Source organism: Acaryochloris thomasi RCC1774, assembly GCF_003231495.1.
In the GTDB taxonomy this organism is placed as follows: domain Bacteria; phylum Cyanobacteriota; class Cyanobacteriia; order Thermosynechococcales; family Thermosynechococcaceae; genus RCC1774.
Genome location: NZ_PQWO01000025.1, coordinates 1 through 54,319, shown reverse-complemented (window position 1 = coordinate 54,319; position 54,319 = coordinate 1). Strand labels below are relative to the sequence as shown.

The 54,319-nt window shown below is 49.8% G+C and carries 56 protein-coding genes and 1 pseudogene; 9 read left to right on the top strand and 48 right to left on the bottom strand.

Annotated elements, in window-relative coordinates:
* Positions 1 to 137: 137 nt before the first annotated feature.
* The 22 genes from C1752_RS29480 to C1752_RS23925 all read right to left on the bottom strand — a co-directional run bounded on the left by C1752_RS29480 (position 138) and on the right by C1752_RS23925 (position 19,293).
* Complete coding sequence (locus C1752_RS29480) at positions 138 to 1,040, bottom strand: hypothetical protein (protein WP_233501859.1); 903 nt, start codon at positions 1,038 to 1,040, stop codon at positions 138 to 140.
* Between the two features lie 78 nt (positions 1,041 to 1,118).
* Positions 1,119 to 1,295 carry a hypothetical protein gene (locus tag C1752_RS29090; RefSeq protein ID WP_199464506.1) on the bottom strand — a complete coding sequence of 59 codons (177 nt, stop codon included), beginning with the start codon at positions 1,293 to 1,295 and terminating at the stop codon, positions 1,119 to 1,121.
* A gap of 134 nt (positions 1,296 to 1,429) precedes the next feature.
* Positions 1,430 to 1,687 carry a hypothetical protein gene (locus C1752_RS24015; RefSeq protein ID WP_110988586.1) on the bottom strand — a complete coding sequence of 86 codons (258 nt, stop codon included), beginning with the start codon at positions 1,685 to 1,687 and terminating at the stop codon, positions 1,430 to 1,432.
* A 56-nt stretch (positions 1,688 to 1,743) separates the two neighbouring features.
* Positions 1,744 to 2,190: a hypothetical protein gene (locus C1752_RS24010; RefSeq protein ID WP_110988585.1), complete on the bottom strand. Its 447-nt coding sequence runs from the start codon at positions 2,188 to 2,190 to the stop codon at positions 1,744 to 1,746.
* A gap of 55 nt (positions 2,191 to 2,245) precedes the next feature.
* A complete protein-coding gene (locus C1752_RS24005; protein ID WP_110988584.1) occupies positions 2,246 to 2,629 on the bottom strand; it encodes a (2Fe-2S) ferredoxin domain-containing protein in 384 nt (127 codons plus the stop codon).
* A 56-nt stretch (positions 2,630 to 2,685) separates the two neighbouring features.
* Positions 2,686 to 2,976 carry a Nif11-like leader peptide family natural product precursor gene (locus C1752_RS24000; protein WP_110988583.1) on the bottom strand — a complete coding sequence of 97 codons (291 nt, stop codon included), beginning with the start codon at positions 2,974 to 2,976 and terminating at the stop codon, positions 2,686 to 2,688.
* Between the two features lie 86 nt (positions 2,977 to 3,062).
* Entirely contained in the window at positions 3,063 to 3,665 is a 603-nt protein-coding gene (hpf, locus tag C1752_RS23995) for a ribosome hibernation-promoting factor, HPF/YfiA family (RefSeq protein ID WP_110988582.1), read from the bottom strand.
* A gap of 62 nt (positions 3,666 to 3,727) precedes the next feature.
* Positions 3,728 to 4,177 carry a DUF6335 family protein gene (locus C1752_RS23990; protein ID WP_110988581.1) on the bottom strand — a complete coding sequence of 150 codons (450 nt, stop codon included), beginning with the start codon at positions 4,175 to 4,177 and terminating at the stop codon, positions 3,728 to 3,730.
* A 165-nt stretch (positions 4,178 to 4,342) separates the two neighbouring features.
* Positions 4,343 to 5,248, bottom strand: coding sequence for an amino acid ABC transporter substrate-binding protein (locus C1752_RS23985; RefSeq protein ID WP_110988591.1), 906 nt, complete (start codon positions 5,246 to 5,248; stop codon positions 4,343 to 4,345).
* Between the two features lie 169 nt (positions 5,249 to 5,417).
* Entirely contained in the window at positions 5,418 to 7,100 is a 1,683-nt protein-coding gene (gene nuoF / locus C1752_RS23980) for an NADH-quinone oxidoreductase subunit NuoF (protein ID WP_110988580.1), read from the bottom strand.
* Entirely contained in the window at positions 7,101 to 7,634 is a 534-nt protein-coding gene (gene hoxE / locus C1752_RS23975; RefSeq protein ID WP_110988590.1) for a bidirectional hydrogenase complex protein HoxE, read from the bottom strand.
* Positions 7,624 to 8,151 carry a universal stress protein gene (locus C1752_RS29475; RefSeq protein WP_233501857.1) on the bottom strand — a complete coding sequence of 176 codons (528 nt, stop codon included), beginning with the start codon at positions 8,149 to 8,151 and terminating at the stop codon, positions 7,624 to 7,626. Before C1752_RS29475 ends, hoxE begins: the two co-directional genes overlap by 11 nt.
* A 24-nt stretch (positions 8,152 to 8,175) precedes the next feature.
* A complete protein-coding gene (locus C1752_RS29470) occupies positions 8,176 to 8,709 on the bottom strand; it encodes a universal stress protein (RefSeq protein WP_233501856.1) in 534 nt (177 codons plus the stop codon).
* Positions 8,710 to 8,722: 13 nt separating this feature from the next.
* Entirely contained in the window at positions 8,723 to 9,220 is a 498-nt protein-coding gene (locus C1752_RS23965) for a universal stress protein (protein ID WP_110988579.1), read from the bottom strand.
* A 9-nt stretch (positions 9,221 to 9,229) separates the two neighbouring features.
* Positions 9,230 to 9,754 carry a universal stress protein gene (locus C1752_RS23960; protein WP_110988578.1) on the bottom strand — a complete coding sequence of 175 codons (525 nt, stop codon included), beginning with the start codon at positions 9,752 to 9,754 and terminating at the stop codon, positions 9,230 to 9,232.
* Complete coding sequence (locus tag C1752_RS23955) at positions 9,754 to 10,314, bottom strand: universal stress protein (protein ID WP_110988589.1); 561 nt, start codon at positions 10,312 to 10,314, stop codon at positions 9,754 to 9,756. The genes C1752_RS23960 and C1752_RS23955 overlap by 1 nt, the downstream gene beginning before the upstream one ends.
* A 58-nt stretch (positions 10,315 to 10,372) precedes the next feature.
* Positions 10,373 to 12,829, bottom strand: a complete 2,457-nt coding sequence (gene ppsA, locus C1752_RS23950; protein ID WP_110988577.1) for a phosphoenolpyruvate synthase — start codon at positions 12,827 to 12,829, stop codon at positions 10,373 to 10,375.
* Positions 12,830 to 13,100: 271 nt separating this feature from the next.
* A complete protein-coding gene (locus C1752_RS23945) occupies positions 13,101 to 13,349 on the bottom strand; it encodes a DUF1816 domain-containing protein (RefSeq protein ID WP_110988576.1) in 249 nt (82 codons plus the stop codon).
* 213 nt (positions 13,350 to 13,562) lie between these two features.
* Positions 13,563 to 13,790, bottom strand: a complete 228-nt coding sequence (locus C1752_RS23940; RefSeq protein WP_110988575.1) for a DUF1830 domain-containing protein — start codon at positions 13,788 to 13,790, stop codon at positions 13,563 to 13,565.
* Positions 13,791 to 14,011: 221 nt separating this feature from the next.
* Positions 14,012 to 14,392, bottom strand: coding sequence for a response regulator (locus tag C1752_RS23935; protein WP_110988574.1), 381 nt, complete (start codon positions 14,390 to 14,392; stop codon positions 14,012 to 14,014).
* Positions 14,393 to 14,396: 4 nt separating this feature from the next.
* Complete coding sequence (locus C1752_RS23930) at positions 14,397 to 16,940, bottom strand: PAS domain S-box protein (protein WP_110988573.1); 2,544 nt, start codon at positions 16,938 to 16,940, stop codon at positions 14,397 to 14,399.
* 4 nt (positions 16,941 to 16,944) lie between these two features.
* Positions 16,945 to 19,293, bottom strand: coding sequence for a response regulator (locus tag C1752_RS23925; protein WP_110988572.1), 2,349 nt, complete (start codon positions 19,291 to 19,293; stop codon positions 16,945 to 16,947).
* A 257-nt stretch (positions 19,294 to 19,550) separates the two neighbouring features.
* On the opposite strand from C1752_RS23925, the gene gifA reads away from it, so the two are divergent.
* Both gifA and C1752_RS23910 read left to right on the top strand, forming a co-directional pair.
* Positions 19,551 to 19,961 carry a glutamine synthetase inactivation factor IF7A gene (gene gifA, locus C1752_RS23920; protein WP_110988588.1) on the top strand — a complete coding sequence of 137 codons (411 nt, stop codon included), beginning with the start codon at positions 19,551 to 19,553 and terminating at the stop codon, positions 19,959 to 19,961.
* 284 nt (positions 19,962 to 20,245) lie between these two features.
* Positions 20,246 to 20,812, top strand: coding sequence for a DUF3122 domain-containing protein (locus C1752_RS23910; protein WP_110988570.1), 567 nt, complete (start codon positions 20,246 to 20,248; stop codon positions 20,810 to 20,812).
* A 26-nt stretch (positions 20,813 to 20,838) separates the two neighbouring features.
* Here the strand turns inward: C1752_RS23910 and C1752_RS23905 are convergent, their stop codons facing one another.
* The 16 genes from C1752_RS23905 to C1752_RS23830 all read right to left on the bottom strand — a co-directional run bounded on the left by C1752_RS23905 (position 20,839) and on the right by C1752_RS23830 (position 35,595).
* The gene (locus C1752_RS23905; protein ID WP_110988569.1) at positions 20,839 to 21,714 is read right to left on the bottom strand and encodes a F0F1 ATP synthase subunit gamma; all 876 of its coding nucleotides are present in this window, start codon (positions 21,712 to 21,714) and stop codon (positions 20,839 to 20,841) included.
* A 15-nt stretch (positions 21,715 to 21,729) separates the two neighbouring features.
* Entirely contained in the window at positions 21,730 to 23,262 is a 1,533-nt protein-coding gene (locus tag C1752_RS23900) for an alternate F1F0 ATPase, F1 subunit alpha (RefSeq protein ID WP_110988568.1), read from the bottom strand.
* A gap of 3 nt (positions 23,263 to 23,265) precedes the next feature.
* The gene (locus tag C1752_RS23895; RefSeq protein ID WP_110988567.1) at positions 23,266 to 24,054 is read right to left on the bottom strand and encodes a F0F1 ATP synthase subunit B family protein; all 789 of its coding nucleotides are present in this window, start codon (positions 24,052 to 24,054) and stop codon (positions 23,266 to 23,268) included.
* A 3-nt stretch (positions 24,055 to 24,057) separates the two neighbouring features.
* Positions 24,058 to 24,348, bottom strand: a complete 291-nt coding sequence (locus C1752_RS23890; RefSeq protein WP_110988566.1) for a F0F1 ATP synthase subunit C — start codon at positions 24,346 to 24,348, stop codon at positions 24,058 to 24,060.
* Positions 24,341 to 25,045 carry a F0F1 ATP synthase subunit A gene (locus C1752_RS23885; RefSeq protein WP_110988565.1) on the bottom strand — a complete coding sequence of 235 codons (705 nt, stop codon included), beginning with the start codon at positions 25,043 to 25,045 and terminating at the stop codon, positions 24,341 to 24,343. The genes C1752_RS23890 and C1752_RS23885 overlap by 8 nt, the downstream gene beginning before the upstream one ends.
* On the bottom strand, positions 25,029 to 25,343 hold the full coding sequence (locus tag C1752_RS23880) for an ATP synthase subunit I (RefSeq protein ID WP_110988564.1): 315 nt from the start codon (positions 25,341 to 25,343) through the stop codon (positions 25,029 to 25,031). Before C1752_RS23880 ends, C1752_RS23885 begins: the two co-directional genes overlap by 17 nt.
* A complete protein-coding gene (locus C1752_RS23875) occupies positions 25,340 to 26,569 on the bottom strand; it encodes a cation:proton antiporter (RefSeq protein ID WP_110988563.1) in 1,230 nt (409 codons plus the stop codon). The genes C1752_RS23880 and C1752_RS23875 overlap by 4 nt, the downstream gene beginning before the upstream one ends.
* Positions 26,566 to 26,877, bottom strand: coding sequence for an AtpZ/AtpI family protein (locus C1752_RS23870; RefSeq protein ID WP_110988562.1), 312 nt, complete (start codon positions 26,875 to 26,877; stop codon positions 26,566 to 26,568). Before C1752_RS23870 ends, C1752_RS23875 begins: the two co-directional genes overlap by 4 nt.
* Before the next feature lie 12 nt (positions 26,878 to 26,889).
* Complete coding sequence (locus tag C1752_RS23865; RefSeq protein WP_110988561.1) at positions 26,890 to 27,267, bottom strand: F0F1 ATP synthase subunit epsilon; 378 nt, start codon at positions 27,265 to 27,267, stop codon at positions 26,890 to 26,892.
* Positions 27,268 to 27,336: 69 nt separating this feature from the next.
* Positions 27,337 to 28,770 carry a F0F1 ATP synthase subunit beta gene (gene atpD / locus C1752_RS23860; protein WP_110988560.1) on the bottom strand — a complete coding sequence of 478 codons (1,434 nt, stop codon included), beginning with the start codon at positions 28,768 to 28,770 and terminating at the stop codon, positions 27,337 to 27,339.
* A 197-nt stretch (positions 28,771 to 28,967) separates the two neighbouring features.
* Positions 28,968 to 30,008, bottom strand: coding sequence for a hydrogenase expression/formation protein HypE (gene hypE / locus C1752_RS23855; protein ID WP_110988559.1), 1,041 nt, complete (start codon positions 30,006 to 30,008; stop codon positions 28,968 to 28,970).
* Between the two features lie 31 nt (positions 30,009 to 30,039).
* Entirely contained in the window at positions 30,040 to 30,471 is a 432-nt protein-coding gene (locus C1752_RS23850) for a hypothetical protein (protein WP_110988558.1), read from the bottom strand.
* A gap of 26 nt (positions 30,472 to 30,497) precedes the next feature.
* Entirely contained in the window at positions 30,498 to 30,917 is a 420-nt protein-coding gene (locus C1752_RS23845) for a hypothetical protein (RefSeq protein ID WP_110988557.1), read from the bottom strand.
* Between the two features lie 60 nt (positions 30,918 to 30,977).
* A complete protein-coding gene (locus C1752_RS23840) occupies positions 30,978 to 32,459 on the bottom strand; it encodes an efflux RND transporter periplasmic adaptor subunit (protein ID WP_110988556.1) in 1,482 nt (493 codons plus the stop codon).
* Between the two features lie 13 nt (positions 32,460 to 32,472).
* Positions 32,473 to 34,836, bottom strand: coding sequence for an ABC transporter permease (locus tag C1752_RS23835; RefSeq protein ID WP_110988555.1), 2,364 nt, complete (start codon positions 34,834 to 34,836; stop codon positions 32,473 to 32,475).
* The gene (locus C1752_RS23830) at positions 34,837 to 35,595 is read right to left on the bottom strand and encodes an ABC transporter ATP-binding protein (RefSeq protein WP_233501854.1); all 759 of its coding nucleotides are present in this window, start codon (positions 35,593 to 35,595) and stop codon (positions 34,837 to 34,839) included. It lies immediately after the preceding gene.
* A gap of 424 nt (positions 35,596 to 36,019) precedes the next feature.
* On the opposite strand from C1752_RS23830, the gene C1752_RS23825 reads away from it, so the two are divergent.
* From C1752_RS23825 to C1752_RS23795, 7 genes and pseudogenes are all read left to right on the top strand, one after another.
* Positions 36,020 to 38,044 (top strand): PAS domain-containing hybrid sensor histidine kinase/response regulator, encoded by a 2,025-nt coding sequence (locus C1752_RS23825; RefSeq protein ID WP_110988554.1) that lies wholly within the window; start codon positions 36,020 to 36,022, stop codon positions 38,042 to 38,044.
* A 42-nt stretch (positions 38,045 to 38,086) separates the two neighbouring features.
* Positions 38,087 to 39,229 carry a response regulator gene (locus C1752_RS23820; protein WP_353962725.1) on the top strand — a complete coding sequence of 381 codons (1,143 nt, stop codon included), beginning with the start codon at positions 38,087 to 38,089 and terminating at the stop codon, positions 39,227 to 39,229.
* A gap of 345 nt (positions 39,230 to 39,574) precedes the next feature.
* Positions 39,575 to 40,054 (top strand): Hsp20/alpha crystallin family protein, encoded by a 480-nt coding sequence (locus C1752_RS23815; RefSeq protein WP_110988553.1) that lies wholly within the window; start codon positions 39,575 to 39,577, stop codon positions 40,052 to 40,054.
* 268 nt (positions 40,055 to 40,322) lie between these two features.
* On the top strand, positions 40,323 to 42,752 hold the full coding sequence (locus C1752_RS23810) for a phosphoketolase family protein (protein WP_110988552.1): 2,430 nt from the start codon (positions 40,323 to 40,325) through the stop codon (positions 42,750 to 42,752).
* Positions 42,753 to 43,026: 274 nt separating this feature from the next.
* On the top strand, positions 43,027 to 44,259 hold the full coding sequence (locus tag C1752_RS23805; RefSeq protein WP_110988551.1) for an acetate kinase: 1,233 nt from the start codon (positions 43,027 to 43,029) through the stop codon (positions 44,257 to 44,259).
* Between the two features lie 30 nt (positions 44,260 to 44,289).
* Positions 44,290 to 44,466 (top strand): annotated as a pseudogene (locus C1752_RS28600) (Hsp20/alpha crystallin family protein); the annotation flags it as partial.
* Between the two features lie 92 nt (positions 44,467 to 44,558).
* Complete coding sequence (locus C1752_RS23795) at positions 44,559 to 45,575, top strand: class I SAM-dependent methyltransferase (protein ID WP_110988549.1); 1,017 nt, start codon at positions 44,559 to 44,561, stop codon at positions 45,573 to 45,575.
* A gap of 38 nt (positions 45,576 to 45,613) precedes the next feature.
* Here the strand turns inward: C1752_RS23795 and C1752_RS23790 are convergent, their stop codons facing one another.
* From C1752_RS23790 to psbU, 10 genes are all read right to left on the bottom strand, one after another.
* Complete coding sequence (locus C1752_RS23790; protein ID WP_110988548.1) at positions 45,614 to 47,128, bottom strand: phytoene desaturase family protein; 1,515 nt, start codon at positions 47,126 to 47,128, stop codon at positions 45,614 to 45,616.
* Between the two features lie 26 nt (positions 47,129 to 47,154).
* The gene (locus C1752_RS23785; protein WP_110988547.1) at positions 47,155 to 47,607 is read right to left on the bottom strand and encodes a hypothetical protein; all 453 of its coding nucleotides are present in this window, start codon (positions 47,605 to 47,607) and stop codon (positions 47,155 to 47,157) included.
* Between the two features lie 352 nt (positions 47,608 to 47,959).
* Positions 47,960 to 48,361, bottom strand: coding sequence for a type II toxin-antitoxin system VapC family toxin (locus C1752_RS23780; protein ID WP_110988546.1), 402 nt, complete (start codon positions 48,359 to 48,361; stop codon positions 47,960 to 47,962).
* A 10-nt stretch (positions 48,362 to 48,371) separates the two neighbouring features.
* Positions 48,372 to 48,665, bottom strand: a complete 294-nt coding sequence (locus C1752_RS23775; RefSeq protein ID WP_110988545.1) for a hypothetical protein — start codon at positions 48,663 to 48,665, stop codon at positions 48,372 to 48,374.
* Positions 48,666 to 48,883: 218 nt separating this feature from the next.
* Positions 48,884 to 49,540 carry a hypothetical protein gene (locus C1752_RS23770; protein ID WP_233501853.1) on the bottom strand — a complete coding sequence of 219 codons (657 nt, stop codon included), beginning with the start codon at positions 49,538 to 49,540 and terminating at the stop codon, positions 48,884 to 48,886.
* 101 nt (positions 49,541 to 49,641) lie between these two features.
* Positions 49,642 to 49,806 (bottom strand): hypothetical protein, encoded by a 165-nt coding sequence (locus C1752_RS29460; protein ID WP_233501852.1) that lies wholly within the window; start codon positions 49,804 to 49,806, stop codon positions 49,642 to 49,644.
* 258 nt (positions 49,807 to 50,064) lie between these two features.
* Positions 50,065 to 51,198 carry a hydrogenase formation protein HypD gene (hypD, locus tag C1752_RS23765; RefSeq protein ID WP_110988544.1) on the bottom strand — a complete coding sequence of 378 codons (1,134 nt, stop codon included), beginning with the start codon at positions 51,196 to 51,198 and terminating at the stop codon, positions 50,065 to 50,067.
* A 95-nt stretch (positions 51,199 to 51,293) separates the two neighbouring features.
* Positions 51,294 to 52,448 carry an ATP-dependent 6-phosphofructokinase gene (locus C1752_RS23760; RefSeq protein ID WP_110988543.1) on the bottom strand — a complete coding sequence of 385 codons (1,155 nt, stop codon included), beginning with the start codon at positions 52,446 to 52,448 and terminating at the stop codon, positions 51,294 to 51,296.
* A 42-nt stretch (positions 52,449 to 52,490) separates the two neighbouring features.
* Positions 52,491 to 53,513, bottom strand: coding sequence for a dihydroorotate dehydrogenase-like protein (locus C1752_RS23755; RefSeq protein WP_110988542.1), 1,023 nt, complete (start codon positions 53,511 to 53,513; stop codon positions 52,491 to 52,493).
* A gap of 139 nt (positions 53,514 to 53,652) precedes the next feature.
* Complete coding sequence (psbU, locus tag C1752_RS23750; protein ID WP_233501851.1) at positions 53,653 to 54,075, bottom strand: photosystem II complex extrinsic protein PsbU; 423 nt, start codon at positions 54,073 to 54,075, stop codon at positions 53,653 to 53,655.
* Positions 54,076 to 54,319: the final 244 nt, after the last annotated feature.

The following is a 54,319-nucleotide window of genomic DNA, read 5'->3' as shown; positions in this document are numbered from 1 at the left end:
GCTCGACAATACGGACTGCCTCTGCTTTTTGTTCATCAGTGAATAGTCTGCGTTTCTTCTGTGTCATGTGGACATTCTCCTAGATCATTTCTTCGAATGGAGTGTCCACTTTTTCAAGACAAGGTCAGTATGGTTGGTTAGCTGATGCTGGTCTTGCTCACCTGCCAGGCGGTTTGGGTGCCAATCTTCCCTGCTTTGTTAAAGACCCATTGGCCCCGTTGATAGATACCGTCTGCTTTGCAGTGGGGTTTGACGCCGATCAGTTGTTCCACTTCGGTGGTCGATAGCAGCCAATCAGAAGAGGCGGCTTTCTCTAGAGCGTCCATATACCACAGCGGATCTTGCTGCTGAACCTTTAGGTGTTCGTTGAGTTGGGCGAGGGAGGTTGCAATCTCACCTAGTTGATTGACAACCCCCTCTAGGCCCTGAGGTTGCTCAGTGTGGGCCACAGGGGGTTGGGGTTCCTCCGATTTAGACCGTGGGTTTGCAACAGTCGGCTTCACCTTGCGGTTATCCGGCTGATTATGATTATCTTTGTGGGTCGTACTATGCGGTTTAAAGGCATGAGCCTCAAGCCATGCTCGGTTCAGTTCTTCCGCCAGAGTCTTTAAGAACTGGGCCGTTTCCTGCTCTCCTTGCCCCATCATCTGAGCTGCCTCTTGCTTAAGCTGATGGACTAACTCCGGTCCAATCAGTTCATTGTGGGCAGCCAACAGATCGACCGCCTCATCAGGGCGATCGATGAGCGATTGAATCAGTTCTCGATAGACCTGAGAGGGGCCACCATTTGGGGGCGGCGGGGTCACCTCATTAACCAAAATATGATGTAGTTGGGCCGCTAAATTATGCAGGAACGTTCCAGATTGGGTGTGACCATCTGCCGCGATCTGAGTCGCAACTTGCTCCATCACCTGAATGAACTCTGCATTCACAAATTGCTCATTCTGCCTTAACAGAATCCACTCTTCACCCGAGGGGCAAGCTAGTAAAACTTGAATCAGCTCTAAATAGGCTTTAAGACGATCTTGAGCTATGGCCATAATACTTCCACCTTTGGAATGAGAAAGGTATGAGTGGTGAATTGATCAACTCACTCAAAACTCAAAACTCAAAATTTACTACGTCATGTCTTGATCGGCTGGGTCTCCTTCGTAGGGCTGTACGCCCACCTCAGGATAGTCGTCGTCGGTGGGACCGAAGATGCGAAGCGCGGGTTGGGCGACAAACTGCAGCAAACGTCGGGCCGCCTCGCCCACAGACTGAACAGAGAAATGTGTCGCTCTTTGGGTCGTCATGGCCGATCATCTTCAAAACAATAGGTGTCCGATAAGGGAGTGAGGAGTTTATTCCAGGTGAGTATGAAATCTAACCCCTCAATTCAACGTTATATCGACAATATGAGGATGTTGTGAGCCTTGAAACCCTCACTCTATAAGACTCGGGATAAAAATAAGGTCGCTTGCTGCCAGTCATCAAAATATTCAGGAATACAGGCTTGGCAGTCGATAAAAGTAACCGCCCAAAGGTCGTTGCTTCTCTCTTCAATGCGTCCAATGAATTGGCATTGACCCTCACGACTCTCTAACGACAGATCGTAGGTATGGCTGACCAGTCGAGTAAAAATAATCACCCCAAGATCGAGGCTGAGACGATGTGGTGGATATGCTGTTGCGGGAAGCTGCACCATGGTTATGTTCCTAAACCAGTCCCATCGTTCTGTTTAAACATTTGATTGAGCACCCTCTACCATCCGATTTTTGCTCCGATGGTTTCGTGGGCCTCAATGCACTCAAGCACAAAATCATCCCGTAAACCTGCTGAAACCTCGGAATTGACCTGAAGGGTGATTGTATGGGGACCAACGGCTGCAGCCGAATGCGGGACAGACAACTCATGAAATTCAGGCTGCTCTGGAATCAAATCCGTATCATCAACGTAACCAACGGGTGAGGGCAGCGCTGTACCCGGCTCCCAATCCCAAAAGACGGGATGCTTTTTGTCATTGAATATTTCAACGTCAGACGTTTTCAGCAGAAAGCGAACGGGTAAATCATTCTCTGGTATGAAAGATAGCGTGACTGGAATCTGTACTAGAAGGCCCGCAAATTGTGCGTTGTTGAACACACCAGGCGTATCTCCCAAGTTAATCGCGCCAGACCAAAGCAAATAAAACGGATGTTGTTGTGGCATAACTAATCCCAAAATAATTAGAGGGTGCTGAAATCAAATTGACTAACCTAAGCTCCTAATTCCTAGACAGCAGAGCAGCATGAGTCGTTAGCATCCAAATCAGTAAGAGAGAAAAACCTAGCAAGAAACTGCCAGCGGCTAGCCACATTCCAATGGGCCTGCGCGGAGGATGAAAAAGTGGATACAGCTTTTTAGTGACGATCCGTCCTGCGTTGAGGTGCTGCTCCGCAATCACAGCCGCGTCACGGGGCTGGACGTGGCTATACCATGTCTCTTCCGGCAAAATGAGTACCATCGGACCACTCCCACACTGCCCCAAGCAACCAGAAGACTCCACTGTAATGCCAGACGGAGCGCCGGATAGAAACTCAGTCAGCACGTTCGCAGAGCCTTGCTGGTAACAGGTCGTGTTCTGGCAAACTAAAACTGTTTTAGGCATCAAGACAAATCAAAGGCTCTAAGCAATATGAAGAATGATGGGGACTGTCCCGATATTCATGGCTTGGGGTTGGAATCACCGCCATAGGGCTGAACGCCAGTCGCCGGATAGTCATCGTGAACCGGACCAAATAGCTCAGCCACGGCCTCTGACAGCATCCCGAAAAATCCGGGTTTCTGCTTCAGCTCTGTGAGCATCTCGTCCACATGCTCTGTAGAGAACTCATACCCTGCCTGGTTGGCGACCCCCACCACCTCATCTTGGCTCGCAGTTGTCTCTAGTTTTGCCTTCAGATGCTCATCTTCAGCAGCCTTGGACAAAAAATTCAGCACATTATCTTTAGACATGGTTTACCCCTCAAAACAATAGACGTTACGGTTTGGCTCAATCCCCTCAGGCACAAAGACGACGGCCTGAAAGCGAATCAAGGATTTTAATGGGAGACTGACGACTGATCAGCTTTATTCTCTTCACGAGGCTGAATGATGCCATAGCCGCCATGATTGCGCTCATAGATTACGTTGATCTCTTCAGTTGATTCATTGCGGAACACATAAAAATCATGATCAACAAGCTGCAAGTTTTCTAATGCGTCCTGTGCTGTCATTGACGGCATCGCAAAGAACTTATTTCGGACCACTGTCTGAGGCAGTTCTGGAGCGCGTTCCTGAGTCAATTCTTCGGGCACAAGGGGGTGATCGTGACTTTCATCTACCTGCCGCTTTGATTTAGAGAATTGCGCTTTTTTACCTTTATACTTCTGTAGCTGACGAGAAAGCTTATCAGCGACTAAGTCAATACTGGCATAGAGGTTCTCATGGTTCTCTTCTGCCCGAATAACGGTGCCATTCGCAAAAACAGTTACCTCTGCATTTTGTCGAGGCTGCTTCCTAGATTGACTTGGAACAGATAGCTTGACATCTGTTTTAGTGGTTAGATGCTCAAAATGCATCATTGCCTTACCTATTTTTTGTTGCACATAATCATGGATGGCATCAGTGATGTCCAGATTTTTGCCTTGAATAACGAGTCTCATATAAAATTGACCTCCTCACTAATTATTGGTTTGCGATCGCATCTGCCCTATTGTTGAGGTATCTACTCAAGTCGCTCCCGATAATCTTCAGCAGACTCGGGATTCAATCCCCAGGGATGTCGATCTCGCCACTCTAACTTTGCTGCTGTGCGGACAGTCTCACCCTCAATAGAGGCAATCCCTACAGCCTTTTGCAACTCTTCGGTGACATTCTGATCGGGTGTAGGCGTCTGACCACCCACAGCTTCTTCGCCAACAACCGAGGCTTGATAGGCATCATCATCAGGATCACCGCCGGTAAGCTCAGTACTCGCCATTGTTTTCTGTAGCCGCTTCAAAGCTGGAGCAGCTCCCATTTCTTGATCGGCGAGGGCCTCAGTGGATGAGTCAGCATGGTCTAAGTTGCCTAAATCGGACCATAGGATCTCTTGACTCTCAGAGCCTTGCTGAGAAGCGGTACTCTGTTGTCTTGGAGAGACTCTACCTAAGTTGAAAAAGGTTGCGTCTGTCATAGTCCCTATACCTCAATAACGACTCCTTAACTTGAGGCTATCTAGACAATCTGAGGATGTTGTGAGCCTTAAGCCATAGGGAATTGATGAACTCATCTCTGAGCAAAGCTATCGTGTGAATACACCTGTGGAATCTTAGACCGTGATAGAGAGAGAAACCCGACCTTAAAGTTCACTTTCAGGAATTTCTTCTTTGAAGTCGATCACCAACTGCATCGTTTCTAAGACTAAAGCGCGCAGATCTTGAGTTAGAGGCACTTTAGCCTCAGGACCAAACCAGCGATCAAAGGTTGCGACGTAGGGTTCTTTACCTTTGAGGTACCCTTCCATGAAGCGCACCAGTGAGTAGTTCACCTGATCAGCAAATTTAGAATTGTTCTCGGGTACCATGCAGGCAATCCCTTCTCTGGAGAAGTATCCGACAACATTGAACTCTTCAGGATTTTCAGCCGTTTGCAGCCAGCCTTCGAGCAGAATACCATCAGCAGCAAAGGCATCCACGGTACCTTGCTTCAATGCCTCATAGCCCTCAGCGTGATCTTTGAGAACCACGATCTGGGCTTGAGGTTGAGCGCGGCGAATCGCAATTTCGTTCGTTGTTCCAGCAACGGCAGCAATTTTCTTATTTGCTAATGCCTCGGGTTCCCATGCTTGGACTCCTTTCTTGGTCAGTAGGCGAGTCCCTGTGAGACCGTAGCTTACAGAAAAATCAATTTTCTGCTCACGCTCCCAGGTGTAGCTGCTAGCATCACAGACAATATCGACTTCACCTGCAATCAGCTTTGGGATTCTATCTTCTGGGGCAAGGGCAATGAGTTTCAGTTCCACTTCTTTCCCAAGTTTTTTCGTCAACTGGGCCTGGATCTGCTTGAGCATATCGACGGAATACCCCTGCAACTGACTCTGTTCATCTGCAAAGGCAAAGGGCAGTGCGTTTTTATTCGTTCCGGCGGTTAGCGTGCCGGTACGCTCAACTTTTTCAAGAACTGTCTCGGCTGAGGCAATCTGCGGTGCGAGGATGCTGAAGAGGGTGGTTAGAGTTGCGATTACCGAAGGTAGGCCAAGGGCCATCGCAACCGTCTGAGGCAACCTAAATTGACGGAGGGTAAGATTTTGAATGCTCATATACTGGATTTTTTTGACTAGGTTCATGGAAAAGTTAAATCAGTTTTGAGTTTTGAATGTTGAGTTTTGAATGAGTAGATTAATTCAAAACTTAAAACTCAAAACTCTTCTCCCCCTACGGAGGCTTCTGACGGTCAGATACGACATCCTGCATGAGCGCTAAGTACTCATCTTTGAAAAATCGTAATGTACTCAAAACTGGATTAGGGGCTGACTGTCCCAGCCCGCAGAGGCTTGTGTGTTTCACTACATCGCAAAGATCTTCAAGCTGAGCTAGATCCCCCTGCTGCGCTTTACCTTCACTGATCTTGGTGAGCAACTGATAAAGCTGCACGGTTCCGGCTCGACAGGGAATGCACTTGCCACAGGACTCATCCATACAGAACTCCATAAAGAACCGGGCCACGTCCACCATGTTGGTGGATTGATCCATGACAATCATGCCGCCGGACCCCATAATCGACCCCAGAGCTTTTAAAGATTCATAGTCCACAAGCGTATCAAAGGCATCGGCGGGAATGCAGCCCCCAGAGGGACCACCCGTTTGTACGGCTTTTACCGCTCCATCGGGAACACCGCCCCCCATCTGTTCAACAATCTGGCGCAGAGGAGTGCCCATTGGGACTTCAATTAACCCAGTATTTTTGATCTTTCCGGCCAGGGAAAACACCTTAGTACCCTTACTGTTCTCAGTCCCAATCCCCGCAAACCAATCAGCACCTTTGCGAATGATGGGGGCAACGTTGGCAAAGGTTTCGACATTGTTTATTAGGGTTGGACATCCCCACAGACCTGACTCGGCTGGATAGGGAGGACGGGGGCGAGGTAGACCACGCTTGCCTTCAATTGAGGCCATCAGGGCCGTTTCTTCGCCACAGACAAAGGCTCCAGCACCGATGCGAATATCGACCCGAAAGTCAAAGGGAGACTCGAAGATTTGACTGCCCAATAGTCCCTTCTGCCGGGCCTGACGAATAGCAGTCTGGAGATGACTGATCGCAAGGGGATACTCGCCGCGCACGTAGATGTAGCCTTGGTTAGCTCCCACGGCATAGGCTGAGATCGCCATTCCTTCCAACACCCGATGCGGATCGCTTTCTAAGACACTGCGGTCCATAAAAGCACCTGGATCGCCTTCATCTCCATTACAGATAACGTATTTTTGCCCGGTTGGCATCTTGGCGACGGTGGACCACTTTAAGCCTGTGGGGTAGCCGCCTCCGCCTCGGCCCCGAAGGCCACTTTGGGTGATTTGATCGATCACCTCGCCGGGCGTCATCTCATAGAGGGCGCGGTAGAGAGCGAAGTATCCTCGATTGGCAATGTATTCCTTGATTTTTTCTGGGTTAATGCGACCACTGTTTTCGAGGACGATGGGGCGCTGGTGGGTGAAAAAGGGATGGTGTTGGGGTTGGTAGGGAGAGGGAGCTTTGGGTTTTGAGTTTTGTTCGCGAAGCGTCTTCGTAGGAGAAGTTTTGAGTTTTGAATGGGGAGGAGAGGTGGCGTGGAGGGCGGCCTGGATGAGTTGGGGGGCTTGGTCAGGGGTGACGTGATCGTAGAGGATGCCTTCGGGGTCTAGGCGGACGAGGGGACCTTGGCTGCAGAGGCCCATGCAGCCGACGCCTCGGATGCTGAGCTGGTCTTTGAGATTTTGGGTTGCGATTTCGCTTTCCAGTTGTTTCTTAACCTCAAGGGCATTGGTAGAGAGGCAGCCTCCCACGGTGCAGCAGCAAATGCAGGGTGTATCAAGGATCTTTTTTTCCTGCTTCGTCAAGGTCTGCAGCTCATTTAAATCCATTTATTGTGCCTCCTCCTCACCTGGGGACTGAACGTGGATAGTGAGTAGTGCGCCCAGGGTCTCTGGGGTTTGATACCCCATCACATCGCCATCGATTACGACAGCGGGGGCGCTCCCACAGGCCCCTAAGCAGCGGGCTGTGCTGAGAGAAAGCTGACCATCTGCGGTAGTTTCTCCAGCCTGAATTTGGGCCATCTGTTCTACGGTGCTCAGAAGAGATGCGGCTCCTTTGACATAGCAGGCAGTGCCCATACAAATAACGCAGGTATGTGCCCCAGCAGGCTTGAGCGCAAAGAAGTGATAAAAGGTCGCTACACCATAGACGTGGCTCGGGGGGAGCTTGAGGCTATGGGCAATGTGCAGCAGTAAATCTAGCTCTAGATAGCCAAAGAGTTCCTGCGCTTTATGGAGAACCTCAATTAGGGCGTCAGGTTGATACTGATGCCGCTTCATGGTGGCCTCTAGCACTTTAAAACGCTTATCACCACTAGGATGGTTTGACCTGCTTGTTTGAATCCTTTGCTCAAGCTTCATCAGCGACATGGGGCTTGGGTTGAGCACGAATGACCATAACGGAGCAGGGGGCATGGTCTGAAACATATCTGCTGACACTGCCGAGCAGAACTTCTTTGAGACCTGAACGACCTCGGTTCCCGATTAAAATCAGATCCGCTGGTAGAGCTTTCGCCAGATCACAGATCACAGGCCCCGGAACACCCGGTTGCTGCATAAATTCAGTGGTAACCCCTGCTTTGATGGCCTCTGCTGTATAGGACCGCAGTTGAGAAAGACAATCACTGTCATAGGCATTCCACTGTCGCTGGTGACTGAACAACAGATCCTCTCGCAGGCTGGGGTACGGGTCTAGATTGGGCTGCTGGAACGGACCAGGGACAGAGACATGAGCCGGGACTTTAACCAGATCAGGAGACAAAACGTGCAGGAGCACAAGCTTGACATCAGGTATTGTCTTCGCGAGTGCCAGCGCTGCATTAAAAATATTTTGGTTAATGGTGGCTTCATCAATCGCGACTAAAATTTTGTGATACATGATTTTCACCTTGACGATTCAGACTTAAGGCTTGGCGGTGTCAGCAGTCTCCTGTTGCACAGTCGATTCAGGACTGTCCTGGTTATGAACAATCAGTACGGAACAGGGTGCATGGTGGGTAACGTAGTTGCTGATGCTGCCTAGCAAAGCTTTTCTCAAGACGTTTTGGCTCCGCCGCCCCATAACAATCACGTCGGCATTCCAGGTTCGAGCAACATCACAGAGGCTACGAGCTGGATACCCTGAGGGTTGTTGAACTCCTGCTTGTAGCCCCTGCTCAGTGGCGATATTAGCGTGCGACTTTAACATCTCAAGCCCCTTCATCTCGAAAGCCTCAAGCTCTCTAATATAGGCATTTGCGATTTCGAAGCGGGAGGTTACCGGGTCATCTAACAGACTGGGCATGAGAGTAGAGATCGGATATGTTTCCTCTAGAGGGGTAACCACATGCACCAACATGAGCTGTGCATGCATCATCTTTGCTAAGGTCAAACCCTGCTCAAAGACTTGTTCACAGGATGCTGAGTAATCTAATGCCACTAGAATTTTGTTAAACATCAGAACCTCCTGATCACACAGATTCAGCTAAAGGTGCTTTGTCATCACTTGACTGAGAACGATCCTCCGTTAAGCGATGAACTAAGACGGAACAGGGGGCATGGTGCATCACGTAATTACTCTGGCTACCCAGCACAGCTTCCGAAAGACCAGAGCGACCACGATTCCCAATGATGATTAGGTCAACGTTCTGTTCTTGGGCAACAGCACAAATCACATGCCCTGGGCGACCAATTTCCTGAAGCATCTCGGCCTCAACGTCTTCGGTCTCAGCTTGCTCTTTGAACCGATTGAGGTGTAGCAATCCCTCCTTAACAAAGCTGCGCCAGCGCTCATAGTAGGCTTCATCAATGCCGAGAGGAGGCACATTAGGATAACCGACTTCATCGTTTGAAAGAGCATGCAGTAATACGAGTTTGGCTCCACTGAGTCTGGCAAGTTTAAGTGCCTCCTCAAAGACAGTTGTTCTTGAGTCAAAAACATCCATTGCAACAAGAATGCTCTTATACATAATGACCTCCTAATTACCTGTACTCTTAGTAAGATTCGCTGTAGCCACAAGTGGTTCAAGTTTAGGAACAGGAACCTTGACCACTTGCACTGAACAGGGAGCATGGTGCATCACATAGTTGCTCTGACTCCCTAGCAAGAGTTCTGACAGACCGGAGCGACCACGGTTGCCCATCATGATTAAATTCACTGCTCTGTCACGAGCCAGATCCCGAATGATTTGTCCTGGATTACCGGCCATCTGCAGGGTCTCTATCTTTATTCCCTCTTGCTGAGCATGATCTGCGAAGGTTTTCAAATGTTGCAGTCCCTTCTGCTCAAGCTGTCGCCAACTTTCGAGATAGCCTTCTGCTAAGGTTGGTTCGAAGTGATCATAAGGAAAGGTCGCCAGGATCGGAAAACCTTCTTCGTCACTGGACAAAACATGAAGCAGGATGAGCTTTGCGCCACAGAACTTAGTGAGCTGGAGCGCTTGCTTAAACACCGCCAAGCTCAATTCTGATAAGTCCACTGCGGCCAGAATAGTTTGATACATTATTGCCACCCCGCTAATCGAGATTCAGTCAGATGTACAGAGGTTTCAGGAGTATGATCTAACGGTGAAAAAGTATGAACGGGTGCCTTGACAACTACAACAGAGCAGGGGGCATGGTGCATCACGTAATTACTCACACTACCGAGGATGAGTTGACTTAATCCTGCCCGCCCACGACACCCCATCAGAATGAGATCGGCTCCCCAGTTTTGGGCTAAGTCGCAAATAGTTCGTCCAGGACTGCCAGAGGTTTGTGTATATTCTGTCGATACGCCATGCAGCTTGGCCTGCTTTTCACAGCTCTGAAGACGTCCTATCCCCTGGGCTTCCAGTTTCTCCCAAGTTTCTCGATAGGTCTGAAGGGGAAGATCTGAAAGTCCTGGATAGTAGTAGGGGCCAGGAAGAGCTAGCGGCATATCTGGGGCACCGACCTCGTCACTCGACAACACATGTAGCAACATTAGATCGGCTTTAAGAGGTTGGGCTAACGCTAGAGCATAGTCAAAGATCTCGTCGCCTGTTTTAGAGCTATCCATCGCAACTAAAATTTTGTGAAACATACCAACCTCCAATAGACCTGAGTCTGAATCATGATTTGAAAGAATTGTTTGATATCCATCACTGGTGTCCCTCTGCTTCTGCAACAGCAAGTAAGGTTTTGAGGACCGAATCAGCATTGAGACTGAGGGAGTCAATGCCCTGCTCCACTAAGAACTGAGCAAATTCTGGGTAGTCACTGGGCGCTTGGCCACAGATACCCACTTTGCGGCCCTTAGCTTTTGCCTTGGCAATCACCTGACGGATCATTTCTTTGACGGCCTCATTGCGTTCGTCAAAAAGACGGGCCACTAAACTCGAATCCCGATCAAGTCCCAGGGTGAGCTGGGTCAGGTCATTGGAGCCAATGGAGAAGCCATCAAAGATGTCGCTAAACTGGTCAGCCAAAATAACGTTAGTGGGCACCTCACACATCACATAAACCTGGAGGCCATCTTGACCTCGTTGGAGACCGTGCCGAGCCATTTCTTCGAGAACTTTTTGGCCTTCATCTGGGGTACGACAGAACGGAATCATTGGAATTACATTGGTGAGTCCCATGTCCTCTCGTACACGCCGGATGGCTCTGCACTCTAGCTCAAAGGCGTCCCGATACGATCCTTCGTAGTATCGAGAGGCCCCTCGCCAGCCCAGCATGGGATTCTCTTCGTGCGGCTCAAACGGCTGTCCGCCCAAAAGATTGGCGTACTCGTTGCTTTTGAAATCCGACATTCGCACGATCACGGGCTTCGGATAGAAGGCTGCCGCAATGGTGCCGATGCCGTGGGCCAGCTTATCCATGAAGAAGTCGGGTTTGTAGGGATAGTGGGTGGTTAGGGTTGCGATCTCATCCTTCACCAGCGGATCCTCTAGCTGATCAAAGTGAATCAATGCCAGCGGATGCACCTTAATCTGATTGGCAATAATGAATTCTAGACGGGCCAAACCCACGCCATCACAGGGAATAGACGCTAACCCAAAGGCAGTTTCCGGATTGGCTATATTCATCAAGATTTGAGTCCGGGTGCGGGGCAAATCGGCCAGCGGTGTTTCCTGCTTCTCAAAGGACAACTGCCCTGCATAGACATTGCCGCCTTCACCTTCAGCACAGGAGACCGTGACCACCTGCCCCGTAGACAGTTTTGTGGTCGCATGGTTACAGCCCACAATGGCTGGAATGCCCAGCTCACGGGCAATGATCGCAGCGTGGCAGGTACGGCCCCCCTGATCGGTAACAATGGCAGCGGCCTGCTTCATAATCGGCTCCCAATCTGGATCAGTTCGGGAAGTCACCAAAACTTCCCCGGGCTTGAATAAACCGATCTGGCTGGCATCGGCAATCACCCGCACTTTGCCTTCGCCGATTCTGGCTCCGACAGCTCGACCCTGGACCAATACCTCGTCAGAATCTAGCAAGCGATAGGTAGTTAAAAGATGCTCAGCCTTCTGAGACTGCACCGTTTCCGGTCGCGCTTGGACGATGAATAGTTCACCAGTGTGACCATCCTGTGCCCACTCAATATCCATTGGGGTATCGACGCCCCGGACAGCAGAGTAATGATCTTCAATGATGCAAGCCCATCGGGCTAGGGTGAGGATCTCATCGTTGGTGAGGGCAAAGTTTTGACGATCATGCTCGGGAACTAGCACGTTTTTAGTGAGCTTACTGCCCTCTAGGTCGTAGACCATCTTGATTTCTTTGCTACCCAATCGCTTATCAAGGATGGGCTGGCAGCCCTTCAGCAGCGTTGGCTTGAACACCAGATACTCATCAGGGTTGACGGATCCTTGAACGACGTTTTCCCCCAGACCATAGGCTGCAGTGATCAAAGCGGCATTCTTGAACCCTGTTTCGGTATCGATAGAGAACATCACACCAGCGGTGGCGAGGTCAGAGCGGACCATCTGCTGCACCCCTACCGAGAGCGCAATGCTGAAGTGGTCAAACCCTTTAGTAGTTCGGTATGAGATGGCACGATCAGTGAAGAGAGAAGCAAAACATTTATGGCAGGCTTCCAGGACGCCATGAATGCCATGCACGTTGAGATAGGTTTCCTGTTGACCGGCAAAACTAGCGTCGGGGAGATCTTCTGCCGTGGCGCTAGACCGCACCGCGACATCTAGCTCGTCGTTCAGATAAGGCCCTGTGGCACAGCGATCGCATAATGCTAAGTAAGCCTGAGTAATGACCCCTTTCAAATCCTCAGGGAAAGGCGTATTCAGAATGAGCGTTCGAGCCTGTTGCCCCGCTCTTCTCAGACTCCTAACATTTTCGACATCAAGATCGGCGAATATCTCACGCAGTTGAGGCTCTAGCCCTGCCAGCTGAATGAAGGACCGATAAGCAAAGGCTGTTGTGGCAAATCCTGCGGGAACTTTTATACCTTTCTGAGAAAGCTGCTGAATCATCTCACCGAGAGATGCATTCTTTCCTCCCACGAGAGGAACGTCATCAATTCCGACTTCATCAAACCACATCAATAGTTCATGGGTTTTAGAGCTTTGGGTCTGCTGGAATTGTTGAGTTGCTTGCGCCATGATCTAGGTTCCTCTATCAATTAGGTCCTGTCAGAGATGGAGAGTTCTACTTAACTCCATCTACTTTTGTTGTAGGCCACTAAATTGAGGAACTTGTGAGGGAGAACGGCTTGAATCGTTTGGCATCAAACCATTTCGGTAGTGCAAGAGCAGCATGAAATAATCAATCGGAAGTCTCTAAAAATTTATTCAAAAGTGCACATAGGAAAACCTAAAATCTGACAAGCAGACTTCCATTAAAATCTGGAATAGAATCAATGCATATCCCTTTCTATAGATGAGGTTTTAGCGTTAATTTCTCTTCATCAAAGATGGTCAATGTTTCGGTTTGCCATCTCTTGATTTTTGTCACGAGTCCTACAGCCTGTTCATTTCGTAAGTCATCGACGTACCCAGCTCTATGATGCCTAGCTTCCTTTGCACTGTCGAAGGGGCCGAAATAGTAAGTGCATTTGGGCGTTTGGGTTTCAATTTCCAGCCACCAGAGCGTATCTTTTTTGCTAGAGCGAAACAAAAACATTTAAGTCATCCTTGATAGCTCAGAATCTGTCTTTGAAAAGTGCAGAAAAGAAAGCTGCTCCATACTACTGATAGCTGCATTCAATCCAACAGAAGAATCCGTTACAAATTTCATGATGAAGAGTTATGCATCTATACTGAGCTTTTATCGATAGGGTTTCAGCATTTACACTAACGAGTGAGAGCAGCTATTGACTTACGGAAAGTGAGGGTTTTAGATCGACGCTAAGCGATCGCAACTAATTCTCGCCGTCAAAATAGCCGTTGCGATCTCATAGGTATGAACCTCTAGTTCAGCATCAAAGTCAGCTTCGAATACAACTTGATGTCCAGGCAAGACAGTCCGCTCAAAAAAGGTGTCAGAGACATTTGCAATTCGGACAATCTGAAACTGCCGTGTATGGTTGATATAGCGACACACTGTTTTCGTAGCTTGCTTCATTCCACCCGAATAACTTGCGGTCTTTGAAGTCAGTAGAGATATCACTGCGACTTGCTCCATTGGCGATTGAGCGCTTCTGCAGTCCTTCACATCTTGCCTGAAGCCAGCTCCTCACGGATACAGGAGAGACTAACCGATAAATCTGTGGAAGCTGTGAAGGAGAATGTATTCTTCGCCATCCACTCGGCAAAAAAATAGGAGAACGGTAAGCAGTCTCAACTCTATGCAGTCCAATCCAGCAGTGTAGATATCTGGTCCGGCAACTGCAGAGGGTCGAAGGGTTTAGAGATTGTGGCCTTCACTCCCAAGTCCTGATACCGCCCTTGATCGGCGGCCTGAACCTTTGCCGTCAGTAAAATAACAGGGATAGACTGTGTAGCTGGATTCGCCTGTAGCTTCTTAAATGTGGTTAACCCATCTATGTCAGGCATCATCACATCCAAAAGAATGGCGTCGGGCTGTTTTTGCTCAGCCATGTCTAACCCTTCTAAGCCAGAGTTGGCTGTCACCACTTGCCAGCCACTAATTGTTTCAAGAGCAATTTGGATGATCTCTTGGATATAGCGTTCGTCATCAATCACCAGGACTCGTTTGGTAGACATGGAATCACTCACTCACTGACGCTGAAGAAGACTCAGGAATCGTAAAGTAGAAGGTGCTGCCTTGCCCAAACTGACTCTCGACCCAGATTTGCCCGCAGTGTTGCTGCACAACACTGCGGCAGATTGCTAAACCTAAACCTGTCCCTTCGTAGTTACGGGTGTCTGAGGAATCGGCCTGCTGAAACCGTTCAAAAACTAGGTCTATTTTGTCTTCGGGAATCCCTCGGCCCTGATCTTTAACACTGAAGCGAACCCAAGATTGATCGCCCGCTCGTTGCGGTTCTATACGCTTGGCGTTTAGCCAAACGGTACTCCCCGCCTCTGAAAATTTGATGGCGTTACTCAGTAAGTTCGTGAAGGTTTGCAGAATGCGGTCTGGGTCGGCCCAAAGATCAACCGTCAGAGGAGTCACAGACAAGGAAATACCCATGCTGTCAGCCATCCCTTGCATAGTGTTGGCGGCTTGAGTCATCAACTCGGCAGCATTATAGATCTGGAAAGCCATTCTCACATGTCCTGACTCGATCCGTTCCACGTCAAGGATGTCGTTAATCAATCGCACCAAACGATTGGTGCTTTCTGCTGCAATCTTGAGCAACCGCTGACTCTTCTCCGGTTGAGTACTGAGCATCCCGCTCGCCATCATCTGCAGTGAACCGTGAATGGAGGTCAGGGGGGTACGCAGCTCGTGACTGACGATAGAGATAAACTCATCCTTCAATCGCTCCATCACCTGACGATCGCTAATATCTCTAAAGGTGATCACAGCGCCGACAATCTCTCCTCGTTCCTGAATGGGGGTCGCGAGGTACTCTACAGGGAAACAGGACTGATTTTTATGGCAAAAGGTTGCGTTCTGGATGGTCTCAATGGTTCCCGTTTTCATTGAGGCATAAACCGAAGCTAAAGCATCCGGTACATGGGTGTCGGGTAACAACCGCTCAATGGGCTGATCAATCAAGTTAGCAGCAGCGTATCCTAGGTAGCGTTCTGCGGCGGCATTGACGAAGGTGAACTGGCCCTGCCGGTTCAAGCCGCAAAGTCCTTCATCAATGGCATTAAGAATGAGTTCATTTTGATGACTCAACTGCTCTAGATTTTCCTGGTCCTGCTTCCGCTGCGAAATATCGCGCAGGATAACGGTGTAAATCGTTTCTGATTCCAGTTCAAGTTTAGAAATTGAGGCTTCAGCAGGGAACTCGCTACCGTCCTGGCGACGACCATAGACTTCCCGTCGCTCCCCCATTTCTCGGGATGGCTGGGAAGACAGACTATACTTCTCAACCTGCTGACGATGGTTCTGAGCCGACTGGAAGGGCAGCAGCAGATCGAGGGACTGACCGAGGATATCGATTGCGGCATAGCCAAACGTTCGCTCAGCGCCTTGGTTGAAAAGGGTAATATTTTGCTCAGCATCAATGGAAATGATGGCATCATCAGCAATTTCGAGAATGCCTGCAAAGCGGTCTTGGGAGACCTGCAGCGCTTTTTCGGCTTCGCGACGCTCTATGAGTTCTAGGTTGAGCTGCTGATTGACGCTGATCAGTTCGGTGGTGCGTTCTGTGACTTTGCTTTCGAGATTTTTACGAGCTTCCTGAAGAACGACTTCCACTTGCTCACGTTCGGTCAGCTCAGTCTGCAGTTGTTGGTAGAGTTCAGACTGCTGGATTGCGATCGCAAGTTGAGTCGCCAGTCGAGTGAGCAGGTTAATATCTTGCTGCTGCCACTGTCGGGGAGAAGAACAATGGTGAGCAACCAACAGCCCCCAGAGCTGATCCCCTTGCAGAATCGGAACGACAAGGTTGGCCTGGACTTGAAACTGATCGAGTAGCTCCACCAGGCAGGGAGACAAACCAGCCTGATGAATGTCTTCAATACTGAAAATTCGTCCCTTTCGATAGGGTTCAACGTAGGTTTTGGCAAAGCAAGGATCATGAATTTGCATCCCTAGCGCTGACATCCAAGTCTGCGACCCCAGGGACTCAACGAGAACCTTGCCGTTCCAATTAGGCTCAAACCGAAAAATCAAGACGCGATCTGTGTCTAAGACCCGCTGCACCTCAGTGACGGTCGTGTTGAGAACTTCATTCAAGTCCAGGGACTGACGGATATGTGCTGCAATCTCACTTAAAAGTTGTTCATACCTGACCTGCTGTTGAAGGGCGATTTCACTTTGACGACGTTCGGTAATATCAATGCCGGTCCCAATGATATATTCCACATCGTTTTGCGTGTCAAGCAACATCGTATTTGACCAGGCAATCAAATGCCGCTGCCCCGTTTTACTCACCCAATAATTCTCATTTCGGCTAGCATATTTCTTGTTTTCCAGCTCTGTAAAGACGGCTTTGACCGACTCACGTTCTTCAGGAACTAACAGCACATCCCAAACGGCTTTACCTTCCACCTCAACAAAGGAATAGCCCGTTGTTTTCTCGCAGGCCCGATTGAATTGAACAATCCGTCCTTGCCGATCTAAAACCACAAGCAAGGCATCCATGGTTTCCAAGACCGCTTCCTGGAGGTTAAGTGAAATAGAAGCAGCCATCTCATTAACCTCCCTTTGTTGTAGTCAGGGGCTGAACAGAATGTACTTGCCCCCAGCCTCTCGCCTTTGCGGTCTCTGCGATGCAAAAGAGACGCTGCAGCTCAGTCCCCTGATCAGGATACTGGGCATGATCAGGATACTGGGCAATACCAGCACTACAGGTAATCTGCAGCGGGGTGTGATCAGGCGCATTAAAAGTCCTGTGGTCAATGAGGGTCATGAGAGCATGAAACCACTGGCGACCCTCTGTTTTTGTCAGACCCCGCAGTCCCACAACAAAATGTGTTCCGCTTTTGCGAACCACTACATCTCCAGCAGCCTTAGACTGCAGGATGCATTGAGTCACATGTTTTAGAATCTGATCACCCGTCTCGAAACCAAAGCAATCATTGATCTGTTGAATTCGCTCAACCTCTAGCATAATCAGACATAGCGGTTGATGCTTCACTTCGTTCAATAGATTTTCTAGGGTTTGTATAGACTCTTTTCGATTCAGCACTTGAGTCACAGGGTCAGTCTCAGAGATCTGTTGCTGCAGTCTAGAGCGCTCTAGACGATTGAGAATGCGGACCACCAGCTCTGGCCCCACAATGGGCTTACTGACAAAATCATCGGCTCCCACAACATAAACCTGGTTAACCGTCTCAGGCTCAGTGTGAGCGGTCAAAAAGATGATGGGTAACTGCTCCCACTGCGGATCGTTTCGTACCACTTTGCACAGGTCTACCCCGCTAATTTGAGGCATTTCAACGTCTAGAACTAAAAGATCTGGGGAGCAAGCGGTCAGGGTCTCCCAAAATTGACTAGGATCTTTCAGCGTCGTTACAGCAAGCCCCCAAGGTTTGAGGAGCGCAGCCACAGCCTCCAGAATTTTAGGATCATCATCTACAATCATGACTTGAGCTTCAATCAGCCCCGCTGACTGGAGTGTATGTTCGACCCGATCCCACACTTGCTCTGTGGGAAGCGATTTTGATAGGTAGGCCTGCCCTCCCAGACGGGCGGCTGTAATGCGATCAGAGAAGCTCTCTTCTGAAGTGAAAATCAAGACGGGCACCGGGGGGCTTTGTTGAGAGAGCGTTAGGAGAAAGGCTGAGCTTTGTGCTTCGCTTTCAGCCGCCGCAGGTTCATAGAGGACTAGACTCGGATGCTGCCGCTGAATTTGATCTCTCGCTAATGTGATACTCGTAGCGGTCTGACAGCGAATTTGCCGCTGTTGGGCTTCATTGGTTAAGGACTTAAGGGAGATGAGATCGCAATCGACAATCAAAACAACGGACTGCTCATCGCTCTTCATCGGAGCAACCTGCGGGTGATGATCTGCACAGTCAACTTCCTGGCGGAGCGCAGCAACATCTTGCTGCAACTGAAGCACTTGAGTCTTAGTAAGAGCTGTATCAGCCTTCAATAGACGCTCAATATTGCGAGCAACCCGAGATCCTTCTGGAAGACCAAAGGTTCCCAACCCTCCCGCAAGTGTGTGAGCTTCCTGCCGAGCTTTTTGGTGTAGCTGGGGATTAAGGGAGCCGTGATCTAGAGCAGTAGCAGCCTCTTCTAGAACCCCCACCTGCTTGCTGACGCGGGGCTGAAACTTAACCCAGATGTCGGCAATGGCGTTTAAGGTCTGCTGGTGAACTGGAGTTTCGGCAACAGGTACCGTTTGGGATTTTGCCAAATCTGCTAGGGGCTTCAAACGATACCCAATCCCGTAAACGGTCTCAATCAAATCAGTGGGCGCACCGGCTGCTTTCAACTTTTGCCGCAGCCCCTTGATGTGGGTTCTCACTGCATCTTCGCCAGGGATATCTTCGTAGGCCCATAGATGTTCTAGGACCATACCGCAGCTAAAGACCCGGCGATTATTCCGCATTAACAGTTCTAAAAGTCCATATTCCTTGGGCGTCAACTGCAGAAGAGAGTCGTTATAGCGGACTTCACAAGCTTTAGGATCCAGCCTCACCGCTTCCCATTCCAGGATAGGAAGAATTGTTTGTTCCCCTCGACGCAGGAGCGCACGCACGCGAGCTGCAAGTTCTTCAGGATCGAAGGGCTTGACGACGTAATCGTCGGCTCCGGCATCGAGACCCACCGCTTTGTCGTGGCCGTTGTCTTTGCCAGTGAGGAGCAGGATGGGGGTTCTGTGACCTTGCGATCTCAACTGACGACATAGACTCACACCATCTAACCCCGGCAGCATCACATCTGACAGAATCAGGTCATACTCAAACGCCTCCACCAGATCGGCAGCCGTATGACCATCGGCGGTCAGTTCAACCGCATAGTTCTGATCTGTAAACAAGGTTTTCAGAGCTTCAGCGGTTAACGCATCATCCTCGACAATTAGAATTCTCACAGGAGGTCTCCATCGCTGCTGGGGTAATAGATTCAAGCTTGATCTTTCAGATTACCCATAAAACGTTTTACCAACAGTCCAGAGATCCTTAAATCTTGGTCTTTCATGGCTTGGTCATCAGGTAGATTTCAAAATAAGCCAGGAAGTTGAGGATCTTGTGAGGAGCATCAAGCCTGAATAGCCTTCATAAAGTCCTCAGATGATCAGCCTACAGTCAAGGTAGAGACTCAATGTACTCTGCGAAAGGAGATGAGACAATGCAACTCAAATATCGAGGTGTCACCTACGACTACACACCTCCAGACGTCAACTATGGCAAGCAAAAGGAAGCAGGTAAATATCGAGGCGTAGCATTCCCACGCCATATCCTCCATGAGTTCCCAGTAACCAAACCTGAGGCTGACCTAACCTATCGGGGTGTTGAGTATCGCACGGCAGGTCAAAAGCAGCCCGCAGCGGCTGGATGTAAGTCCGCCACCGATGAAGCCCGCTGGTTGATGATGAACCATCATCGAGCCATTAAGCAGCGCCAGCAAAGCATGTTAGGTCGTTTGACGGCTGACATTCACATGGTGGCTGACCCCACCCAATACTGGAATCACATTCAAGGGAAAGTCCATCCCAGCTTTCGAGCCACCTACGATCGCAGCGCTGCAGCCATGAGCTAGCCTGCGCGAAGTCACAGATAGAAGAGTTAACAAATAGGAGGTCTTAGTCATGGGAAATCCAGTTCTGAGGCTGATGAAGACGGTATGGGTGTATCTGAATCAGCCTCTTTTTCAAGATGAAACCGTCATGAATCCATTCAAATTCTCTAAAACTTATAGCAAACAGCTATTAGAGCGTTGTTTTACGAAAGAGCACGAGGCAGAGAAACAGCGAATCTTCTTAGAGCGCTGCTGGAGTCGGTCGTGCAAGACTTTGTGATGTTTAGAATGCTAAAACAAACAAAATGAGAAATTGGACCCGCACAGGTGCTTTCTGGTTTTTGCTGACAAGTGCTTTAGCATTGCTGCTAGTCTTGAGCATAGGAACACTCACGCCTGCCGTTGCTGCCGTCACTCTGACCCGAGAAAGTCAAGGCCAGATGCTTTATCAGTCACAGCAAACACTGCGGGATCAGCAAGGGTATTCTTGGGAGGTCGTTGTCTCAAAACACACAGGTTTTGCCAGTCCACCTACAATATCTTTGCAGCTTGCAGGACCCACTGATAGAGTGAGTGTCGATCATGAACAACCACTCACCCTCATCCCGTCTCATGGAAACACTCTAGAGGCAGTCAGCGTTCCAGAATCACTGTACATAGATCGCCCTCTAGCCCCAAATATTAATCAGTATGACCTCAAGCCAATTGTGTCTGAGTTGAATGGGCCTCTAGAGCTTTCGATAGCTGCCGAATGGCCTTCGGCAATCTCAACTGAAGATGAGAAGACAGTCAAGCTGACGATTCCGGCTCTGGTCATTCAAGAATGGCAGACAGTGGCCACCTGTGCCGATATTCTTTGTACAGGAAGTTGAGTCAGTTATGAACTTTAAGTTCGCGGTTAATGTGGTCGGTTCAGAGCTTCAAAACCGGACACAATATCGAGCAATTCTTCAGTAATCTTGGTCTGACGTTGTTGCTGAAAGATGGCCTGCAGCTCAGTGAGATGCTCTGTAATATTGTTCTGAGCTAACTGCATTGATGTGAGGCGACTAGCATTTTCGCTGGCAAGCGATTCAGCACAGGCACGGTAAAGGGTGACAAAGAAGTGCTGCCGAAATAACGCCGAGAAAAGCTGCTCTCGACTTTGAGACACCATTGGACGACAGCGAGAGGACCAGGGACGCTGCGATCCTCGAATCGAGAGTGGAAAAATCTGCCGTTGGCGAGGGGTAGAGGTTGCGCCTTTCGCGGCTCGGTTATGGAACACCCAAATTTGATCTACCTGTTGTGCGGTTCGCCACTGTTCGAGCTGCAGAACAATGGTTTGTATCTTAGCCGTAATCCCCTCTACGGAAGCGGGGACAGATAGACATCGTTCGATAGGGAAGCCTTGTTCTTGGATGCGATCGCAAACCCGTGATCCCATCCCCAACAAAAGCGGCTCCTTCATCTGTGAAGAAATTCGATTCAACTCATGAATGACATATTGAGCTAACTGTTCATTGAAGCGACCACACATCCCCTGATCTGAGCCAAAAATGACCGCCCCTAGACGACGGTGAACCGATGGCCGTAACTCAGCTAAGGCTTCAGGGTAGTTAATCAGAAAAATCTGCCGTCCCATTCTGAGCGTATGGCTATATTGCTTCAGGGCGATAGCTGCCTGTTCATACTGGCGAATATTGACAGCAGCAAGCGCTTTCATGGTCTTAGCAACAGTTTGCAACTCTTGGGTGCTGGCGATTTGACGCTTCAGGGCTTCGGCGGTTTTCATAGTTCCTACTCCCCTTTATTCCGACCAATTTGATAAGTTCGCTGCGATGCACTGCAGAAGAGAATTGCGATCGTCTTCACTCAGCTTAGTCCCACTCTGAATCCGATCGCAGATCTCCGGTAACTCTCGCTGCACAGCCTGACCGACCTGATCCTCTACCTCAGATACTTGATCGAGGGGGACTGTATCAAATAACCCTTGAGTCACCGCCAACAGCACGGCAATTTGCCCCTCAACCGACAGAGGCTGATACTGTCGCTGCTGCAAAACTTCTCGAACCCGACGACCGCGATCTAAAGACTGGAGGGTTGACGCTTCCAGACGAGTCCCAAACCGAGCAAAGGATTCTAACTCTTCAAACTGTGAATAGGAGAGGCGTAAATCACCCGCAACGCTTCGATAAGCCGGGAGCTGAGCTTTTCCTCCTACACGGGAAACAGATTTCCCCACATCCACGGCGGGGAATATCCCCTTTTGAAACAGATCGGGCGTCAGATAGATTTGCCCGTCGGTAATTGAGACCAGGTTCGTCGGAATATAGGCCGATAGATTTTGGGCCTCCGTTTCGATAATGGGTAGGGCGGTTAAAGAGCCACCGCCTAAATCAGGGTGCAGATGAGTGGCCCGCTCTAATAACCGAGCATGAATATAGAAAATATCGCCAGGGAAGGCTTCACGACCAGGCGGGCGGCGCAGCAGCAGCGACAGTTCACGATAGGCACGGGCATGTTGAATCAGATCGTCGTAGATGATCAACACGTCTCGCCCCTGTTCCATGAAGTACTCTGCCATTGTGGTGGCGGCGTAGGGGGTAATGTATTGCAGGCCGGGTGTCGCTTCGCCTCCAGCCACTACTACGATGCAGTAGTCCATTGCATTGCGATCTCGTAATTCCGCAATTAACTTAGCTACGGCAGAACTGCGCTGGCCGATGGCGCAATAGATACAGATGATGTCCTTGCCCTTCTGGTTGAGGATCGTATCGATGGCAATGGCTGTTTTACCCGTTTGGCGATCGCCTAAAATCAGTTCCCGCTGTCCCCGACCAATGGGAATCAGCGCATCAATCACCTTAATCCCCGTCTGCAGCGGTACCGTCACCGGAGCACGATCCATAATTGCTGGAGCTTCCCGTTCAACGGCGCGACGCTCAAACGTCCTCACTATCCCTCGGTGATCGAGGGGGCGTCCGGTCGCATCCACTACGCGACCTAAAAACGCTTCTCCCACTGGTACGTCTAAGACCCGCCCAGTGCGCTGAACTTCGCATCCCGCCTTCAAAGAACGGCTATCATCGAGCAAAATTAGGCCCACTTCCTCTGGATCGAGGTTGAAGGCAATGCCCATGCGATCTCCAGGAAATTTCACCAGCTCCTCGGATTGAACATGGGTCAGCCCCGTCGCCCGCGCAATACCGTGGCCCAAACTGGTTACCGTCCCTACTTCCTGACTTCGCAATTCAAAGGGATACTGACCTTCAACCTGCTCAAAGGCTGCAAAAACGTCCTCCAAAACCGGCTTCAAAATATCAAGCTCGGGCGTCGCCATTATTTATCCGTCCTCCGCTAATGCGGTACTATCCAAAACCCGTGCTAAATTCTCTTCTAGGCGCTCAAGGTAGTGCGCTAGGTTCCAAGCCAGCTTGTATCCCGGAATCTTCAGTTCAATCCCACACATCAGATCGGGAACGATTACAAACTGGCCCATGCCAAGACCTACCAGAGTCGTGGTCTGCACATACAATGCTTCCAGTACCCTGGCTTGGTCTACAGCCGAAATCGGGAATGTACTCTGAATAACCAGTTCTTGAGCATTTGAGGTTGATAAGGCCGCCTCTAGCGTCTCTTGTTCCTGCACGGTGAGGTGACTCAAATGAACGATAAAAGCTTCGACTATCTGCAGCTCTAAATTCGTGTTCGCCAAGTCTCGAAGCACGCCGCGCACCGTTGTCGCCACCTGCTGCCCCGCCCGCTGCCTGAGTGCCCCCAAAAACACCTGCTTCTCGCACTCGACCGCCGCAGTCCATGTAGCATGGATGCTATCCACATCTTCCCGTGCGTTCTGCAGCAACATTTGTCGATGCTCATCCGCATCCAGTTGGGCCTGCGCTAGGAATTGAGCCTGCTGAGCCTCTAGATCACGCTGCATTTGGCGATATCGTTCCGCTTCTTGTTGAGCCATTTCCTCTTTGGCTGCAGCCTCCTGTAGCTGCATTGCAATGCGGTGCTCTCGCTGTTTCATCACGCGGGTAATCGGAACATAGAGGAACCGCTTCAGCAATGCCACCAAAATCAGAAAATTGATGATTTGGGCAAAGGTGGTTAAGGGATCGATTAGCATTTCCTACCCTCCCCCCGCCGTAATGGCCTGCTCTACGACGTAGGCCCAAAAGGGATTGGCAAAAATCAAAATTAGCGTAATTACAAAGCAGTAAATGGCTGTTGATTCCACCAGCGCCATGCCGACAAACAGCACCCGCGTGATGGTATTAGCTTCATCGGGCTGTTGAGCAATGGCGCTGAGCGCTTGGGATAACGCTCGCCCCTCTCCCAAGGCAGGACCAATGGAACCAATGGCTATAGTGAATCCTGACATCACAATCGAAGCCATCCCGATTAAGGCAATATTATCCATGGGTTTCCTCACTGATAGTCGGATGTTGTTTCTTGTCTACCTGGCTCGCTGCCGCGATAAACACCATTGCCAGAATGGCGAAAATATAGGCTTGAATCAATCCGGTTAATAACCCCAGCATTTGCATGACCACGGGGAATAGCAACGGAGCCACGGACAGCAGAATAGCGACAATCATGGTGCCACTCATGACATTGCCGAACAGGCGAACCGCAAGGGCTACAATTCGCGAGAAGTCTCCAATGATATTAAAGGGCAGCATTACCGGACTCGGCTGTAGATATTGCTGCAGATAGCCCCAAACTCCTTTTTTCTTGATCCCATAGAGGGGGACGGCACAGAAAACACAGAGCGCCAATGCCGTTGTGGTCGAGAGAGACCCTGTCGGAGGCTGATAGCCCGGAACCACGCTGAACAGATTTGAAAACGCAATAAAAATAAAGAGCGTCCCTACAAAGGGTAGATAAGGTCCAGGCGGTTGCTCGCTAATTTCCTGGATCTGGTTGCTAATCCCCAGAACGATAACCTCTAGAAGGTTCTGCCCTCGTGATATCTGCGTCGAGTTTGAGAGCTGACGAGTGATGAGCCAAGAACCCATCACCAGCAGTCCCATGACCAGCCAAGTGAAAAGCAGCGTGGCATTGAGAGAGAATGCTCCCCATTGCCAGATGATAATTTGATCAGGGGTGAGATTCATTTTTTAGCCTCCTCTTGGGTATAACGCTGCTAATCAAAAGATTCCGAGCCAGGAGGAATCCTAGAAAGCAAAGCAGCAATAACGCAAGCAATTGATCGGTCGCGCCGTGCTGAAGAATGAGATGAAAGAAGCCGAGCACAGCTCCCAGACGCAGTAAGAAGCTGGTCCACATTAGTACCACAGGTTTCTTTGTGTGGGTTAGCTGTTGAATGGTGAACCACAAACCGCCGAAGTAGAGTATCCCTAAGCCTCCCCCTAACAAGAGTGCAGTGATTAATGTAGGTGAGATTTCGGTCATGCTTTAACCTCTTGTTTTTGAGGCCACTGCTTGAGTAAGGGGTATAGCAGTACTGGAGAGATGATGCAGGTTGCGATCGCAACCAAGGCCATACCAGCAAAAATTTGAGACGATACTGCCCAATCTCCTAAATCACGCCCTCTCTGCATAATCACCATCGTAATTTCTGCACGAGGAATCATACTAATTCCCAACAATGTCGCACTTGCAGCCTCGCTTCGAGTGATCAACATCAGTCCCCCAATGCCAATGAGCTTACCGAGCAGTGCTACGATCAGGAGCAGTACACTCAATCCCAGCGCAGTTTCCAGAGCCTGCAACTTAATCTGCAAGCCAATATTGACAAAGAAAAAGGGAACAAAGAATTCGTACAGCGCTCCAAAAGAGGCATCCAGTTTGACGGCTTCTGGATCACGGCTAAATGCCAGTCCGGCAAAGAATGCCCCTACAGCAACGGAAAAACCCAATAGTCCAGCTAGAGCAGCAATCATAAAACCAGTCCCCGCAACCATCAACATCGGATCGGGGGCTGGCTCAATCTTGCTGAAAAAATGAGTGAGTGGGTGCTCAATATAGCGGAAAAAGATCAAGCAGAACGTACCAAAAATCAGAACTTTTAATAGGAACGGTCCAAGCACTTCCCCGAGAAGGGGAATGAAACTTATTTCTTGACCACCATTCCAAAACGGAGCAATTGCGAACAATAAGGACATGAGAATAATCGCCGCAATGTCATCCATCTCAGCGATATCGAGGAGTAACTCTCCGTTTTTTGAGTTGAGCGCCTGGGATTCTTGCCATACGCTGAGCGAAATACCCACGCTCGTTGCCACCAGCGCAATGCTAATAAACAGACTGGGAATCAGTGATAATTTCAACAGGAAATAGGCTGTGACAAAACCAAAAGACCCGCTCAGCAGCACATCCCCCGTAAGCAGGAAGCAAGCGTGGGGTAACTGACGTAATAATCCACTGAGGTTGCTCTCTAGGCCAACTCGGAACAGTAACGAGATAATGCCTAGCTCTGCCAGAAAACCATAGACTTCTAAGACGGTGTTGGAGGTTAGAAAACCACGACTATCTAAAAGTTGTAAAACAAAGCCAAGCAACACATACCCCACTAACGGAGCTACACCGATCCGTTCCAGCCCTGCCTTGATCAAAATAGACACCACAACGGTTGTCCCAACCAGCAAGACAAGATAAAGAAGAACCGTCTCATTCATCGACCGCTCTCCTTGCTGATCCAGTACCAGGCATTGAAGCAGCCTAAACCCATCCCAATCACCAACATCATCAGAGTCCAGGAATAGCGACTAGAAATATGCCTGTCGAGCCACACACCCAGCGCAATGCCCAGCAGCGTTGGAATCGCCACCGACCACCCCACTAACCCAAACATCCCTAACCCAAACCAGACGCTCTTCTTCTGTTGACGCGCTTTGATTTTGCGGTCAACCTTACCCTCGACCTGTCTTTGAAACGCATCCTTTCTAGTTGGATTCAAATCCTCTGGGTGTTGTGGTTTGCCCATCAATGCCACTCCCTACAGCGCAGTAAAGTAACGTGCCAAACTTGCTTCTAACTGAGCGAGGGCAGACCGGGTTAATCGTTCTTGTTCATCGATTGCACGGAACTGTTGCTCAACCTGCTGTTTCAAGCAATTTAACTCTGTCCCCTGCGCTGCATTGCGAGTCGAGATCCGAACCTCTGATCCAGACTTCACTAAAATCCCTTCATCTACTGCGACAAAGGTTTCCTCGCCCTGGTCAGCAACCAGCGTCACAATGCCAGGAACCAGAATTGCTAAACAATCAATGTGGTGCGGCAACAGACAAAATGTGCCATGCTCAGCCTCTGCCGTGACTTTACTCACAGACTGGTCAATCAAAATTTCATTCGGCAGAAAGATCTGGATTTGCATGATTTCACAAAAATTTCAGAGATGAAGATAGTCCTAACTCGAAACTCATCCTTCAAAACTCATAACTCGCTACCTCCTCCATCTCGCTACCTCACCACGTTGTCTCACCTCACCAACCGTGCCAATCATGTACAACGCCTGCTCTGGTAACTCTGAAAACTCATCACTCAAGATCGCCTCACAGCCTTCTAGAGTCTCGTCAAGACTCACAAGCTTGCCCGGTATACCCGTAAATTGTTCCGTGGTGAAAAAAGGTTGGGTCAGAAATCGCTCTAATCGACGAGCACGATAAACGGTTTGGCGTTCGTTCTGGGCCAATTCCTCTAGACCCAGCATGGCGATAATGTCTTTGAGGTCTTCGTAGTCAGCTAGGTTCTTGCGGACGGCTTGGGCCACTTGATAATGGCGCTGCCCTACAACAGTGGGCGTCAACATTTTGGACCCTGACTGTAGCGGATCTACGGCAGGGTAAAGCCCCTCACTCGTGCGTCTACGAGAGAGGACAATCGAAGCTGATAGATGAGAAAAGGTATGGACAGCCGCCGGATCGGTGAGATCATCGGCAGGTACATAGACAGCCTGTACGGAAGTGATCGCTCCCCGAACTGTGCTGCAAATTCGCTCCTCTAGCTCAGCTAACTCTGTTGCCAGTGTGGGCTGATATCCAACGCGAGAAGGCAACTGTCCCATCAAGCCAGAGACCTCTGAGCCTGCTTGGATAAAACGGAAGATGTTGTCAATCATGAGCAAGACATCTTGATGAGCCTGGTCACGAAAATACTCGGCCATGGTTAGGGCTGCGTGACCCACGCGAAAGCGCGAACCTGGCGGCTCGTTCATTTGACCGAAGACCATCACGGTATTGTCGATCACCCCAGCCGCCTTCATCTCTCGGTAGAGTTCTTCCCCTTCTCGGGAGCGTTCGCCAACGCCGCAGAAAATACTGACACCGTTGTACCGGCTGACGATGTTGTGGATCATTTCGGTGATCAAAACCGTTTTCCCCACTCCAGCACCACCAAACAGTCCGGCTTTGCTGCCTCGCTCTAGGGGAGCCAAAAGATCAATGGCTTTAATCCCTGTCACTAAAATGTCGGTGCCCGTGGCCCGCTGGTCGAGGGGAATGGGGCTGGCATGGAGCGATCGCCGCTCCCCCTTTACAGGACCGTTGCCATCAATCGGTTCACCAAACACGTTAAAGACTCGACCTAAGAGATGTTCGCCCACGGGCACCTGTAGGGGTTGCCCGGTGTCGGTGACCTGCGCTCCTCTTGCCAGACCTTGGGTGGGCGTGAGGGCGATGCCTCGGATCACGTTGGCGCTGAGATAGGTGACGACTTCAATCGCAATCTGATGTTGAGTTCCTGTACGCAATAGATTGCAGAGTTCAGGTAAGGAGTCCTGAAAATAAACATCAACGACGCTGCCTCGGATCGCAATCACCTGGCCTTGGGAAGGAACCAATGGCCTCCCCTCCTTCGATACAAATTGAGTTTGGATCATTGAATTGCCGCACCTAGAGAGCAAATCGCAGGGCTTTATCCGAGAAATCTCTACTTAGGATTTATAAACCGATAACTTGAGGAACTTGTGAAGTATCTACACCTATAACCTCATAAGACTGCAGTAAGCGACATCAAAAGCTGGGAAGAACCCAAAAAGTTTGTTATCGAGACAATTACATAACTGACATTAGCCGCTTAGCAAATTCGGGGAAGCTGTTCACCACTTAGCATGTCAACAATGCGCTGAGTTCCAATTCTGCTCTTGATAGTGACACGAGCCGCTGAACTCTCTGTCACTTGACCAATAACCTGGGCCAAGGGATGATTTTGGCTGTGCAAAATGGAAAGGGCTAGATCAACAGATTTTTGCGGGATAAATGCTACAAATCGTCCTTCGTTAGCAACATATAACGGATCAAATCCAAGAATCTCACAGGCTCCCTGCACATCTTTTCGGACGGGAATGCTTGTTTCTTGGAGTGCGATTGTAACCCCTGCGGCTTCTGCAATCTCGTTCAACGCACTCGCAAGCCCCCCCCGAGTCAAATCTCGTAAACAGTGCAGCTCAACCCCAGCCTCTAATAGCTTTAGCACTACATCATTGAGCAAAGCAGAATCGCTCTCAATATTGCTTTCAAACTCTAGCCCTTCCCTAACTGCGATTACGGCAATGCCGTGGCGTCCAACGTCACCGTTGAGCAACACGACATCTCCGGGGCGTACAGACTGCGGATGGATCACTTGCTCGTGCTCAATCACACCAACGCCCGCTGTATTAATAAACAGACCGTCGCCCTTGCCTCGTTCTACAACCTTTGTGTCTCCTGTTACCACCCGTACATTAGCCTGCTGAGCGGCCTGATGCATTGATTGCACAACTTGCCAGAGCGTATCCATCGCTAGCCCCTCTTCTAGAATGAAGCTGGCGCTGAGATATAGGGGACGAGCACCCGCCATTGCTAGATCGTTGATGGTCCCGTGAACGGCCAAAGAACCAATATCACCCCCAGGGAAAAATAGGGGATGTACCACATAGGAATCGGTCGTAAAGGCGAGGCGTCCTGACGGCATCTCCAACACTGCCGAATCGTGCTGACAACGCACCTCTGGCTGGAACAATCTCATAAACATCTGCTCAATGAGCTGATGCATTAATTTGCCACCGCCCCCATGGGCCAGAAGAACATGCGGGTATTGCTCAATGGGAATCGGACAAGACAGCGAACCCGTTTGCATCAGCTACATCGATTAAGAACTGCATCGACATTTAAGCATGGCTCATTACACCATCATTCCCCAACCAAAAGAGGAGTGCTAACGCATTCTGAATTTGAGTTCTCAGCGTTCCTTTACGGCAGACTTTGAGCTTCAACTCGTCTTCAATGAGCATCTGAGACAACCGGAGGACAGAGGCTTGCCACATCAAAAGCGCCAGAGCATCTCTCCATTCCGCAACATGGAGACTCTTCGGAGAGAGCTTCAATCCCCAATGCATTAGAGACTGCACGGTTGGACTCCCTGCCAGAGAAATTACACAGGGCATTGGGACACCTGCGGGGCTGAGAAAGGGGGGAGATGAGATCGGTGATGGATGATCCGTCGGCTGAGACCCCGATAGCGGTTCTGTAAGAGGAGCATCCCAAGAACCGAACTCAGTCTGAGTCTGTTCGGAATGTTGGCTTGAATTAGTATTAATCATCGCAAAATCCTCCCATTCAGCAACAACTATTTGAGACTTTTTGGGCAGATAGATGCCCCTTGGACGAACTCTTGCTGAAAGACTTCGATGTTTTTCCGATCTGGTTTTCCGTGAGCAATGACTGAAATTAGATGTCGATGCAAGATTTCTTCCGTTGTCTGGCCTGTATCTATACCCTCCAAAGCTATAACCATCGGCATAGAAGCCTCGTAGGGATGGCCAAATTCATTCATTACCGCCAGGAAATCGGCCTCCAACTTAGGCTCGATGCATCCGTCAAATTTCATCCGAATCAACCATCCCTCAGGTGAATGGACAACAGTAACGTAATCCAAGGGAAGGTGATCGCGTTTAATCAAATAGTCGATCGCTTCAAGTGTGAGGCTAGCATTCGCAAAAAAGTAGAGGTACTCCATAGTAAAAGTTAGCTCCTCAAATTCATACATGGTTTAGATTGCCACACACCAACTCTAAAAAATTACTTTGAGGTTTCTATGAGGGAGAAATTATGATCTGTTACTAATCCACTGCCCTGCTTTGATCTGCTCACTGGGATGCAAAATCACCTGATCACCTGCTTTCAATCCTTCATCAACCGCAGCCTCTAAACTACTTCGCTGACCAATCACCACCTGACGCCGCTGGGCTTTCCCCTGCTCAGCCACAAACGTACACCAGTCCTGATCGCCACAACGAAACAGGGCACTCAAAGGAACTTTCAAGGCGTCTTCATCTTCCCAAACCACGATTTGAGCTTCGACCCGATAGCCATCCCCCAAAGACCGAGGTGGATTGGCAAAATTGGCAATCACATTCACACGCTGCTCATCGACCCCCAAGGCGGAAACCTCTGTGAAGGCTGACGGTTCTAAGTAGCGGACTTGGGCCTGCAGAGGTTGCTCTCCACCCCAGTGTTCAATGTTGATTGAGGCACCTGGTTTGACTTTAACTGCATCGGTGGAGAGAACATCGATTGCCAATTCCAGTTGGGTAGCATTGCCTAACTCAAGGAGCGGATCGCCTGCCTGAACAAAGCGAGCACTTTCTTCCATCACTCGGAGTACATTCCCCCCCACCGGAGCGCGAACAGCAGTGCGACGGGCTTCATCGGCAAGATTGGTCAACGTGGATTCTGTACTGGCAATTTGAGCGCGATAGACATCCTGGAGGTAGTCAGGATCTTTCTGCTCGGCCTGGAGGACAGATAGCGCTTTTCGGGCTGCGGCTACATTTGCTGCGGCAACTTCCACCTGATTCCGGGCGGCCTTTACTTCTTGTTGCCGTTGAGTCTCAGCTAGCTCTGCATCTTCTCTAACCTTACGAGATTGGGCACCGGATTTCTCAAGGTCTTGGGCGCGTTTGCGATCGCGACTTGTCTGAGCGAGGTCGGCCTGGGCTTCTTGATATTTAGCTTCGGCTTGTTGTTGGGTTGCGATCGCACCTTGAATCTGGGCTTGGGCTTGGGCCAATGCCGCCGACTTAGGGCGTTGGGTCTCTACTCCAGCCAACTGAGCGCGTAGCTCCCGCAGTCGAGCCTGCGACTCTCGCACCTTGATATTGAGGGGCAGCGGATCAATTCGAGCGATCACGGTGCCGCCTTTAATTGGGTCACCCGGATCTAGGTCAATGCGGGCTAGACGACCGGAGACAGAGGCCGCGACGGTGAAGCGATCTCGCACTCTAGTTTTACCCTCTGCATCTACTGTGACCTGGAGGGGACCGCGTTTGACTTCGCCTAAATCTACGGGGATGGGAGAGGGGCGGAAGGCCAAGGCGATGAGCGTGACGACGCCTAGACCGGCTAGCCAGTAGGGGAGGCGTTTGGGAATTTTGAATTTTGAGTTTTGAGTTGAGGAATGGTGAGATGGAGGGGGGGCGGACTGTGGGGGATCGCCATCAGAAACGGTTGGAGATGGAGGCGGCTCCGATGGGGGTGGTTGGGGGTGTCGCACTCTAGGGAGTGGAGACCGATGTTGTTGTTGAGTCATCAGTGTTTTCTCCTCATTCGCGTGTTTTGAGGACTGCAATTAAATCAAGGTGATTGAGCTGGCGGCGGATCAGCCATCCTGAACCAAGGGCCGCGATCGTAATCACGAAAAAGGCGAAGGCGTAGCTGGCGGGAGTGACGATTAACGGGAAGCGAAATAGCTCCCAGTCGTAGGCTTGGGTAATCAGGGCGGCGAGGCCGAATCCGATGCCACATCCCAGAGGGATTGCAAGGGCGGTGACGATGGCCTGTTCGCCCAGCAAGATCACAGCGATTTCTGCCTTGGTGAACCCTATGATCCGTAGGGTTGCCAGTTCACGTCCTCGTTCTGAAAGGGCAATTCGGGCCACGTTGTAGACCACGCCAAAGGCAATTACGCTGGCAAAGATAACCAGGACCGTCGTGAAGATGGTGAAGCTCTCGGCAATCGTTTTGTCGAACTCCTCAATGACTCGCTCGCGGAGAGCGACACTTGCGACGGCAGGTGTTTCTTTAAGCTCAGCATAGAGCTTGCTCAAGTGGTAAGAGTCCACCGAGAGGTAGGCTCCTGAGACGGTTTGGCCTTCTCGCATTAAGGTGTTGATCGCATGGATATCCATATAGGCTCCTAAACCGATCAGTTCGTCCACCAACCCCACCACCGGAACGGTGCGAATGGGGCGTTCTCCTTCTAAAACCTCTACCGTGAGCGGATCACCCACGTTGACGCCCAGAATTTCGGCTAACTTTGTGGTCAAGACCACGCCATTGCTCGGTAAGGGAACTGGATGCAGGTCTTGATCTAATAGACGACGCAACTCACCCTGAGGTTCGAGGCCCGTCAACCCAGTGAGATGGGTTTGATGCTGAAAGCGTAGACGCGCCGGTATGGCTCGGAAGGACTCGGCCTGCAGTACTCCTGGCAACTGCTTCAGTTCATAACGGGCGCGACCGGACAGTGGCTCATTAAAGACCAGGGTGACATCATCGCGCTGCACCTGGCGAAACTGAACTTCAACGATGTAGTTCGTGGCATCCTCAAAGTAGCGACCGATAACGAGAATAGCGACGGCTGCGGCAATGCCGATGATGGCTAAAGCAGCCTGAATCCACCGCCGTTCTAGATTGCGGACAATAATTTGACCGACGGGGGACAAGAACCGCTGCAGTCCCACTCGTTCTAGAATCGTGGCTCGATATACTGCGGGAGGCTCAGGTCGCATCGCTTCTGCGGGGGGAAGGGAGACGGCCTGTTTGACTGCTGTTAATGTCCCGAGGACCGCTGCGCCGACGCTGACTTGAATTGCGATCGCAACTACATTAAACCCCGCCCGGTACTCCAAAACTGGAAAGTGGTAGAAACGGGCATAGTTCTCAGTAATCGCAGCTCCGAACCAGACGCCTAGAGCGGTCCCTAATCCTGCCCCTAGAATCGTAATCGCCAGCACCAGCTTCACGTAGTGCAGACCTACGGCAAGATTGCTATAGCCAAAGGCTTTGAGCACAGCAATCTGATCGCGTTGAGTACTCACCAGTCGTGCCAGCACCAAGTTCAGTAAAAACGCTGCAATCCCAAGAAAGATGATGGGAAGCATCACCGCTGACGCCGCTAAACTCTCAATCTCACTGTTAATAAACTGATGCGAGATTTGGTCCTCTCGCGGGTAAGCCCCCAGGCCTCCATAGGGTTCCAAGAGTTGATCGAGCCGAAAAATCACCTCTGATTGATTGGTCCCTGGCATCAACGACAGCGCCACATCATTGAAAGCGCCATCAAGATCAAAGGCGGTCCCCAGAGCTTCGCGCCCCATCCACATCACACCAAAACGCTGATTATCAGGAAAAAGCTCCGTTCCTCGAATTTCGTAAACGTATTCGGGGGATAGGGCAACGCCCACAATACGCAACTGCTGCCATCGTTCATTGATCACTGCACCCAGTGTGTCGCCAATCTCTAGATTATTTGCTTGGGCAAATACTTCACTGACTAAGACTTGCTCCCGCTGTCCCGGCTCGATATATTGGCCTTTGCGAATAAATAAATCGTTCAAAATCGGCATCTGCTGCTCAGGGATAGCAATAAGCCGTCCCGTTGCGGGTTCCGCCAACTTTGGCACATCTAAGTTCACATCCACAACGACCCGTGTCTGCACCTGCTGTACACCGGGAATTTCTGCAATCCGAGCTGCAAGGGAATCTGGTGCTCGTTTGAGCTGCACAAACACGTCTGCAAACCGATAGCGATCGTAGTAAGTTTGCTGAGAAAGCTGTAGGGAATCATAGGCACTGAGCATGGAGACCAGACAGGCTATGCCGCAGGCTACGATCAGTGAGATCGCAACTAATTGCCCCTTCAGATGAAGAAGATCACGCAGGAGCTTTTGGTCCAGAGATGTCATTTACCACTCCAGCTCCCCTGGCGACTCCTTCTGTTCATTTCGCTGCACCGTTACGATCTCCCCACTCCGCATTGTGATTACCCTGTCAGCCATCGCTGCGATGCCAGCATTGTGTGTAATGACCGCTGTTGTGGTGCCTAAATCTTGATTGACTTGGGCGAGGGCTTCGAGGACCAGTTTGCCAGTCTGAAAGTCTAAGGCTCCCGTGGGTTCGTCACAAAGGAGGACTTGAGGGCGTTTGGCAATGGCTCTTGCGATCGCAACTCTCTGCTGCTCTCCCCCCGAAAGCTGAGCTGGGAAATGATTGATGCGATCGCCCAAATGAACCCGCTCCAGCGCCTCCCGAGGGTGCATTGGGTGGGGAGCGATATCGGTGACCAAAGCAACATTCTCGCGGGCCGTCAGGCTAGGAATCAGATTGTAGAACTGGAACACGAAGCCCACGCTCTCACGACGGAATCGGGTGAGAGTCCGATCATTTGCAGCGGTTAAATCTTGGCCGTGAAAGGTGACTTGACCACTGGAGGGAATATCAAGCCCCCCAAGGATATTCAGCAGGGTTGATTTACCACTTCCGGATGGGCCTAATAGAACAACAAATTCACCTTCATAGAGGTCCAAATCTACTGCTCTGAGAGCCTCAACCGTCACTTCGCCCATCACATAGGTCTTCGTTACACCTCTGACCTGGAAAAGACTATCGCGAGGAGCTGTGATCGTTAATTGGGTTGGGTCGCTGGGCGATTCTAAAGAGAACATGGTAGACAAAGAGCACAACGACATTGAGTTAATAGAAGAGAGCAATCGCCTCACATCTCAGCCTAAAGAAGCGAATTGAGGAACTTGTGTGGATGCTCATTAGCGATCGTGCTCCACCTCTCTAAGAGATATGCTGAGACAGCAGGAGTTAAGATCGCATCATTACAAGCATCACGGCCTGCTAAATATCCGGTCAAGACTGCATTGTTATGCCTCATACAACTTCATCTGACAATCGAGAACAGTCACCGTCCCCTTCATCCCAAGAATTTGCCAAACGGCTTTCCCTGATCGAACAGCCAAGCCTGCACGCGCTACTCTCTCAATCACCTCTGAGTAGATTAGAATTCGAGTCAGCCAGCATCCAGGCTCCTGTTCGGGATGTTGATGTTGGATGATGATATTTTGAGGCTCCTATACAGGTATGACATCCTCAGACCCTTTTCATAATCATGTCCTGACCGCATTGACGGGGCATCCACTCTTAGCAGCTCTGGGGATATTAGGAACCTTCACCCTGGCTGTATTGATTAGCCGTGCGACAGGTCGAACAAAACAGCTCACTGAGGCACTGCAAAAGGCACATGAACAGTTGCAACAAGATTCCCAAAACCGAGAGATAGAATCAGCTCTGCGGGGTTCAGAAGCAATGCTGTCGGGAATTCTTGATATTGCCAACGATGCCATTATCTCGGTGGACAAACATCAAAAGATTGCCCGCTTCAATAAAGGAGCAGAAGGCATATTTGGGTACACCGCCGATGAAGTGCTGGGTGAATCCCTCGATATCCTGATGCCGCAACGCGCCGTCTCCATCCATCGCCAGCACTTGAAAGAATTTGGAACGTCTTCTACCACTGCAAGAGCAATGGGCGATCGCAGTGAGGTCTTTGGTCGCCGCAAGGATGGCACAGAGTTTCCTGCCGAAGCTTCGATTTCTCAACTGCACCTCGGAGACCAAAAAGTCTTTACAGCGATTTTGCGCGATATTAGCGATCGCAAACGGGTAGAGACCGAACTCCAGCAGGCCAAAGAAGCGGCAGAGGTTGCCAACCGCGCCAAAAGTGGGTTCCTTGCCAACATGAGCCATGAACTGCGGACCCCCCTCAATGCCATTTTGGGCTTCTCTCAGCTCATGAATCGTGACTCTGCCCTGACTGCTGCTCAAAAAGAAAATCTCAGCATCATCAATCGCAGTGGCGGACATCTGCTGGAATTGATTAACGACATTCTAGAAATGTCCAAGATTGAAGCCGGTCGAGTGACCCTCAATGAACATAGCTTTGACTTGCATGGTCTTCTTGATAACCTAACCCAGATGCTGAGCCTGCGTGCTCAAACGAAGGGGCTGAAACTGGTTTGCGATCGCAAACCCAACGTTCCTCAATATGTGCGGACAGAGGAAGGAAAGCTGCGCCAGGTTTTGATTAACCTATTGGGGAATGCGATCAAATTTACAGAAACGGGGCAAGTCACCCTCCGGGTGCGAGTGGAGCCGCAGGAATCTGAAAACGAATCTGAAAACGGTAGCCTTCAGCCTGACCTCCATTTTGAAGTTGAAGATACAGGGCCAGGAATTGATCCTGAAGAAGTCGATCAACTGTTCGCCGCGTTCGCCCAAACCGAAACGGGCCGCCAGTCGCAACAAGGGAGCGGTCTCGGTTTACCCATTAGTCGGCACTTTGTACAGTTGATGGGGGGCAGTCTGACCTTAAAAAGCACAGTGAAGCAAGGGACCACGTTTCAATTCAACGTCCGAGTTCATCTGGCGGGTGCAGCAGAGAGCCAACCCCAACCCACCCCTCGGCGAGTCATTAAGCTAGCCCCAGACCAACCCGTCTACCGAATCTTAATCGTTGAAGATCGACTAGAGAACCGAAAGCTGATGGTTAGGCTTATAAAGCCACTTGGATTTGAGGTAAAGGAAGCCGAAAATGGACATATCGCCATCGACCTATGGAATAGTTGGCAGCCGCATCTGATTTGGATGGATATGCGAATGCCCGTGATGGATGGTTACGAAGCCACTCAACAGATCAAGGCTCAGATGAAAGAGCAAGATACCGTGATTATTGCCCTCACGGCCAGCGCCCTAGACCAAGACAGAGAACAAATCCTGGCGGCAGGGTGTGACGACCTTGTCCACAAACCCTTTCTAGAAAGCACCATCTTCGAGAAAATGGCAGAGTACCTCGGGGTCCGTTACGTCTATAAAGACAGTCCTCAACCCTCAACACCTAGTCCTTCTGAGGTGACAGCCACCGATATCAGGGTGATGTCAACCGACTGGATCGCAGAACTCCAGCAAGCAGCAGTCAGTGCGAGAGCCAAGAAAATGGAGTCACTGATTGAGCAAATTCCTGCAGAACACGCCATACTAGCCAAGGGACTAACGGATCTCGTCAATTGCTTTGATTTTGAAAAGATCCTAACGCTCACCCAGCAGTAACGCTCAACGCTTTCCGAAACTTACGTTTAGTAAGTTGTATATATGACGCCCCCTAATATCGACGAAAACAAAGGCGACATTCTGATCGTAGATGACACCCCAGAGAACCTGCGGCTGTTGTCTAAAACCCTCACAGAGCAGGGCTATGAAGTCCGAGCTGTGAAGAACGGTGCGATGGCTCTATCGGCAGTCCAAATGGACCCGCCGGATTTGGTATTGCTCGATATTAGAATGCCAGAGATGAATGGCTACGAAGTCTGTCAGCAGCTCAAGGCTAATGTCAAAACCTACGATATTCCAGTTATCTTCCTCAGCGCCCTGGACGATACTCTCGATAAGGTCACAGCGTTTGAAGTAGGAGGTGTGGACTACATCACCAAGCCCTTCCAAACCGAGGAAGTTATCGTTCGGGTTGAGAATCAACTGACCATCACTCGACTCCGTGAAAAGTTGGTTGCCCAAAACGAAGAGCTGCTGCATTCTAATCGACAGCTCGAACAATTTGCCTATGTGGTTTCTCATGATTTGCAGCAACCCTTACAGGTCATCCTTGGCTTTGCCAAGCTACTGGGATTCAAGTTTGAGCAGAATCTAGGTAACGAAGGACTAGAGTTTGTAGCTCGAATCACCACTGCATCAACGCAGATGAAAGACCTCATTGAAGATCTGCTCACCTACAGTCGCATTGGAGCCGAACCCAAGCCATTAGAACCGACAGACTGCGAGACGTTATTGGCCCAAGTGTTGGCAAATATGCAGATCGCCATCGACCAACAGGGGGCAACCATCACCCATGATCCGCTGCCTACGGTGATGGCAGATGCAGTCCTGCTTGCAGTACTGTTCCAAAACTTGATCGACAATGCCATCAAGTTTCACCGTCCAGAAGAACCGATCCAGGTCAGAATTTCGGCGGAGTATCGTCCAGATGAATGGCTGTTTGGCGTTCACGATAACGGGATTGGGATCGATTCAACTCAATCCGAGCAAATTTTCAAAGCCTTTCAACGAATTCATTCTCAACAGGAATACCCTGGCACAGGGATTGGCCTCGAACCTGCAAAAAGGTCGTTGAGCATCATGGGGGACAAATTTGGGTTGTGTCTGAACCCAGTGTGGGCACAGCGTTTTACTTTACTCTACCAGACAGAAATAACAAAGGGGAAAGCTGATCGAGGCGGGTGAACGTTCCCAGAACGATTCAGTTATTGACGAAAATACTGCTCACACAAAAAGCTGAACACTCTTTCGGTCGCGCTGAATCCCACTCGATTTATCCGTGGGAGTACGTCAAAAAATTCAATCACCTTCACCCCCTATCTCCCCAACTCGAAACTCATCTTTCAAGACTCAAAATCCCCCCTCTATCTCCCTAATTCTCCACCAGCCACATCCTCACAAGTTCATCAAAGTCTTTCTCTACGATCAAAGTAGAGCGAGGGTAATCCCTACAGTTGCAACGTAGTAGTGTTTGCTCAAACTGCAGTTGGGATATCCCCGTGATGTCGTTGAACACTAGGAGAGGAGATTATGTCTATTGTTCGTCGTGATCCGTTCCGTGGTCTTGAACGCTGGCAGCCCTTTGGCTGGGAACCTTTCCATGAGATGGAAACCCTACGGCGCGAGATGGATCGGATGTTTGAGCGGTGGATGCCAGATGCTGCAGGGGAAGATGGCCTCGCCTTTATCCCCTCAGTAGAGATGGATGAAACCGACACAGAAGTTCATCTTAAGCTCGAAGTCCCTGGTCTAGATGCCAAAGACCTCAATGTCGAAGTTACAGAAAATGCCGTTTCAGTAAAGGGAGAACGGAAGACTGAATCTGAGACTGAGTCTGAAGGTACCGTTCGCTCTGAGTTCCACTATGGCAAGTTTGAGCGGGTGATTCCTATGCCCAGCCGCATTCAGCCCGATCACGTTGAAGCTGAATACAACAACGGCGTTCTCAATCTCACCTTGCCCAAGTCTGAGAAGGAGGAAAGAAAGTCCGTCAAGGTGAAAGTAAGTTAGCGGTTTATGCCGTATGAAATCGCCTAACGGCATTCTGGTTATTGCGTTATTGACTTGTAGTTGCGATCTCATCTCCGATCTGTGGGATGCGATCGCGTTACTTATTGCAGCCACAACAGAAGCCTGAGATCGACAGAACAAGAGCCAACGATTTGAACTGTTGTCCAGGCAACTGTGCCCCAACCATCAATTTGATAGGCTTTGAGCAATATTAATAGCCTCAGTGCCCTCAAATGCCGAACTTGCAGCAATTTCAATAGAGAGACTCATGGTTCAAACACCTATTCAACCCACAGATTCCCAGTCAGAATCCTTAACTGAAAGCGAGTTGAAGCAGATTAATGCTTATTGGCGAGCCTGCAACTATCTCGCCGTTGGGATGATTTACTTACGAGAAAACCCCCTGCTCAAGGAGCCACTAAAGGCTGAGCAGGTGAAGCATCGACTACTGGGACATTGGGGAGCCTCTCCCGCATTGAGTTTTACCTATATTCACTGCAATCGGCTGATCAAAAAATACGACCTCGACATGATCTTCATGGCTGGTCCAGGTCATGGAGCACCCGGTGTTTTGGGGCCGGTGTATTTGGAAGGAACCTATTCTGAAATCTATCCCGACAAAAGCGAAGACGCCGAAGGAATGCAGCGGTTCTTCAAGCAGTTCTCCTTCCCTGGCTTTATCGGGAGTCACGTAACGCCTGAAACACCAGGGTCCATTCATGAGGGCGGAGAGCTGGGCTATAGCGTTTCCCACGCCTACGGTGCAGTTTTAGACAACCCGGATTTGATTGTGACCTGTGTGGTGGGTGATGGTGAATCAGAGACAGGGCCGCTGGCGACCTCTTGGCACTCTAATAAGTTCATCAACCCGGTTCGTGATGGTGCCGTGCTCCCGGTTCTGAATCTGAACGGCTACAAGATTGCGAACCCCACGATTCTGGCCCGGATCTCCCATGAAGAGCTGGAGTGTCTGTTCAAGGGCTATGGCTACACGCCCTATTTTGTTGAGGGCAAGAATCCGGCAGAGATGCATCATAAAATGGCGGCGGTCATGGAGGAGTGCATTCTCAAGATTCGGGAAGTGCAGCAAGAAGCCCGCACCACGGGCAAGATTGAGCGCCCTCGTTGGCCGATGATTGTGCTGCGGACTCCGAAGGGCTGGACGGGACCACAAGAAGTAGACGGAAAGAAGGTCGAAGATTTTTGGAGATCGCATCAAGTCCCGATGGGTGGGATGCACGACAACCCTGATCACCTGCTTAAGCTCGAAGAATGGATGCGCGGCTACAAGCCGGAAGAGCTATTTGATGAATCTGGGGCACTGATCCCAGAGCTGAAGGCACTGGCACCGGAAGGAAATCGTCGTATGGGGTCCAACCCCCACGCCAATGGCGGCCTATTGCGGAAGGCGCTGAAGCTGCCCGACTTCAATGATCTTGCCATCGATATCGGCGACCAGCGCGGCAACGTGGAGTTTGAGAATACGAAGGCACTGGGTCTATTCATGCGGGAGATCATGCGGGACAATCCTGACAACTTCCGGTTGATGGGACCGGATGAAACCGCCTCGAATCGCCTCCAGGATGTCTATCAAGTCACCAAGAAAGTTTGGATGGCGGATATATATCCCGAAGATGAAGACGGGACCGAACTCGCCCGTGATGGCCGCGTAATGGAGATGCTCAGCGAGCATACGCTGCAGGGCTGGCTGGAAACCTACCTGCTCACCGGACGCCACGGCCTCTTTCACACCTACGAAGCCTTTGCTCACGTGGTCGATTCGATGTTTAACCAACATGCCAAATGGTTAGATATCTGCCGGAATCATGTCCCTTGGCGACGGTCAGTTTCCTCGTTAAATATTCTGCTCTCTTCGCTAGTGTGGCGACAAGACCATAATGGCTTTAGCCACCAAGATCCGGGCTATGTGGATTTGGTAACGAACAAGAGTCCAGACGTAGTGCGGGTCTACTTCCCACCGGATGCTAATTGTTTGCTGTCGGTGGCAGATCATTGCTTCCGCAGTGTGGATTACATCAATGTGATCATCTCTGACAAGCAGAATCACCTGCAGTATCTATCGATGGATGAGGCAGTTGCCCACTGCACGAAGGGAATCGGCATTTGGGACTGGGCCAGCAATGATGACTGCGGTACTGAGCCGGATGAACCGGATGTGGTGATGGCCTGTTGTGGCGATATTCCGACGATGGAGTCGCTAGCAGCAACGGCGATTTTACGAGATGAATTTCCTTGGCTCAAAGTGCGGTTTGTAAATGTGGTGGATCTATTCAAGCTGGTGTCGGAAGGGGAGCATCCCCACGGGTTATCGAATCGGGACTTTGATTCTCTATTTACAACCGACAAGCCGATTATCTTTAACTTTCATGGCTATCCCTGGCTGATTCACAAGCTTGTCTACCGTCGCTCCAACCAAGAGCGCATTCATGTGCGCGGCTACAAGGAACAGGGCAACATCAATACGCCGCTGGAGCTGGCGATTAAGAATGAGGTAGATCGTTTTAATTTGGTGATTGATGTGATCGATCGGGTGCCCAAGCTGGGTTCAGCGGCAGGTCATGCCAAGGAAAGAATGCGCAACAAGATTATCGAATGTCTGGCCTATGCCCATGAGCATGGTAAAGACCAAGATGAGATTGTAGATTGGAAGTGGCCTTACTCTGAGGGTTGTGAATAAGGCGCTCAGCTCTTTCCTCTACTGTCGATCCAAGATGTTCTAGGTGGCCTGAAGCGTTTCACTGGCCCCCCCAGCCCCCACGCTACTGGCTATGTCCTGTGGAGTCAGGGAACCCGCCCCGTCGCGAAGCGTTCCGCCAGGAATACGCAGTGGCTCCACTTCTAGGGGGAGAGTCCAAAAAAGAATGGGTTTGGTGTCCTGAGACCGGTGAGGAAAGGATTAAGTTAGAGCCACGCGATTTAAGTCTGAAGACGATACAGGGGCATGAGCGGCAATGAAGATTTTAGTCCTCAATGCAGGGTCCAGTAGCCATAAGTGTTGCCTGTACAAGATTGAAGAGTTGTTCCCAGATGCTCCACCAGCACCACTTTGGGAGGCTCAACTGGATTGGCATCGTCCAGATAATGCGGCCTTGCTTGTCAGAACTGCGGCGGGGGAGAAGCTAGAAGAGGAATTATTGTCGGTCTCTCGAGCTGACGCTCTTCTGCATCTATTAATGACACTTTGGCAGGGACGGACTCAAGTGATTCAAAACCTGCAAGAGATTGATGTTGTGGGGCATCGGGTTGTGCATGGAGGACAGAAGTACCAAGCGAGTGTGGTGACGGATGAGGTCAAGGATGAGATCGCATCCCTAATCCCCCTAGCGCCAACCCACAATGAGGCCAACCTAGAAGGCATCGAAATCATAGAGGAGCTTCTTGGCAATGTGCCTCAAATCGCTGTTTTCGATACCGCCTTTCACAGTCGCATCCCCGATATTGCCGCCACCTATCCCGGCCCCTATAACTGGATTGAGCAGGACATTCGTCGCTATGGCTTCCACGGCATTAGTCATCAGTACTGCACTCAGCGGACTGCTCAGATCCTGGGGCGAGAGGTGGAGCGATTGATCGTTTGTCACCTAGGGAATGGGGCTTCTCTGACGGCGGTAAAGAGTGGTAGGAGCATCAACACCACGATGGGATATACACCGTTAGACGGATTGATGATGGGTACGCGGTCGGGAGCGGTTGATCCTGGCATTTTGATTCACTTGATGCGCCAGGGCTATTCTGCCGATCAGCTTGATCAGATGCTCAATAAAGAATCTGGCCTCAAGGGCATTTCGGGGATCTCCCATGATATGCGCGAGATTGATGATGCGATCGCACAGGGCAACAAGCAGGCCAAACTAGCACGGGATCTCTATCTCCATCGCTTACAATCCTGCCTGGGTTCAATGTTAATGAGCTTGGGCGGTATCGATGTCATTGTCTTCACTGCAGGAATTGGAGAACATTCAGCAGGAGTACGCGCAGAAATCTGTAACGCTTTAGCGTTTTTGGGATTGAAGATTGACGCAGCTAAGAACAACAGCGACCCAGTGGATCAGGATATTGCCACTACTGAATCTAGCGTTCGCGTGCTGGTGATTCATACCCAGGAAGACTGGGCGATCGCCCAAGATTGTTGGCGCTGCCTAACTTCATATCCCTCACAAGTTCATCAAGTTCTTTCTCTATGATCGAAACGGAAGTCAGAATCAAAAAGTGAGCCTGAAGGCACAGCTCACTCTGAGTTCTACGATGGCAAGTTTGAGCGAGTCATCTCGATGCCCAGTCCCATTCAGCCTGATCATGTTGAAGCCGAATACGACAAAGGTGTTTTCAATCTCACCTTGCCGGAGGCTGACCAGGAGGAGAAGAAGTCCGTCAAGGGAGCGGTAAGTTAGCGGTTCGTGCGTAATGAACGAGCCTAGAGGCGTTCAGAGTTTCAGGATGATGTCGATCATGAGATTCATACTCATCAGTAGAGGTAGCCAGAATGAACTATCCAAAAAGAGTATCCGACTTTACCTCTGATTTTATGAATTACGGTCTGCTTTATGCGATCGCAAACAAGAGGATTCATTCACCAACCCCCTTACCCGCAGAAGAGAACTGGAGTTTCTGGAGCAAGCCTAGATCCGCTGGGCTTGAGTTTTTTGCTAGAGCTTATCCCCCAGAGTCAAAGCGGAAGGCCTATTTAGACTCCATGCTGAAGCAAGACCATGCAATCGGTATTGAATCTCATTACGATGTATCGAACGAGTTCTATGCGTTATTCCTTGATACTCAATACAAGTTCTATACTTGTGCTGAATTTAAGAGTAATCAGGATACGTTAGAAACCGCGCAAGAACACAAAGCTCGACACCTGCTTTCTCTCTTGGAATTAAACGGTAATGAGAAGCTATTAGATCTTGGGTGTGGCTGGGGTTCAATGCTGAGGTTTATTCAAGATGCGGGGCATCGTGGTGAATTATCTGGATTTACCCTATCAAAGGAACAGCTCATTTACGATCAACACAAACTAGATTTGAATGTATCCCTCACCAATTTTGTCACGGCTCTGTTCAAAGATGGCCCCTACGATCGCATCCTCTCGATCGGATCACTGGAGCATGTCAAACCCAAGGAGCTAAAAGCGGTCTATCAAAAAATCTATGATGCGCTTGTGCCAAAGGGGTTAGCCGTTCATCAGTTTTTCTCTTTTGAACGTGAACCCTACCCAGTATCTGGAATATTGATGCAGTTATTCTTCCCCGGTTCTCTATTGGTCATGCATCACCGTCATATTGAGGCTGCAGAGAGTGCGGGTTTTATGATTACCCACGACTCAGTTCATGACTACAAGCCAACTCTTAAAGCATGGTATGACCGCTTAGCTGCCAACCAAGAAAAGGCAATAGGTTTGGTCGGTCTAGAAGTCTTCAATCGGTATATGACTTTTTTCCCGATTGCCTGGTTATTCTTTCAACAGAAAGAGGCCGAGTTGCATCGAGTCGTGATGAAAAAGTAGATGGATTGCAGCTTAAGCAATTCAGGTTAGAGCAGAGATCAGGGACTTGTTGTTGCAAATATCCTGCGGTCCTCATGGCAGATCTGCTGAATAATATTGCGCCCCGACATCGCCACAATGGGGACACTCCCCCCCGGTTCAACCCACTGACCAATTTGATAAAAGTGAGCCAGTCCTGGAAGTGTCTTGGGTAGACCACCAATCATCAACGGCATCGTTCGCTTGGTGAGCAGCCATCCGCAACTTGAGCCTTGCCAGTTGCCGGTATACCGCTCATAGCTGAGCGGCGTTGCCACATCAACGCATTCAATATCTGCTTTGATACCGGGATAAATGCGCTCCAGTTGATCAATGAGAATGCTCGATTCTTGGATCTCTTCAGCAGCATAGGCTGAGCGCCCATAAATGCGCTGCCAATAGGAATTAGGCGTATTCATCATGACGATCATAACAGATTTCCCCGTAGGGGCTAGCGATGGATCGAAACAATAGTGCTTAACGCTGATTTCATACTGCTTCTCTCCTGCGATGGTGATGGGCTGATCGAGTAGGTGCGTGACCCAGTGCGGATGATCTGAACAATCACGGTTGACTCCTAATGACACCTGCAACTGAGAGTGGATCGGGAGATGCCCATCATAAAAACGCTTAGTGCAGCGCGTTGTATATCGCCCGTCTAACAGATCAAACAGGGTGTTCCGTCCATCACAGGCAGAAATGATGCGGTGCGCGAAATACTCATCATTGTTGTATAGCCGGATGCCAATGGCGCGATCTCGCTTGACTAAAATTCGTTCCACCTGAGCGCTGTAGTGAATCGTTCCCCCCAGCGCTCGGTACCGTTGCTCAATGGCACGGGCAAACACCAGCGATCCACCGAGGGGATATCCAGCATTTTTATTATGCATTGCAGCCAGCAGCGACATCCCCACAATGAGAGGAATGCTGGGCCAAGAAAACATCTGAGGAATAGCCTGTCGTAGAAATGGATCTTTGAACCGCTTGCCAAAGTCTTGAGCAGAGTATCGGCCCCACCGAATCATCGGACTTAAAAACGGCAGCGTCTTTCGGCCCAGTTTTGCCCAATCAATCGGCCCCATTAACGCTTTGGGCTGTTGCTGCAGCAAGGATAGATCAAAGTGTCTGAAGGCAAGAATATCGTTGCAGAAGGCGTGGATTAGTTCGCGATCGCAGGGTGACAGCGCGATCAGGTGCTCTCGCAGCCGATCAGGATCGCTATAAACAATCAGCGTCTTTCCCTCTGGCCCCGTCAGACGGATGAGTTCATCATGGTGTACAAATGATCGGTCCTGAATAGTGCCTAGCTCTTGCCACAGGTTGTGAAAGGGCTGTCCTGGAGCCGAGCCAAACAAGTAGTGAATGCAGCCGTCGAAGGTATATCCGTTGCGTTCCCAGGCGGTGCATAGTCCTCCCGGCTGGTTATGTAGCTCAAAGATCTCCGTGCGATAGCCATTCATTTGGGCATAGCAGCCCGCAGCGAGTCCAGCGATGCCTGCTCCAATAAAAATGATGTCAGTCGAAGAATTAGTCATAGAGAAATGACATCATCCTCTCAACTTCACAAGACTGCCTTGAAGAGTTGGCGATCACGGTTTCCCTCTCTGATCCATTGATAGGAGACTAAATTAAGAAGCAGTCCGATCGCAAATAAGAGGGCCATCAAAAAGAGTTGATAGCTGGGTACAGAGACCAATACGTCTGACACAAAATGCAGGAGATTGCTCACAGTAAAAAACACAGTGAGGCCGAAGTGGAGCTGTCGAAATCGTCTCGACGCGGTAAAGGCTATCGCCACAATAGCCAGCATGGGCAGGGCAAAGATCCCCAGCATTAACCACAGGATAGAGGACAATTCTAAATATTCATGGGTATGGGACTGGGTGACATCAATACCATGAAATAGCGGCATTAGAGCCAACTGGGTATGAAAGAGCATCCCCAACAAAAACGTCGTCCATAGAGCAATAATTTTGCCTTGGAAATTCAAGCCGGAGTGGGGTTGTGATCTCATCCTTCGTTCTCTCCTGTCTAGGGGGGCCGTTATTCTAGGACGCTTCTGCCCAATCACTTAACTTCTCAGAAGTCGGGGTAGGACGCTGTAGATGAACAGACCACTTCGGAGGATTTATTTTCAAATTTTGTCTTCGTAAGTCTTTGCGCTTACAATGCTTTTTCCGCTGAGGAACGGATGGTTGTTGAGCAGGTTTCGGTTTTGTGTTGATCATGATGTACACCTCCTGGCGTGGGGCCTGCTCTCGCTATGGGCATCAGGCGTGAGGGCTGATGTTATGGCCCGCCCCACCTAGAAGATAGGCACTAAACTTGAGGACTTTGTGAGCGTTCTGACTACAACAAGCAAGGCGTTAGAGTGGAGGCATCATGAGCTGTAGATTGGAAATTCCTGCAAAATCTTTGATGTTGTGAGTGACTAGCGGTAAGTCGTGGCGTAAAGCTGTGGCGGCAATCCAAGCATCCTGAGGGGAAATCGGTCGTCCTGCACTCTGGCGATCGCTCCGCACCTGCGCCCATTCCCGACAAAGCGGTTGATCAACCGGAATGATGAGGTAATTCGATAGGTATTGCTCTAGCTGCGAAAAGCGACGCTTGCCCCACTGACGCAGGATCGCCCACTGAAACAGTTCAGCGATGGTCATGAAAGAAAGTGCTAATTCCTGATCGCTCAGAAGTGGCAGGTAAGGATCGGCATAGTCGCTACCTTTGAAGATGAAGGAGGTGATGTCCGTGTCAATTAGGGCAAGGCTCATGGGATTTCGGCTAGATCACTGCTTGGCGCTGCTCTCGCAGAAAGGTAAGGAAATCCTCAATCGAGTCTTCTGCGGGCCAAAAGTCAGCAGCAAGATCTTTGAGGTTATGAATGGTCGTGGGAGTTTGGGTGGCGCGTAATTGCTTGAGTGAGGTGCCATGCCAAAACTGGGTGCTGAGTGCTTTGAGATCAGTTTGAGAAGTTGAGTTTAAGTCGCTTTGGATAAGAATTTGCAGCAGTTGCTGACGCTCTGTGGGTGAGAGTGACTGGATGGCAGCGACTGCGACTTCAAGTTGTGGGGTCATAGTACACCTCCATATAGGTCTAGTCTTATACTATTGGAATTTAGCAGAGATAGCCCAACGGTTGCTTTTGGCCCCTGATCGCACGGAAGGACAATTACAAAGTCTTCATGCGAAGCCTGATAACCGGTTCGGGTCAGCGGTTGCCAAGTTTTTTGCATCCAACCCAAGCGGCTTCGATCAATCCGCTGCACCCGAATTGTTATGCGGCATTTTCACTATTACTGATCTGCAATCCAACCTTGACACATTTGACAAAAAGACATGTCATCTTCTCCAGAGTTCAAAAGACTTTTCAAATCAGGATGCTCAGGTGGGATGTCGCCTTTTTCCCATTCACCTAAATATTCTATGTAAATCTGCTCACATCTTGCACACGCATGACCTTCATATTTAGCGCGACAATTGTAGCAGTAAGTGATCGTAGAGTAGGACCTTGGATCGGGTAGAACAACTGCTTCTTCACCACATACTTCGCAAGTAAAAAATGAATGATCAACTCTTTCCTTAGGATGAAGTGGTATACCCCGATCTGACATATGTTTAATGTACAAGAGGAAAGCAAGAGAGAGCGTTTGGTAGCTGTCTTGCTCAGGTATTTCTTCTATACCTGCTTCAATCATCTCTTCCCATCGAAGTTCATCAAGTTCTTCTAACTTCTCAGACAAACTTAGTCCTAGCTCTCGACTCACAAAATCATCTAAGAATCGGAATGAGACACCCAGGAATTTATTAACTGCATCTTTATTAAGAGAAGCTTCCTTATGCTCAATGTCATTTCTTGCTTGCCGTAACTCTTCCAACTCTCCGGTAAATTGATATTTAGCTTTTTTGCTATTGAATTTACATTCCGCATAACTATCCAGCGGAATATTCACTTCATTTACCAATCGCCCGATTGCTTCAACGCAACTAACTGTATGTCCATTTTTGCGATTTGTATAAATAAGTTTTTCATCATGCTTTGCAAGTCTTGCCTTTAAAAAAGTTCAACTGCATGGAAAACATGCAGAACTATATATTTCCAATCAGACTTACGTTTGCCATAAAGGTGATGCTCAATGCCGTGAACGAGAGAATCCATTGCATTCTCTTCAAGTGTTATTACTAGCTTTTGTTGTTCAGAGGGATCTTGCTGAGCCATACGCATCTTACTAGCTAAATCTAAAACCTTGTTAAAAGTGATGATGTCTTCAAATTTCCAACACAATTTCTGAGATTCGGGGTTTGCTATTGCAGTCTATCGGTGCCACATAATACTAATTATACGGATGGTGGCGGATAACTCCGCCTGGAAGGATATTATCCGCCACCATCCGTATAATTCCGAGATAATGTCATTATCTCGGAATTATACGGTAGTTCATTTTGTTCAGAAAATTAAGTTTGAATCTTGAGCGTGCTAAACCTTGTAATAGGGCATCGACTGCCGATATCGATAATAGGCGGCACAAGCGCCTTCCGACGATACCATTGGGGCACCGAGGGGGTGTTCAGGTATACAACGGGTGCCAAAGGCCGGACAGTCGGGCGGCTTTTGGGTTCCTTGTAAAATCTGTCCACTGATGCACTCGGTTTCTGGACGAGATGCGCTGGCAGACAAGCTGGAATTTAGTGGTTGACCCACTTCCCTCGACAGATGATGGTGGGCATCAAGATAGGCATACTCAGAGCGAAGTTTGAGTCCACTTTTAGGCATGCTGTCCATGCCGCGCCACTTGCGATCGCACCCCTCAAAGACTTCCATCATTAGCCGCTGAGCAGTCAGGTTCCCTTGGGGTTGAACGGCTCGGGCATACTGATTCTCAACTGTAGCTGTCCCGGCTTCTAGCTGTTGTATACAGTGATAAATCCCCTGCAGAATATCGACGGGTTCAAAGCCTGTGACGACAATTGGGGTGTGATATTGGGCTGCGATCTCATCATATTCCCCATATCCCATCACTGTACAAACATGCCCTGCCGCTAAGAAGCCCTGCACTCTGCAGTCCGGCGCAGCTAAAATCGCCGCCATCGCGGGTGGGACCAAAACATGGGCCACCAACACTGAAAAATTGTCCACTTTCTGCTGATGTGCTTGATAAACAGCCATTGCGGTTGTCGGGGCCGTGGTTTCAAAGCCCACCGCAAAGAAAACCACCTGCTGTTCTGGGTTTTTCTGAGCTAGCTTGAGGGCATCCAGCGGAGAGTAAACCATTCGTACCGAGCCACCCTGAGCCTTTGCTGATAAGAGATCGCAGTCACTTCCCGGCACGCGCAGCATATCGCCAAAGGAACAGAGAATGGTATTGGGAGTTAAAGAAAGTGAGATCGCATCATCAATCAACGCCACTGGAGTCACACATACCGGACACCCCGGCCCATGTATCAGCGTAATTTCATCCGGGAGAAGCTGGTCAATCCCATACTTCACAATTGCATGGGTCTGCCCCCCACAAATTTCCATGATCGTCCAGGGTCGCGTGACTAGACCCGTAATCTCCCGCGCATACCCTTGAGCTGTCTCAGCATCCCGATACTCATCAACAAACTTCATAACTCAGCAAACCCAGAACATCTGGCGATCTATCGCCCAATCTCTGGCCTCTCCCAAACTCAAAGCTCAACATACAAAACTCATAACTTTTGCATTCAATCCCCAACATAAATCCCCAAATCCCTCGCCGTCTGAACCATCAGTCCCTGAGCGTCAACCGGATCTGGGCAGCGTCCATCTGTATGGCTTTGTCTAACTTGAGGCACCACCTGATCTAACGGTTTACTGGTCACTTCGCCATTTTCCAAAACCACGAGTTGGTTGTACTTATCCATCGCAATCAGGTTAATCGCCTCACGACCAAATCGAGCCGCTAGCAACCGATCAAAGGCAGAAGGAGTGCCACTGCGCTGGATATGTCCTAATACCGTAGCCCTAGTATCGACTTCTTGTAGCGTACAAAACTGCGGCGCTCCAGAGTCACACAACCTTTGGCTCCGGCTCTGGATTTGCTGTGCTAAATAATCGCTAATATGTGAATCTTTTTTCCCGTCTGGTCTACGAACGCCTTCAGCAATCACCACAAGGGCAAATCGGCGGCCCCCCTGACGCAGACGAGAAATCTGGTGACAGATTTGATCCACCAACCTTTCGCTTAAGCAAGGCGTTAGCTCTGGAATCAGAATCACATCCGCGCCCCCGGCAATGCCAGACTGAAACGCTAAATGTCCAGCATCGCGGCCCATGACTTGGACCGCCATGATGCGATCGTGGCTGGCAGCCGTAAAGGTGAGATCATAAAGCGCCTTCGTGACTGTATTGACGGCGGTATCAAAACCGATGGACTGCTCCGTGAACGGAACATCATTATCGATGGTTTTGGGAATCGCAATCCATTGCCAGTTTCCCTGCTGAGCGAGGGTATCAATGATGTCGAGACTGCCATCTCCGCCAATGGCAATTAAGGCATCAAGATTCAGATGCCGATAGCCCTGCAAGATTTCTCGGGCAATGTCTGGATCGCTAGGATCGCCTTTATTCAATGCCCCTAAAACACTACCGCTGAGGAACTGAAGAATATCCAATCCTCCTAATAAGCTAGGCAGATCGTACCCATGTTCTCTAAGCTGCAGGTCTTCTGGCTGACATTGTCCGGTTTCTAAGTCAATAAAGCCCTTGGTGCCGTAGGGAATACCAAAGACCTCCCAACCGTTGTTCGTCGCGCATTTGATCACAGCCCGAATAATCGCGTTCAGTCCCGGACAGTCGCCGCCGCTGGTGAGTATTCCAATGCGTTTCGGTGGGGTCATAGGATTTTTGTAATCAGTAATGATGGATAGTTATTCCCAGAACTAACTCACACTTACAAAGGGTTCTGATGAAGGGCGATAGGTTTGGATAGCCTGCATGTACTGAACCCGCTCATAGGCGCTGGGGTCTGGACAATTTACCTGGCTCATGTTGCCCTGGAGCTGCTGTACTGAGTCATAATCGTGCTCCTCTAACCACTGATGAAGATCTCGCTCTAGGGTACGAATGTGATCAATTCCGTGACGCAGCAATACACTGACCAGCAGGGTGGCATTGGCTCCCACCATCAGCATTTTCAATACATCCGCTGCAGTGTGGATGCCGCTGCTTGCAGCTAAATCCATCGGCACTGCTCCATACAGAATTGCGATCCACCGCATGGGCAGCCGCAAATCTTGGGGGGTACTGAGTAAGACATTGGGCGTGACTTCTAGGGTTTCAAGATCAATGTCAGGCTGGTAGAAACGATTAAACAAAACCAGCCCATTGGCACCGGCATCTGTTAAGCGCCGAGCCATATAAGCCAAATTGCTAAAGAAAGGACTCAGTTTAACGGCAACGGGGATATTAACGGTTGTCGTGACGGCGCGAACGATATCTATATAGGTTTGCTCAACAGCCGTTCCTGGAGTCGCGATATCAGTGGGAATCGCGTAAATATTTAGCTCTAGGGCATCAGCCCCAGCCTCCTCAATTTGCTGAGCATAATTTGTCCAACTGTCGAGGGTTGAGCCGTTGAGACTGGCGATGATGGGGATATCGACGATTTCCTTTGCCCGCCAAATGTGCTCAAGATAAGCTTCTGCACCGACGTGAAAAATATCGGGTTCCGGGAAGTAAGAAAGGGATTCAGCAAAGCTTTCGGTACAGTGGGTGAGATGGTGATGGAGTTCAAAGCGCTCCTGACGTAATTGTTCTTCAAACAGTGAATGCATCACCACTGCTGCAGCTCCAGCATCTTCTATCTGTCTTAGATGCTCAATTTTTTCCGTCAGAGGCGCACAGGCTCCTACAACTAAGGGAGAACGTAGCGTCAGGTCCAAATAGTTTGTGTTTAAATTCATCTACATTCTCCTGTAGCAGTGCTATAACTCTGCATTCCCAAATAACAGATCGATAGGGACGACCATGTCCTACAACTTAGAGCTGGAATCTGAGGAATCCGTGAGGGCAGGGGACACTTCGACGCGTCCCCCATCAATCTCATCGCATCATGGAACGGGGCGGCATCCGCTGAGCTATAGGTATTCTGGCTTCAGAGACAGAGAACAAGTCCAACTTTTTCTGTAACAGCTCTCGCTGCTGGTCGTTTAGCCCTGGGATGTTGAGGACATCTTCAACAGATTCGTAGGGGCCGTGGGTGACAATCTCTTTCGCCAGCGTTGGATAAAATCCAGGGCAGTCGGTAAACGCCACCGCATTGGCATTATTCAAGTCAATGGTTTGTCCTTCGACGCATGAGCCTTCAGTCACATTGGCTGCAGGGGTCACAGACTGCCCAGAGGCCATCGCACCCTTCATCAATAGATTCTGATTTCCTAAAGCGATCGCACCAGAAGCAAGCCAGAACGATAGTCCAAGACAAGTTAGCAAAGCTAAACCCAAAATGACTAATTGTCTATTCATTCGCTTCATCATATTTATCTCATCAAACTCAATTTATAGGTACCTGTACCTGCTAAAGAAACACTAGTGATAAAAGGATTGATTGCTATTTTGAGAATTGAAAATCCTTAGCAGAGCAATAAGTAGCTAGGCGGAATTAAACTTAAGACGGTGTACCTTGTATTTGCCCTTTTCACCTCGAGCGGTCATCCCTTCGATGACGGCAATCGCTAAATCGTACTCATTGCTAAACATCTGCCCCGCT

Excerpts from the sequence above, each read along its gene's own strand:
- C1752_RS29480 (WP_233501859.1), bottom strand. The coding sequence starts at position 1,040 with ATGGCCATAGCTCAAGATCGTCTTAAAGCCTATTTAGAGCTGATTCAA.
- C1752_RS29090 (WP_199464506.1), bottom strand. The coding sequence starts at position 1,295 with ATGACGACCCAAAGAGCGACACATTTCTCTGTTCAGTCTGTGGGCGAG.
- C1752_RS24015 (WP_110988586.1), bottom strand. The coding sequence starts at position 1,687 with ATGGTGCAGCTTCCCGCAACAGCATATCCACCACATCGTCTCAGCCTC.
- C1752_RS24010 (WP_110988585.1), bottom strand. The coding sequence starts at position 2,190 with ATGCCACAACAACATCCGTTTTATTTGCTTTGGTCTGGCGCGATTAAC.
- C1752_RS24005 (WP_110988584.1), bottom strand. The coding sequence starts at position 2,629 with ATGCCTAAAACAGTTTTAGTTTGCCAGAACACGACCTGTTACCAGCAA.
- C1752_RS24000 (WP_110988583.1), bottom strand. The coding sequence starts at position 2,976 with ATGTCTAAAGATAATGTGCTGAATTTTTTGTCCAAGGCTGCTGAAGAT.
- hpf (WP_110988582.1), bottom strand. The coding sequence starts at position 3,665 with ATGAGACTCGTTATTCAAGGCAAAAATCTGGACATCACTGATGCCATC.
- C1752_RS23990 (WP_110988581.1), bottom strand. The coding sequence starts at position 4,177 with ATGACAGACGCAACCTTTTTCAACTTAGGTAGAGTCTCTCCAAGACAA.
- C1752_RS23985 (WP_110988591.1), bottom strand. The coding sequence starts at position 5,248 with ATGGCCCTTGGCCTACCTTCGGTAATCGCAACTCTAACCACCCTCTTC.
- nuoF (WP_110988580.1), bottom strand. The coding sequence starts at position 7,100 with ATGGATTTAAATGAGCTGCAGACCTTGACGAAGCAGGAAAAAAAGATC.
- hoxE (WP_110988590.1), bottom strand. The coding sequence starts at position 7,634 with ATGAAGCTTGAGCAAAGGATTCAAACAAGCAGGTCAAACCATCCTAGT.
- C1752_RS29475 (WP_233501857.1), bottom strand. The coding sequence starts at position 8,151 with ATGTATCACAAAATTTTAGTCGCGATTGATGAAGCCACCATTAACCAA.
- C1752_RS29470 (WP_233501856.1), bottom strand. The coding sequence starts at position 8,709 with ATGTTTAACAAAATTCTAGTGGCATTAGATTACTCAGCATCCTGTGAA.
- C1752_RS23965 (WP_110988579.1), bottom strand. The coding sequence starts at position 9,220 with ATGTATAAGAGCATTCTTGTTGCAATGGATGTTTTTGACTCAAGAACA.
- C1752_RS23960 (WP_110988578.1), bottom strand. The coding sequence starts at position 9,754 with ATGTATCAAACTATTCTGGCCGCAGTGGACTTATCAGAATTGAGCTTG.
- C1752_RS23955 (WP_110988589.1), bottom strand. The coding sequence starts at position 10,314 with ATGTTTCACAAAATTTTAGTTGCGATGGATAGCTCTAAAACAGGCGAC.
- ppsA (WP_110988577.1), bottom strand. The coding sequence starts at position 12,829 with ATGGCGCAAGCAACTCAACAATTCCAGCAGACCCAAAGCTCTAAAACC.
- C1752_RS23945 (WP_110988576.1), bottom strand. The coding sequence starts at position 13,349 with ATGTTTTTGTTTCGCTCTAGCAAAAAAGATACGCTCTGGTGGCTGGAA.
- C1752_RS23940 (WP_110988575.1), bottom strand. The coding sequence starts at position 13,790 with ATGAAGCAAGCTACGAAAACAGTGTGTCGCTATATCAACCATACACGG.
- C1752_RS23935 (WP_110988574.1), bottom strand. The coding sequence starts at position 14,392 with ATGTCTACCAAACGAGTCCTGGTGATTGATGACGAACGCTATATCCAA.
- C1752_RS23930 (WP_110988573.1), bottom strand. The coding sequence starts at position 16,940 with ATGGCTGCTTCTATTTCACTTAACCTCCAGGAAGCGGTCTTGGAAACC.
- gifA (WP_110988588.1), top strand. The coding sequence starts at position 19,551 with ATGCAACTCAAATATCGAGGTGTCACCTACGACTACACACCTCCAGAC.
- C1752_RS23910 (WP_110988570.1), top strand. The coding sequence starts at position 20,246 with ATGAGAAATTGGACCCGCACAGGTGCTTTCTGGTTTTTGCTGACAAGT.
- C1752_RS23905 (WP_110988569.1), bottom strand. The coding sequence starts at position 21,714 with ATGAAAACCGCCGAAGCCCTGAAGCGTCAAATCGCCAGCACCCAAGAG.
- C1752_RS23900 (WP_110988568.1), bottom strand. The coding sequence starts at position 23,262 with ATGGCGACGCCCGAGCTTGATATTTTGAAGCCGGTTTTGGAGGACGTT.
- C1752_RS23895 (WP_110988567.1), bottom strand. The coding sequence starts at position 24,054 with ATGCTAATCGATCCCTTAACCACCTTTGCCCAAATCATCAATTTTCTG.
- C1752_RS23890 (WP_110988566.1), bottom strand. The coding sequence starts at position 24,348 with ATGGATAATATTGCCTTAATCGGGATGGCTTCGATTGTGATGTCAGGA.
- C1752_RS23885 (WP_110988565.1), bottom strand. The coding sequence starts at position 25,045 with ATGAATCTCACCCCTGATCAAATTATCATCTGGCAATGGGGAGCATTC.
- C1752_RS23880 (WP_110988564.1), bottom strand. The coding sequence starts at position 25,343 with ATGACCGAAATCTCACCTACATTAATCACTGCACTCTTGTTAGGGGGA.
- C1752_RS23875 (WP_110988563.1), bottom strand. The coding sequence starts at position 26,569 with ATGAATGAGACGGTTCTTCTTTATCTTGTCTTGCTGGTTGGGACAACC.
- C1752_RS23870 (WP_110988562.1), bottom strand. The coding sequence starts at position 26,877 with ATGGGCAAACCACAACACCCAGAGGATTTGAATCCAACTAGAAAGGAT.
- C1752_RS23865 (WP_110988561.1), bottom strand. The coding sequence starts at position 27,267 with ATGCAAATCCAGATCTTTCTGCCGAATGAAATTTTGATTGACCAGTCT.
- atpD (WP_110988560.1), bottom strand. The coding sequence starts at position 28,770 with ATGATCCAAACTCAATTTGTATCGAAGGAGGGGAGGCCATTGGTTCCT.
- hypE (WP_110988559.1), bottom strand. The coding sequence starts at position 30,008 with ATGCAAACGGGTTCGCTGTCTTGTCCGATTCCCATTGAGCAATACCCG.
- C1752_RS23850 (WP_110988558.1), bottom strand. The coding sequence starts at position 30,471 with ATGATTAATACTAATTCAAGCCAACATTCCGAACAGACTCAGACTGAG.
- C1752_RS23845 (WP_110988557.1), bottom strand. The coding sequence starts at position 30,917 with ATGTATGAATTTGAGGAGCTAACTTTTACTATGGAGTACCTCTACTTT.
- C1752_RS23840 (WP_110988556.1), bottom strand. The coding sequence starts at position 32,459 with ATGACTCAACAACAACATCGGTCTCCACTCCCTAGAGTGCGACACCCC.
- C1752_RS23835 (WP_110988555.1), bottom strand. The coding sequence starts at position 34,836 with ATGACATCTCTGGACCAAAAGCTCCTGCGTGATCTTCTTCATCTGAAG.
- C1752_RS23830 (WP_233501854.1), bottom strand. The coding sequence starts at position 35,595 with ATGTTCTCTTTAGAATCGCCCAGCGACCCAACCCAATTAACGATCACA.
- C1752_RS23825 (WP_110988554.1), top strand. The coding sequence starts at position 36,020 with ATGACATCCTCAGACCCTTTTCATAATCATGTCCTGACCGCATTGACG.
- C1752_RS23820 (WP_353962725.1), top strand. The coding sequence starts at position 38,087 with ATGACGCCCCCTAATATCGACGAAAACAAAGGCGACATTCTGATCGTA.
- C1752_RS23815 (WP_110988553.1), top strand. The coding sequence starts at position 39,575 with ATGTCTATTGTTCGTCGTGATCCGTTCCGTGGTCTTGAACGCTGGCAG.
- C1752_RS23810 (WP_110988552.1), top strand. The coding sequence starts at position 40,323 with ATGGTTCAAACACCTATTCAACCCACAGATTCCCAGTCAGAATCCTTA.
- C1752_RS23805 (WP_110988551.1), top strand. The coding sequence starts at position 43,027 with ATGAAGATTTTAGTCCTCAATGCAGGGTCCAGTAGCCATAAGTGTTGC.
- C1752_RS23795 (WP_110988549.1), top strand. The coding sequence starts at position 44,559 with ATGAACTATCCAAAAAGAGTATCCGACTTTACCTCTGATTTTATGAAT.
- C1752_RS23790 (WP_110988548.1), bottom strand. The coding sequence starts at position 47,128 with ATGACTAATTCTTCGACTGACATCATTTTTATTGGAGCAGGCATCGCT.
- C1752_RS23785 (WP_110988547.1), bottom strand. The coding sequence starts at position 47,607 with ATGAGATCACAACCCCACTCCGGCTTGAATTTCCAAGGCAAAATTATT.
- C1752_RS23780 (WP_110988546.1), bottom strand. The coding sequence starts at position 48,361 with ATGAGCCTTGCCCTAATTGACACGGACATCACCTCCTTCATCTTCAAA.
- C1752_RS23775 (WP_110988545.1), bottom strand. The coding sequence starts at position 48,665 with ATGACCCCACAACTTGAAGTCGCAGTCGCTGCCATCCAGTCACTCTCA.
- C1752_RS29460 (WP_233501852.1), bottom strand. The coding sequence starts at position 49,806 with ATGGCTCAGCAAGATCCCTCTGAACAACAAAAGCTAGTAATAACACTT.
- hypD (WP_110988544.1), bottom strand. The coding sequence starts at position 51,198 with ATGAAGTTTGTTGATGAGTATCGGGATGCTGAGACAGCTCAAGGGTAT.
- C1752_RS23760 (WP_110988543.1), bottom strand. The coding sequence starts at position 52,448 with ATGACCCCACCGAAACGCATTGGAATACTCACCAGCGGCGGCGACTGT.
- C1752_RS23755 (WP_110988542.1), bottom strand. The coding sequence starts at position 53,513 with ATGAATTTAAACACAAACTATTTGGACCTGACGCTACGTTCTCCCTTA.
- psbU (WP_233501851.1), bottom strand. The coding sequence starts at position 54,075 with ATGAATAGACAATTAGTCATTTTGGGTTTAGCTTTGCTAACTTGTCTT.